The sequence below is a fragment of the Lentzea albida genome, assembly GCF_900111005.1.
Lineage (GTDB): Bacteria > Actinomycetota > Actinomycetes > Mycobacteriales > Pseudonocardiaceae > Lentzea > Lentzea albida.
This window is the reverse complement of the sequence record NZ_FOFV01000006.1, coordinates 392590-440041: the sequence shown is the minus strand read 5'-3', so window position 1 is coordinate 440041 and position 47452 is coordinate 392590. Positions and strand designations below refer to the sequence as shown.

At 68.5% G+C, this 47452-nt stretch carries 47 protein-coding genes (1 of these 47 cut by a window edge); 33 read left to right on the top strand and 14 right to left on the bottom strand.

All coding sequences use genetic code 11. The features are described 5' to 3' along the window. The first annotated feature begins 267 nt into the window (after nucleotides 1-267). The gene (gene rsmD / locus BMY74_RS18990; protein WP_089917652.1) at nucleotides 268-822 is read left to right on the top strand and encodes a 16S rRNA (guanine(966)-N(2))-methyltransferase RsmD; all 555 of its coding nucleotides are present in this window, start codon (nucleotides 268-270) and stop codon (nucleotides 820-822) included. A gap of 53 nt (nucleotides 823-875) precedes the next feature. After that, nucleotides 876-1358, top strand: coding sequence for a pantetheine-phosphate adenylyltransferase (gene coaD / locus BMY74_RS18985; RefSeq protein WP_089917651.1), 483 nt, complete (start codon nucleotides 876-878; stop codon nucleotides 1356-1358). Here coaD and BMY74_RS18980 read toward each other — a convergent pair. Next, nucleotides 1355-1801 carry a GNAT family N-acetyltransferase gene (locus BMY74_RS18980; RefSeq protein ID WP_089917649.1) on the bottom strand — a complete coding sequence of 149 codons (447 nt, stop codon included), beginning with the start codon at nucleotides 1799-1801 and terminating at the stop codon, nucleotides 1355-1357. The two genes, coaD and BMY74_RS18980, sit on opposite strands and share 4 nt — an antisense overlap. A gap of 114 nt (nucleotides 1802-1915) precedes the next feature. On the opposite strand from BMY74_RS18980, the gene BMY74_RS18975 reads away from it, so the two are divergent. The 8 genes from BMY74_RS18975 (at nucleotide 1916) to BMY74_RS18940 (ending at nucleotide 7053) form a co-directional block, all read left to right on the top strand. After that, entirely contained in the window at nucleotides 1916-2632 is a 717-nt protein-coding gene (locus BMY74_RS18975; RefSeq protein WP_089917647.1) for a DivIVA domain-containing protein, read from the top strand. 137 nt (nucleotides 2633-2769) lie between these two features. Then, on the top strand, nucleotides 2770-3351 hold the full coding sequence (locus tag BMY74_RS18970; protein ID WP_089917646.1) for a YceD family protein: 582 nt from the start codon (nucleotides 2770-2772) through the stop codon (nucleotides 3349-3351). A 2-nt stretch (nucleotides 3352-3353) separates the two neighbouring features. Beyond that, nucleotides 3354-3536, top strand: a complete 183-nt coding sequence (gene rpmF / locus BMY74_RS18965) for a 50S ribosomal protein L32 (RefSeq protein WP_065916643.1) — start codon at nucleotides 3354-3356, stop codon at nucleotides 3534-3536. 16 nt (nucleotides 3537-3552) lie between these two features. Then, a complete protein-coding gene (rnc, locus tag BMY74_RS18960) occupies nucleotides 3553-4356 on the top strand; it encodes a ribonuclease III (RefSeq protein WP_089917644.1) in 804 nt (267 codons plus the stop codon). Nucleotides 4357-4365: 9 nt separating this feature from the next. Next, on the top strand, nucleotides 4366-4566 hold the full coding sequence (locus BMY74_RS18955) for a hypothetical protein (protein ID WP_030467960.1): 201 nt from the start codon (nucleotides 4366-4368) through the stop codon (nucleotides 4564-4566). Nucleotide 4567: 1 nt separating this feature from the next. Then, nucleotides 4568-5425: a bifunctional DNA-formamidopyrimidine glycosylase/DNA-(apurinic or apyrimidinic site) lyase gene (gene mutM, locus BMY74_RS18950; protein WP_089917642.1), complete on the top strand. Its 858-nt coding sequence runs from the start codon at nucleotides 4568-4570 to the stop codon at nucleotides 5423-5425. 189 nt (nucleotides 5426-5614) lie between these two features. Next, the gene (locus tag BMY74_RS18945; protein WP_089917641.1) at nucleotides 5615-5941 is read left to right on the top strand and encodes a PadR family transcriptional regulator; all 327 of its coding nucleotides are present in this window, start codon (nucleotides 5615-5617) and stop codon (nucleotides 5939-5941) included. After that, nucleotides 5938-7053 carry a DUF1700 domain-containing protein gene (locus tag BMY74_RS18940; protein ID WP_089917639.1) on the top strand — a complete coding sequence of 372 codons (1116 nt, stop codon included), beginning with the start codon at nucleotides 5938-5940 and terminating at the stop codon, nucleotides 7051-7053. The genes BMY74_RS18945 and BMY74_RS18940 overlap by 4 nt, the downstream gene beginning before the upstream one ends. Before the next feature lie 34 nt (nucleotides 7054-7087). Here BMY74_RS18940 and BMY74_RS18935 read toward each other — a convergent pair whose 3' ends face one another. Continuing rightward, nucleotides 7088-7528, bottom strand: coding sequence for a MarR family winged helix-turn-helix transcriptional regulator (locus BMY74_RS18935; protein WP_089917637.1), 441 nt, complete (start codon nucleotides 7526-7528; stop codon nucleotides 7088-7090). Between the two features lie 215 nt (nucleotides 7529-7743). Between BMY74_RS18935 and BMY74_RS18930 the strand changes: the two genes are divergently transcribed. Further along, entirely contained in the window at nucleotides 7744-10347 is a 2604-nt protein-coding gene (locus BMY74_RS18930) for a DUF4118 domain-containing protein (RefSeq protein WP_089917636.1), read from the top strand. After that, nucleotides 10344-11024 carry a response regulator gene (locus BMY74_RS18925; RefSeq protein ID WP_089917634.1) on the top strand — a complete coding sequence of 227 codons (681 nt, stop codon included), beginning with the start codon at nucleotides 10344-10346 and terminating at the stop codon, nucleotides 11022-11024. The genes BMY74_RS18930 and BMY74_RS18925 overlap by 4 nt, the downstream gene beginning before the upstream one ends. Before the next feature lie 52 nt (nucleotides 11025-11076). Here the strand turns inward: BMY74_RS18925 and BMY74_RS18920 are convergent, their stop codons facing one another. The 3 genes from BMY74_RS18920 to BMY74_RS18910 form a co-directional block, all read right to left on the bottom strand. Next, complete coding sequence (locus BMY74_RS18920) at nucleotides 11077-11583, bottom strand: hypothetical protein (protein WP_143091617.1); 507 nt, start codon at nucleotides 11581-11583, stop codon at nucleotides 11077-11079. A gap of 128 nt (nucleotides 11584-11711) precedes the next feature. Then, entirely contained in the window at nucleotides 11712-12194 is a 483-nt protein-coding gene (locus tag BMY74_RS45110) for a hypothetical protein (RefSeq protein ID WP_177229807.1), read from the bottom strand. A 23-nt stretch (nucleotides 12195-12217) separates the two neighbouring features. Further along, on the bottom strand, nucleotides 12218-12943 hold the full coding sequence (locus BMY74_RS18910; protein ID WP_245786215.1) for a CAP domain-containing protein: 726 nt from the start codon (nucleotides 12941-12943) through the stop codon (nucleotides 12218-12220). Nucleotides 12944-13024: 81 nt separating this feature from the next. Here BMY74_RS18910 and BMY74_RS18905 point away from each other — a divergent pair, with 81 nt between their 5' ends. Genes BMY74_RS18905 through smc form a run of 4 tightly spaced genes read left to right on the top strand, consistent with a single transcriptional unit; the run spans nucleotide 13025 to nucleotide 18140 of the window. Then, nucleotides 13025-13297, top strand: a complete 273-nt coding sequence (locus tag BMY74_RS18905; RefSeq protein WP_245786214.1) for an acylphosphatase — start codon at nucleotides 13025-13027, stop codon at nucleotides 13295-13297. A gap of 32 nt (nucleotides 13298-13329) precedes the next feature. Beyond that, nucleotides 13330-13836 carry a sigma-70 family RNA polymerase sigma factor gene (locus BMY74_RS18900; RefSeq protein ID WP_089917629.1) on the top strand — a complete coding sequence of 169 codons (507 nt, stop codon included), beginning with the start codon at nucleotides 13330-13332 and terminating at the stop codon, nucleotides 13834-13836. Continuing rightward, entirely contained in the window at nucleotides 13833-14423 is a 591-nt protein-coding gene (locus tag BMY74_RS18895) for an anti-sigma factor family protein (protein ID WP_089917628.1), read from the top strand. Before BMY74_RS18900 ends, BMY74_RS18895 begins: the two co-directional genes overlap by 4 nt. A 60-nt stretch (nucleotides 14424-14483) precedes the next feature. Next, nucleotides 14484-18140 (top strand): chromosome segregation protein SMC, encoded by a 3657-nt coding sequence (gene smc / locus BMY74_RS18890; RefSeq protein ID WP_089917626.1) that lies wholly within the window; start codon nucleotides 14484-14486, stop codon nucleotides 18138-18140. A gap of 202 nt (nucleotides 18141-18342) precedes the next feature. Here smc and BMY74_RS18885 read toward each other — a convergent pair whose 3' ends face one another. The 3 genes from BMY74_RS18885 to BMY74_RS18875 all read right to left on the bottom strand — a co-directional run bounded on the left by BMY74_RS18885 (nucleotide 18343) and on the right by BMY74_RS18875 (nucleotide 19985). Beyond that, nucleotides 18343-19056, bottom strand: coding sequence for a lysophospholipid acyltransferase family protein (locus BMY74_RS18885; RefSeq protein WP_089917624.1), 714 nt, complete (start codon nucleotides 19054-19056; stop codon nucleotides 18343-18345). A 24-nt stretch (nucleotides 19057-19080) separates the two neighbouring features. Then, nucleotides 19081-19419, bottom strand: coding sequence for a hypothetical protein (locus BMY74_RS18880; RefSeq protein ID WP_089917622.1), 339 nt, complete (start codon nucleotides 19417-19419; stop codon nucleotides 19081-19083). Between the two features lie 128 nt (nucleotides 19420-19547). Beyond that, nucleotides 19548-19985 (bottom strand): tetratricopeptide repeat protein, encoded by a 438-nt coding sequence (locus BMY74_RS18875; protein ID WP_143091616.1) that lies wholly within the window; start codon nucleotides 19983-19985, stop codon nucleotides 19548-19550. A gap of 90 nt (nucleotides 19986-20075) precedes the next feature. On the opposite strand from BMY74_RS18875, the gene BMY74_RS18870 reads away from it, so the two are divergent. Further along, complete coding sequence (locus BMY74_RS18870; RefSeq protein ID WP_089917618.1) at nucleotides 20076-20999, top strand: GNAT family N-acetyltransferase; 924 nt, start codon at nucleotides 20076-20078, stop codon at nucleotides 20997-20999. Here BMY74_RS18870 and BMY74_RS18865 read toward each other — a convergent pair. Together BMY74_RS18865 and BMY74_RS18860 are read right to left on the bottom strand one after the other, a co-directional pair. Next, on the bottom strand, nucleotides 20949-22508 hold the full coding sequence (locus BMY74_RS18865; RefSeq protein ID WP_089917617.1) for a sodium:solute symporter: 1560 nt from the start codon (nucleotides 22506-22508) through the stop codon (nucleotides 20949-20951). The two genes, BMY74_RS18870 and BMY74_RS18865, sit on opposite strands and share 51 nt — an antisense overlap. Further along, nucleotides 22496-23620 (bottom strand): anhydro-N-acetylmuramic acid kinase, encoded by a 1125-nt coding sequence (locus BMY74_RS18860; protein WP_089917773.1) that lies wholly within the window; start codon nucleotides 23618-23620, stop codon nucleotides 22496-22498. Before BMY74_RS18860 ends, BMY74_RS18865 begins: the two co-directional genes overlap by 13 nt. 120 nt (nucleotides 23621-23740) lie before the next feature. Here BMY74_RS18860 and ftsY point away from each other — a divergent pair, with 120 nt between their 5' ends. After that, entirely contained in the window at nucleotides 23741-25039 is a 1299-nt protein-coding gene (gene ftsY / locus BMY74_RS18855; protein ID WP_089917615.1) for a signal recognition particle-docking protein FtsY, read from the top strand. Nucleotides 25040-25335: 296 nt separating this feature from the next. Here the strand turns inward: ftsY and BMY74_RS18850 are convergent, their stop codons facing one another. Continuing rightward, on the bottom strand, nucleotides 25336-26082 hold the full coding sequence (locus BMY74_RS18850) for an IclR family transcriptional regulator (RefSeq protein ID WP_089917612.1): 747 nt from the start codon (nucleotides 26080-26082) through the stop codon (nucleotides 25336-25338). Between the two features lie 76 nt (nucleotides 26083-26158). On the opposite strand from BMY74_RS18850, the gene aceB reads away from it, so the two are divergent. From aceB to BMY74_RS18835, 3 genes are all read left to right on the top strand, one after another. Then, entirely contained in the window at nucleotides 26159-27643 is a 1485-nt protein-coding gene (gene aceB / locus BMY74_RS18845) for a malate synthase A (RefSeq protein ID WP_245786213.1), read from the top strand. After that, nucleotides 27643-28812, top strand: coding sequence for a DUF6986 family protein (locus BMY74_RS18840; RefSeq protein ID WP_089917608.1), 1170 nt, complete (start codon nucleotides 27643-27645; stop codon nucleotides 28810-28812). The genes aceB and BMY74_RS18840 overlap by 1 nt, the downstream gene beginning before the upstream one ends. Nucleotides 28813-28886: 74 nt before the next feature. Beyond that, nucleotides 28887-29354 (top strand): Imm1 family immunity protein, encoded by a 468-nt coding sequence (locus BMY74_RS18835; protein ID WP_177229806.1) that lies wholly within the window; start codon nucleotides 28887-28889, stop codon nucleotides 29352-29354. A gap of 5 nt (nucleotides 29355-29359) precedes the next feature. Here BMY74_RS18835 and BMY74_RS18830 read toward each other — a convergent pair whose 3' ends face one another. Next, on the bottom strand, nucleotides 29360-32491 hold the full coding sequence (locus tag BMY74_RS18830) for an NACHT domain-containing protein (protein WP_089917605.1): 3132 nt from the start codon (nucleotides 32489-32491) through the stop codon (nucleotides 29360-29362). 95 nt (nucleotides 32492-32586) lie between these two features. Between BMY74_RS18830 and BMY74_RS18825 the strand changes: the two genes are divergently transcribed. Then, nucleotides 32587-33870: an NAD(P)/FAD-dependent oxidoreductase gene (locus BMY74_RS18825; protein WP_089917603.1), complete on the top strand. Its 1284-nt coding sequence runs from the start codon at nucleotides 32587-32589 to the stop codon at nucleotides 33868-33870. Here BMY74_RS18825 and pucL read toward each other — a convergent pair. Beyond that, the gene (pucL, locus tag BMY74_RS18820) at nucleotides 33797-34675 is read right to left on the bottom strand and encodes a factor-independent urate hydroxylase (protein ID WP_089917602.1); all 879 of its coding nucleotides are present in this window, start codon (nucleotides 34673-34675) and stop codon (nucleotides 33797-33799) included. The genes BMY74_RS18825 and pucL overlap by 74 nt on opposite strands. Nucleotides 34676-34679: 4 nt before the next feature. Continuing rightward, nucleotides 34680-35162, bottom strand: a complete 483-nt coding sequence (uraD, locus tag BMY74_RS18815) for a 2-oxo-4-hydroxy-4-carboxy-5-ureidoimidazoline decarboxylase (RefSeq protein ID WP_089917600.1) — start codon at nucleotides 35160-35162, stop codon at nucleotides 34680-34682. Between the two features lie 124 nt (nucleotides 35163-35286). Here uraD and BMY74_RS18810 point away from each other — a divergent pair, with 124 nt between their 5' ends. The 11 genes from BMY74_RS18810 to BMY74_RS18760 form a co-directional block, all read left to right on the top strand. Next, complete coding sequence (locus tag BMY74_RS18810) at nucleotides 35287-36033, top strand: hydroxypyruvate isomerase family protein (protein ID WP_089917771.1); 747 nt, start codon at nucleotides 35287-35289, stop codon at nucleotides 36031-36033. Next, on the top strand, nucleotides 36030-36887 hold the full coding sequence (locus BMY74_RS18805; RefSeq protein ID WP_089917598.1) for an NAD(P)-dependent oxidoreductase: 858 nt from the start codon (nucleotides 36030-36032) through the stop codon (nucleotides 36885-36887). The genes BMY74_RS18810 and BMY74_RS18805 overlap by 4 nt, the downstream gene beginning before the upstream one ends. Nucleotides 36888-36890: 3 nt before the next feature. Beyond that, nucleotides 36891-38591 carry a glyoxylate carboligase gene (gene gcl, locus BMY74_RS18800; RefSeq protein ID WP_089917596.1) on the top strand — a complete coding sequence of 567 codons (1701 nt, stop codon included), beginning with the start codon at nucleotides 36891-36893 and terminating at the stop codon, nucleotides 38589-38591. Then, nucleotides 38588-39592 (top strand): glycerate kinase family protein, encoded by a 1005-nt coding sequence (locus tag BMY74_RS18795; RefSeq protein WP_089917593.1) that lies wholly within the window; start codon nucleotides 38588-38590, stop codon nucleotides 39590-39592. The genes gcl and BMY74_RS18795 overlap by 4 nt, the downstream gene beginning before the upstream one ends. 5 nt (nucleotides 39593-39597) lie before the next feature. Next, nucleotides 39598-40887 carry an allantoinase AllB gene (gene allB / locus BMY74_RS18790; RefSeq protein WP_089917591.1) on the top strand — a complete coding sequence of 430 codons (1290 nt, stop codon included), beginning with the start codon at nucleotides 39598-39600 and terminating at the stop codon, nucleotides 40885-40887. Continuing rightward, nucleotides 40884-41876 carry an allantoicase gene (gene alc / locus BMY74_RS18785; RefSeq protein ID WP_089917589.1) on the top strand — a complete coding sequence of 331 codons (993 nt, stop codon included), beginning with the start codon at nucleotides 40884-40886 and terminating at the stop codon, nucleotides 41874-41876. The genes allB and alc overlap by 4 nt, the downstream gene beginning before the upstream one ends. 45 nt (nucleotides 41877-41921) lie before the next feature. Further along, nucleotides 41922-43424, top strand: coding sequence for an alpha/beta hydrolase (locus BMY74_RS18780; RefSeq protein WP_089917587.1), 1503 nt, complete (start codon nucleotides 41922-41924; stop codon nucleotides 43422-43424). Nucleotides 43425-43495: 71 nt separating this feature from the next. Beyond that, entirely contained in the window at nucleotides 43496-45028 is a 1533-nt protein-coding gene (locus tag BMY74_RS18775) for an alpha/beta fold hydrolase (RefSeq protein ID WP_089917585.1), read from the top strand. 260 nt (nucleotides 45029-45288) lie between these two features. Continuing rightward, the gene (locus tag BMY74_RS18770) at nucleotides 45289-46632 is read left to right on the top strand and encodes an ammonium transporter (protein WP_089917769.1); all 1344 of its coding nucleotides are present in this window, start codon (nucleotides 45289-45291) and stop codon (nucleotides 46630-46632) included. Beyond that, a complete protein-coding gene (locus tag BMY74_RS18765; RefSeq protein WP_089917583.1) occupies nucleotides 46629-46967 on the top strand; it encodes a P-II family nitrogen regulator in 339 nt (112 codons plus the stop codon). The genes BMY74_RS18770 and BMY74_RS18765 overlap by 4 nt, the downstream gene beginning before the upstream one ends. 17 nt (nucleotides 46968-46984) lie before the next feature. Beyond that, nucleotides 46985-47452 carry the 5' portion of a [protein-PII] uridylyltransferase gene (locus BMY74_RS18760; protein ID WP_089917580.1) on the top strand. 1857 nt of this gene lie beyond the right edge of the window, so 468 of the gene's 2325 nt are visible here — the first part of the coding sequence; it begins with the start codon at nucleotides 46985-46987; its stop codon lies beyond the right edge, outside the window.

The window sequence follows — 47452 nt, the reverse complement described above, 5'->3', positions numbered from 1 at the left end:
AGCCGCACCAGGAGCGGGCCACATGCCTGAGGGGGTGTCAACTCGACGAAAAGCGTGTCGAGTTGACACCCCCTCAGGCATGCAGCAAGTGCTGTGGCGCGACTCGTGATGGGACCCCACCGCCGGTACCTCTTTGCTCAGGACGGCTCGCCTTCGGCGTCGCACCGATCACGCGGCTCGCCTTCGGCCTCGCGCCCGCTCGCCACTCCGCCCCCTCGCGCCCACCACCTGGCTCGCCTCCGACATCGCGCCTGAGACGATGAGGCCGTGACACGAATCGTTGCCGGGTCCGCGGGAGGTCGCAGGCTCAAGGTCCCGCCCAAAGGCACGCGGCCCACGTCCGAGCGGGTGCGGGAGGCCCTGTTCAGCTCCCTCGAGTCGCTCATGGACCTGGACGGCGCCCGTGTGCTGGACCTCTACGCGGGGTCGGGGGCGCTCGGGTTCGAGGCGTTGAGCCGGGGGGCCGGGCACGCGACGTTCGTGGAGTCGGACAAGCGGGCCGCTGACGTGCTCAAAGGCAACGCCAAGGAGCTCGGGTTCGCGAACACGACCATCGCCAACCGCACGGCCGAGGCGTATGTGCTGGCCGAAGGGGAGGAGTTCGACGTCGTGTTCGCCGATCCGCCGTACGCGGTCGGGGACGACGAGCTCGCCAAGGTGCTCAAGGGGATCGTGCCGAGGCTCACGCAGGATGCCGTCTTGATCGTGGAACGTGCTTCGCGAAGTGGCGAACCAGCTTGGCCTGAAGGGGTGGAATCGTTGCGTGCCAAGCGTTACGGGGACACGGCCGTGTACTGGGGACAGGTGCGTTCTGATGGGTGACGAGAACCACGGACACGCCTGGAGGCGTCCGATCGGGTGCTAACGTCCGCTTCATGACACGTGCCGTGTACCCCGGCTCCTACGACCCGGTAACGAACGGTCACCTGGACATCATCGGGAGAGCCGCGCACCTGTTCGACGAGGTTGTCGTCGCCGTGCTCATCAACAAGAACAAGCGCACCTTGTTCGACGTCGAGGAGCGGCAGGAGATGCTGCGCGAGGTCACGTCGCAGTGGGACAACGTGCGCGTGGACTCGTGGCACGGGCTGTTGGTCGACTACTGCCGCGAGAACAACATCAAGGCCATCGTGAAGGGCCTGCGCGCGGTCAGCGACTACGACTACGAGCTGCAGATGGCGCAGATGAACCACCAGCTCACCGGTGTCGACACGCTGTTCATGCAGGCCAGCCCGCAGTACTCCTACCTGGCGTCCTCGCTGGTCAAGGAGGTCGCGACGTACGGTGGCGACGTCTCGACGCTGCTGCCCGCGGCCATCGAGCAGCGGCTGCAGCAGCGCCTCGCCGAGACCCGCTAGAGCGACAGCTTCATCCCGACGTGTGACGCGCTGAAGCCGAGCCGCTCGTAGAAGCGGTGCGCGTCCACGCGGGACGCGTCCGTCGTCAGCTGCACCATTCCGCACCCCCGTGCGCGCGCCTCGTCGACCGCCCACCGCACCAGGTCGGCGCCGAGACCGTTGCCGCGCTGGTCGGAGCGCACCCGCACGGCCTCGACGGTCGCGCGGGTCATGCCCAGGCGCGACAGGCCCGACGTGAACGTCAGCTGCAGCGTGCCGACGACCTCGCCGTCGAGGTCCGCCACGGCCAGGTACTGGTGCGGGTCGGCGTCGATCACCTCGAACGCCTCCAGGTAGGCCGGGTCGCCCGGCTTCTCGCGCCGCGCGCCCAGCGGGTCGTCCGCCAGCATCGCCACGATCGGGTCGACGTCCTCGGCCCGCGCCCGCCTGATTGTGATCTTCATGGTTCCCCCGGTGTGATGTGGGGAAATCCTGACACGCCCTGCCGACGTCCCGGTGCGGGGGAGATCGGCAGGGCACACTTGTGGGTGGGAGTCACAGGCTTGAGGGAGTGAGACGTGTACCGGGTGTTCGAGGCACTCGACGAGCTCGTCACGATCGTCGAGGAAGCGCGCGGAGTTCCGATGACCTCGGGGTGCGTGGTGCCGCGCGGCGACGTGCTCGAACTGCTCGACGACGTGCGCGACGCGATCCCCGCGGAGCTCGACGACGCGCAGGACGTGCTGGACCACAAGGAAGAGCTCGTCGGCAAGGCCAAGCACGAGGCCGAGTCCGGCGTGTCGAAGGCGCGCGCCGACGCGGACCGCATGCTCGCCGAGGCGCAGGCCGAGGCCGAGGCCATGCTGTCCGACGCGCGCGCCCGTGCGGAGCGGATGATCGCCGAGGCCGAGGACCAGGCGGAGCGGACCGTGGCCGCGGGCCGTCAGGAGTACGACGACCTGGTGGGCCGTTCGCACGCCGAGGCCGAGCGCATGATCCAGGCGGGCCGCGCCAACTACGAGCGCGCCACCGAGGACGGCCGCGCCGAGCAGGCCAGGCTCGTCAACGAGCAGGAGGTCGTCCGGGCGGCGCACGCCGAGGCCGCGCGCATCCTCGACGCCGCCCAGAACGAGTCGATCCGGCTGCGGTCGGAGTGCGACGCGTACGTCGACGGCAAGCTCGCGGACTTCGAGGACCTCCTCGCGCACACGCTCCGTTCGGTCGGCAAGGGCCGTTCGCACCTGCGTGGTCCCGCCGTCGCGGGTGCCGCGGCACCGTTCGACTACGGTTCCTGACGAACCAGGTGGCCTGAACGTGTGATTCGCGCTACGTCGGACAGGTGGGTTCACCTGCCGATTTCACGCGCGGGGGCGTCGTCCCGTACCCTGGAACGGCTGGACGTGGTAGGTCCCCGCCGGCAACCAATCTGATCATGACTGAGCATCGTCACGCGTCCACGCGTCCCACAGCATCCGGTCCCTGGGTCTTCGACACCAGGGATCTCGGCCGTCGCGCCGGGTCCAGCCGACCCTTCGTCCGGTCGGTTCCCGCGGCAGGCATGGGGCTCCTCGGCGTGATCGCGGTGCCAGAAGGCGGAGAGGTGGAGCTCGACCTCCTGACCGAATCGGTCGTCGAGGGCGTGCTCGTGTCGGGGACGGCGTTCGCCAAGGTCGAAGGTGAGTGCGCGAGGTGCCTCGAGCCCATCACCGATGAGGTTGAAGTCCGGATCACGGAGCTCTACGCGTACCCGGACAGCACCACGGACGAGACCACTGAGGAAGACGAGGTCAGCCGGATCGAGAACGATCTGATCGACCTCGAGCCTGTGGTGCGGGACGCCATCGTCCTCGCGCTGCCGCAGGCGCCGCTCTGCGAGCCGGACTGCAAGGGGCTTTGCTCCGAGTGTGGTGGCAGATGGGCGGAGCTCGGGCCCGACCACGGGCATGAGACGATTGACCCTCGTTGGGCCGCGTTGCAAGAGCGGTTCAGCGATGACAACTCGGAGGAGAAGTAGTCGTGGCCGTCCCGAAGCGGAAGATGTCGCGTTCGAACACCCGTGCGCGCCGTTCCCAGTGGAAGACGTCTGCCGTGCACCTGGTGGCTTGCCAGAACAAGGCCTGCCGTCAGCCGAAGCCGCAGCACGTCGCCTGCCCGGCCTGTGGTCAGTACGCTGGCCGCCAGGTCGCTCAGCCGGCCTGATCTCCTCGCCGTCGTAGTGGGGGGAAAGCCGCCGCGCGCACCGCAAGCGGACCGCGCGGATCTGCTCGAAGCGCTCGGCGTCCACCTGGACGCCGAGCTGCTCGTGCTCGCACTCACCCACCGGTCGTACGCGTACGAGAACGGCGGGCTTCCGCCGAACGAGCGTCTCGAGTTCCTGGGAGACGCGGTTCTCGGGTTGGTCGTCACCGACCACCTCTACCGCACCCATCCCGATCTTCCCGAGGGTCAACTCGCGAAGCTCCGCGCCAGCGTGGTGAATATGCACGCACTGGCGGGCGTAGCGCGTGACCTGGGCAAGGGCGGGCTCGGTGCACACCTGCTGCTCGGTCGTGGCGAAGAGCTGACCGGCGGCAGGGACAAGGCGAGCATCCTCGCCGACGGCCTCGAGGCCGTCATCGGTGCGGTGTACCTGCAGTTCGGTATCGATACCGCACGAACGTTCGTTCACCGGCTGTTCGATCCGCTCTTGGCCAAAGCTCCGCTTTTGGGTGCTGGACTGGACTGGAAGACAAGCCTGCAGGAGCTCACCGCTCAAGCCAGCCTCGGCGTCCCGGAGTACCGCGTGGACGACCAGGGGCCGGATCACCGAAAAGAGTTCACCGCAACGGTGCTCGTCGGTGGCCAGCCTTACGGCAAGGGTGATGGGCGCACCAAGAAGGAAGCCGAGCAGAAAGCCGCCGAAGCGGCTTATCATGTTCTGTCGGAACGGGTCAAGGCCGAGCAGGAGTCGGTCGCGACCAAGAACGGACAGAACGGCGCCTCGGTGACGCCAGGGACCCTCCCATCCGAGGAAGACTGAGACACGCAAATGTATGCGACCAGGAACCGCACCAACCGCCGCACCCGCACCGTCCGCGGACCGGTGAACACCTCCCGCAGCGGAGGCATCCAGGGACTTGTGCTGGTCAGGGACACGAGCCGCGCGGGGGTGTGGGTGCTCAAGCCCACCAAGCCGCAGGCCGCCGTGATCGAGGCGCAGCCCGTCGACGAGGGCAAGTCCGAAGCCTGACGTGCCCGAACTCCCAGAGGTCGAGGTAGTACGCCTCGGCCTTGAAGCCCACGTCGCCGGCCGGGTCATCTCCTCGGTAGAGGTGCTGCACCCACGCGCCATCCGCCGGCACGATCTGGGTTCACAGGACTTCTGCGCGCGCCTGGCGGGCCAACCCATGGCCGCCGCCAGGCGCCGCGGCAAGTACCTCTGGGTAGAACTGGCCGACAAGGCCGCCATGCTCGCGCACCTGGGCATGAGCGGCCAAATGCTGGTCCAACCCTCGTCGGCTCCCGACGAGAAGCACCTGCGCGTCCGCTTCCGGTTCGACGACGGCGGACCGGAACTCCGCTTCGTGGACCAGCGCACCTTCGGCGGCCTCGCGCTGGCCGAACTCGTCGAGGTTGACGGCACCCTCGTCCCGGACTCGGTGGCGCACATCGCCCGAGACCCGATGGACCCTCTCTTCTCCCGTGATGCTGCCGTGCGCGCGTTGCGCCTGCGTCACACGGAGATCAAGCGTGCCCTGCTCGACCAGACGCTCGTCTCCGGTATCGGCAACATCTACGCCGACGAGGCCCTCTGGCGCGCCAAGCTCCACGGCACCCGCATGACCGACAAACTCGCCAAGGCCAAGGCCGCCGAGTTGCTGGACCACGCCACCGACGTGATGCGTGAGGCCCTCGGTCAGGGCGGTACGTCGTTCGACGCGCTCTACGTGAACATCAACGGCCAGTCGGGGTACTTCGACCGCTCGCTGAACGCCTACGGCCAGGAGAACCGGCCGTGCAAGCGGTGCGGGGCGGCGATCGTCCGCGAGCCGTTCATGAACCGCTCGTCGTACTCCTGCCCGCGCTGCCAGCCGCGCCCGAGGCTCTGACCTCCTGCGGGGCTGTCGACCCCGCGTCTCAATCACCCCGCTGAGCAACGCGCCAGCACCTGCGTACGTCCTCCCAAAGTGCCCTTGACGTGCCCAAATCCCTCTTCTGTCCACTCCGGGGCTAACGCATTAGACAGTACTGCGCGATGCGTAGTAGTGTTCACAGCGCAACAGCGCGCGGAGGGGGCCATGGACACCAGTCAACTGCTCAAAGGGGTGCTGGACCTGGCCGTCCTGGCGGTTCTCCGCAAGGACGACGGGTACGGGTACGACGTGGTGCGCAGACTGCGCGCCGGGGGATTGAACGAAGTGGGCGACGCGTCGGTCTACGGCACGCTGCGCAGGCTCTACAACGCGGGGATGCTGACCTCGTACGTGGTGCCGAGTGAAGAGGGGCCGCACCGCAAGTACTACAGCATCAACGAGACCGGGCGGGCGCGCCTGGCTGAGTCGAGGGAGACGTGGAGGTCGTTCGCGAGCACGCTGGACGGCCTGCTCGAGGAGGTCGCAGCATGAACACGCAAGCGCTTGGTGTCGAGCACTACCTGGCGGGGATGCGTGCCACTCTCGACGACCTGCCGCCCAACGAGGTCGCCGAGATCATGGAGGACGTCGAGGCGCACGTCGCTGAGCTGTCCACCGAGCTCGGGGAGGGCGAGACCCTCGAGCAGCGGCTCGGGTCGCCCGAGCAGTACGCGCAGGAGCTGCGGCAGGCGGCCGGCTACCCGGCGCGGACCGAGCGCTTGCCGGTCACGACGAAGCAGCAGTGGCTGACGAGGCCTCGGGCGGCGGCGTGGGGGCTGGTCGCCGCCACCGGGGTGACGTTGCTCGCGGGCACGGTGGCGTTGAAGGAGCCGGCGGTGCTCCTGCTGCCCGCGGCGATCCTCGTGCTCAGCCTCGCGCTGGTGCACGACCGGGGGCCGCTGCAGCAGGAGATCATGAACCTGCCGGAGACCCACCGGCTCGAGAAGTGGCTGACGCCGGAGCAGGGCACGCCGGCGGAGCGCGCGCTCACGTACCTCAAGTCGTTGCAGCCCGCGTGGTGGCTGCTGCGGGCCGGTCTGCTCGGCCTCGGGGCCGTGCTGCTCGCCAGCCGCGACCTGCTCGGCTTCCTCGCGGTGGCCGGGATCGCGGTGCTCTCGGTGTTCGCCGGGCCGCGTGCCAAGGTCGACCGGCGGTGGCTGTGGTTCAGCCTGCCCGCTTCCGCGCTGGCGGTGGGGTTGCTGTTCCAGGTCATCGACGTCACGGCGAACCAGCTCGCGTACAGCACGTCGCGGTCGTCGTACATGCCGCCTGCGCCGCAGTCGTACGAGAACATCTACGCGTACGACGAGAACGGCAAGCTGCTGACGAACGTGCTGCTGTACGACCAGGACGGTCAGCCGATCAACGCGTCGCGCAACTACGCCAGCAGCTGCAACGAACCCGGCAGCGGTCCTGAGCCGGTGATTCCCGCTAACCGCTATCCGCGGCCGCAGATCGACTACGAAAACGGTCGGTGTTACACAGTGGCACCGAGCGTTCCCTCTCCGTCATCAACGCCTTCGGGGGAGAGCGCGGCACCGTCGAGTTCTGGAAGCGCAACTCCGAGCTCGGTGCCACCCACTTCTGTGTCACCGAGCAAGTAAATCCTGGAGCGGGACCCGTCGGGGGGTCCCGCTCCTACTTGTTGTCCTGCGGTTCGGCCAGGTGGCGCAAAACCGGCATGGCCGAGCGCAGGTGTTCTCTGTCTTCCGGCGAAAGCTCGGACATTCTTTCACTCAATAGTTCGGCTTCGCCGTGAGCAAGCGACGCGATGGTCTCGCGGCCCACTTCGGTGAGCACGACTATGGTCGCCCTGCCGTCTGCGGCGTCTGGTTCGCGACGGACGAGTCCGGTGGACTCCAGGCTGGTCACGACGGTTGTGGCGGTCGGCTGTGAGCACAGCGCGCGCACCGCGATCTCGCCGATCCGCATCGGGCCGTGGGCGCTCAGTTCTGACAGCACCAATAACTGGGTGGGTTGCAAACGACGGGCCGGAGCGGCCTGTCGAAGACTTCGCACCAGCCGGTGCACGGCCACCACGAGTTGAAGAGCCTCGTGGTTGGTGACGGTGGTGGGCATCGTTTCTCCGCGCGCATGTGATTGTCCGAATTCGGACACGAACCCTGGCACTTTCCCTCATTCACGCTCTGCGCGCTATCCGCCACTTGCCGATAACCCATTCGGCCGTTGTGGTGACGCGGGGCGTCACGGGGCGCGTCCAGCACACTTAAATGTGCAGGTAAACAGCGTAAAAAGCGCGGCGAAGCTCACTCGAACGGTCGCCGGGCTGAAGCATGATTCAACAGGACAGATCTTCTGACAGAACTGTGGGAAGGCGCACTCGTTTCGCCGGGTGGCGCAAGCCGTACCCCCGAACGGTCCAGGCGGGGCCGGTGCAGACTGGTCCGGTGAGTTCGAAACCCAGACGTGGCGCGCTCCGCATCCACCTCGGTGCCGCTCCCGGTGTCGGGAAAACGTTCGCCATGCTCAGCGAGGCGCACCGGAGGCGGGAACGCGGCACGGACGTCGTCGTCGGATTCGTGGAGAGCCACGGCCGGGCGAAGACCGCTGAGCTGGTCGAAGGCCTGGAAGTCGTGCCGCGCAGGCATTTCACGCACCGCGGGGTCGAACTGTCCGAGATGGACGTCGACGCCGTGCTGGCCCGCGCTCCGCAGGTCGCCGTCGTGGACGAACTCGCGCACACGAACGCGCCGGGATCGCGCAATGCGAAGAGGTGGCAGGACGTCGAGGAACTCCTCGAAGCGGGTGTCGACGTGCTCTCGACGGTGAACATTCAACATCTTGAATCGCTCAACGACGTCGTTCAGCGCATAACGGGCGTGCCGCAGAAGGAAACGGTGCCGGACGAGGTCGTGCGCAAAGCCGACCAGACGCAGCTCGTCGACCTCACGCCCGAAGCGTTGCGCCGCAGGCTCGCGCACGGCGACGTCTACGCGGCGAACAAGATCGACGCCGCGCTCGGCAACTACTTCCGCGTCGGAAACCTCACCGCGTTGCGCGAACTCGCGTTGCTGTGGGTCGCTGATCAAGTCGACGTGGCGTTGATGCGCTATCGGACCGAACAGCAGATCACGGACACGTGGGAGACGCGCGAACGTGTCGTCGTCGCCATCACCGGTGGTGCGGAAAGCGAGACTCTCATCCGGCGCGCGCGTCGCATCGCCACGCGCGCGGGTGGCGACCTTCTGGTCGTGCACGTGCTTCGCGGAGATGGACTCGCGGGAGCGGATCCGCACTCATTGCAGAAGTACCGCACGCTTGCTGAAGACGTCGGTGCGACGTTCCACACCGTTGTCGGTGATGACGTGCCAACGGCGTTGCTGGAGTTCTCTCGAGGCGTGAATGCCACACAGCTCGTGGTCGGCACCTCGCGCCGTTCACGGTTCGCGCGCGTGTTCTCGGCGGGCATCGGCTCTACGGTCGTGCAGGAGTCCGGAGCGATCGACGTCCACATGGTCACGCACCCGACGACGACCAACGGCTGGCGCGCCCGGTTCGCGGGCAGCCCGTTGAAGGCGGGCAGGCTCGCGTGGGGCTGGTTCCTCGCGATCGCCGGGCCCGCGCTCGTCACCGCGGCCGGGTCGTCGTTGCGGGAAGGCCTGAACTTCTCCACGAACGTCATCGCGTACCTGCTGGTCACCCTGGTCGTGGCGATGGTCGGCGGCCTCGGGCCCGCGATCACCGCCGCGCTGATCAACGCTTTGTTGCTGAACTTCTTCTTCACCGAGCCCCTCTACACGTTCACCATCAACGCGCAGCAGAACGTGCTCACCTTCTTCGCGATGATCATCGTGGGCGTGTCCACCGCGTTGGTGGTCGACTACGCCGCTCGCCGTGCGGCCCAAGCGGCGCGCGCTCGCACCGAGGCCACGCTCCTCGCGTCGTACGCGCGCACCGTGCTGACGAACCCCCAGCCGCTCGCACGGCTGTTGGAGAAGGTGCGAGAGAACTTCGGCCTCGCCTCCGTCGCGCTGCTCGAACGCGTCGACGGCGCCTGGGAACGCGTCGCGTGCGTCGGCATAGGCCCGTGCGACGAGCCCGACGACGCGGACGTCGACATAGCCGTGACGCCGGAGGTGCACCTGGCGCTGCGCGGCCGTTCGCTGCCCGCGTCCGACCGCCGCGTCCTGGAGGCGGCCGCGGGGCAGGCGTTGCTCGCGCTGAGGCAGCAACGCATGGCCGAGCAGGCCCTCGAGGCGCAGCGCCAGGCCTCCCGCACCGAACTGCGCACCGCTCTGCTGAGCGCCGTCGGCCACGACCTCCGCACGCCGCTGACGTCGATCAAGGCGTCCGTGGGCTCGTTGCGCGACCCGGAGCTGACGCTGTCGGGTGAGGACACCGCCGACCTGCTGGAGGCCGTCGAGGAGTCGGCTGACCGGCTGACCGGGCTGGTCGACAACCTGCTCGACTCGTCCCGGCTCGCCACGGGCGCCGTCGAGCCGCAGTTCCGCGCGGTCGACTACTACGAGGCCGTCGCGCGGGCGTTGGCCGGGCAGACCGGCGACGTCGAGGTCGACGTCCCGGAGGAGCTGCCGCCCGTGCGCGCCGACCTGGGCCTGCTCGAACGCGTGATCGCGAACGTCGTCGGCAACGCCGTGCGCTACGCCGGCGCCGTCGCGGTGCGCGCGTCCGCCCACGGCTCCGAGGTGGAACTGCGCGTCGTGGACCACGGCCGGGGCCTGCCCGCCGGCACCGCCGAGGAGGTCTTCGCGCCGTTCCAGCGACTGGGCGACCGCACGCCGGGTGGCGTTGGTCTCGGTCTGAGCGTGGCGAAGGGTTTCACGGAGGCGATGGGAGGCACGATCACCATGGAGGACACACCCGGTGGCGGCCTCACCGTGGTGATCTCACTCCCCGCCGAGGAGAGGGCAGCGTGACGAAGGTACTGGTGGTCGACGACGAGCCGCAGATCGTGCGCGCCCTGCGGATCAACCTCTCGGCGCGGGGCTACGAGGTGCTCACGGCCCCCGACGGCGCGACGGCTCTGCGGCTGGCGGCCGACGGCAAGCCCGACGTCGTGGTCCTCGACCTGGGCCTGCCGGACATGGACGGCACCGACGTCATCGCGGGCCTGCGCGGCTGGACCAGCCTGCCGATCATCGTCCTGTCCGCCCGCACCGACTCGGCCGACAAGGTGGACGCCCTCGACGCCGGCGCCGACGACTACGTGACGAAACCCTTCGGCATGGACGAGCTCCTGGCCCGCCTGCGCGCCGCCGTCCGCCGCTCGGCCGCCACCGGGCCGGAGGACGAGCCGGTCGTGAAGACCGCCTCGTTCACCGTCGACCTGGCGGCGAAGCGAGTGCTGAAGGACGGCGCCGAGGTGCACCTCACGCCGACCGAATGGGGCCTGCTGGAGGTGCTGGCGCGCAACGCGGGCAAGCTCGTCGCGCAGAAGCAGCTGCTGCGCGACGTGTGGGGGCCCGCGTACGAGAAGGAGACGCACTACCTGCGGGTGTACCTGGCGCAGCTGCGGCGGAAGCTGGAGCCGGAGCCCGCGCGGCCGCGGCACCTGCTGACGGAGCCCGGCATGGGGTACCGGTTCGAGCCGTGAGGCAGGGCCTTCGGGGCCGGTCGATCGTGGCGCCCGTGAAGCTCGGCCGGAGCTAGGGCTTCGGGTCCGGCGGCGGCGTGCTCGACGACGTGGACGGCGTCGGCTCGGGCGTCGACGACGAGGAAGAGGACGACGCGGTCGACGACGGCGGCTCCGTGTGGGGCGGCGGCGTGCTCTGCGTCTCGGTCTTCGTCGGCTTGGCCGGGTCGGTGGTGAGCTGCGGCCCCTCCGGGGTGCCCGGCTTCGGCTGGTCCTGCTGGGGCGCGGCCTGCTTGCGGTCCGGGGCGGACGCGGGCTTGGGCGATCCGGCGCTGGAGGACACGGTGACGACGACGGTACTGGTGCTGCCGTCGGGTGCGACGCTCGTGATGGTCTGCACGATGTCGGCCGCCGTGCGCTCCGGTGCCGCCTCACGGCCTGAGGCGGCGAGCATGGACGCCACGGTGGCGAACAGCGTCGCGACGACGACACCGCCCGCAGCCAGCATCACTGCCGTGCCCACGCGCTTCTTCTGCGGGGCCGGCTCGGTCGGTGACTGCGGATGATCTTCCTCGAACACACCCATCTCCTCGTGGGATACCCGGTCGGATGGTCTTGCGTTCGAGTTATCGGCGGAAACGAACCAACGCCTCAGTCCCGCCACACCTTCGTGTAGCAGTGCGTCACATGGCGGTGACTGGCGTAACCCTACGAGGGCGTAGTCGTTGTGGTCGGGTTCGTGGTCGTGGTCGGGTCCACCGGCTTGGTAGTGGTGGTGGTCGGGTCCACGGGCTTGGTGGTCGTGGTCGTCGTCGACGTGTTCGCGGGCGGCGGTTCCTCGGTCGTGACCGTGGTCGTGGTGCCGTCGGGGCGCGTGATGGTCGTGACGCGCGTCTTCTTCGTCGTCGTGGTGGTCTCGGACGTCGTCGTGGTCTCCGAGACCGACGACGTCTGCTCGACGGACGAGGTCGGGGAGGACGTCGGCACGATGCTCAGGGCGTCGCGCACGGCCTCCTTGCGCGGGGGCTGGGTCGCCGGCGCCTCGTTCGCGGAGTCCGAACCCGCGGCGAGGGAGGCGACGGCGGCGAAGACGGTCGCCAGCACGACGCCTGAAGCGGCCAGCACGACCTGCGGTGCACCCCGGCGCAAGCGCAAGCGCGGGCGCGAGTCCGGTTCCGGGCTCTCGTACACGAAGTTTCCCCTGCTCGAAGCGGTCAGCGGCCGAAGTTCTGGGTCCAGTAGTTGCCGCGGGTGTCCAGCCCCACGCCCATCGTGGTGAAGCTGCAGTTCTCGATGTTCTCGCGGTGGCCGGTGCTCTCCATCCAGCCCTTCACGACGGCCTGGGCGTTGGCGTAGCCCTTCGCGATGTTCTCGCCGCCCGGCCTCGGGTAGCCGGCTTCCTTCATGCGGACGTCGAACGTGCGGCCGTCCTGCGAGGTGTGCGAGAAGTAGTTCTTGTTCGCCATGTCCGTGCTGTGGGCCTGCGCGGCGGTCGTGATGCGGTCGTCGATCACGAGGGCCTTGCAGCCGGCCGCGGCGCGGGCGTCGTTCACGAGCGCGAGCACGGCCTGTTCCGGCGTTTGGCCGGTCGGTGCCTTCGTCTGCGTGGGCGGCTTCGGCGCTTCGGGAGGCGCCGTCGTCGTGGTGGTGGGCGCGGCGGACGAAGAAGAAGAGGAGGGCGTCGTCTCGGTCGTCGTGGTGGTGGGAGCGGAGGAGGACGACGAGGAGGCGGGGGGAGTGCCGGCACCGGTGGCTTCGAGGGTGGGGCGTCCGTTGGGTGCGGCTGCGTTGCCCGTGCCGAGCTGGTTCGCCGCGTCGGCGCTCTCCTGCTGCGCGGCGTTGGTGAAGCCGATGCCGAGAGGAGAGGTTCCGGTGAAGGCGAGACCGCCGATTCCGGTCGCACCGATCAGCAGGCCGAGTAAGAGGCTGCGGGCACTCACGGGTCGGGACCGTACCACTAATGGGTGACAAGCCCTGAGTGCGTCGTTGGTCACCTGGTGTGATTGCGGCACGATCCGGACGTGGACGTACGACTGAACGCGTGGGTGCGCGGCCGGGTGCAGGGTGTCGGTTTCCGCTGGTGGACGCGGGCACGGGCGCTGGAACTGGGACTGGTCGGGAGTGCCTCGAACCGGCCGGACGGACGGGTCGAGGTGGTGGCCGAGGGGTCACGCGAGAACTGTGAACAACTGCTGAACGCTCTCCGATCGGGTGACACCCCCGGTCAGGTCGAATCGGTCGGTGAGCAGTGGTCGGCCGCCAGGGGCGACCTGACCGGTTTCATCGAGCGCTGAACCGTTCTCGCGAAGACGGCGTAGAGGGGATCGTGGACTCCTCGGAAGACGTCCTCATCCAGCTGTACGACCGCTGGAGAGGCCCGCTGCTGCACTACGTGCTGCGGCTGGTCGACGGTGACTACCAGCAGGCGGAGGACGTCGTGCAGGAGACCTTGCTCCGCGCGTGGCGGCACCACGAGGAGCTGACACCGGACGACGCGGCGCCGTGGCTCTACACGGTCGCGAAGAACCTGGTGATCTCCGGGTACCGCCGCCGCAACGCACGCGCGACCGAGGTGCCGCTCGAACCGGTGGACCTGCCCCCGGTCAGCGACCAGGTCGAACACGTGCTGCAGACGTGGCAGATCGCGTCGGCGCTCAGAGCGCTCACGCCAGAGCACCGGACGGTCGTCATCGAGCTGTACTACCGCCGCCGCACCGTCGCGGAGGCCGCCAGGACGCTCGGCATCCCGCCGGGCACGGTCAAGTCGCGCTGCTTCTACGCACTGAGGGCGCTGCGCGACGCACTGGAGGAGAGAGGGGTGACCGGGGCGTGAGCTGCCAGCACACCGTCGACGTCGGCGCCTACCTCTTCGGCTCGCTCGACCTCAAGGAGCGAGCCGCGTTCGAACGCCACCTCGGCACCTGCGAGGCGTGCCAGGCCGAGATGCTGAGGCTGGCCCCGCTGCCGGGCCTGCTCGGCCGCCTGGCGCTGGAGGACGTCGAGCACCTCGACGACGTCCCCGCGAGCCCGCCGAAGCCGAACCGGCAGCGCCGCGTGGCCCTGGTCTGCGCCGCCGTCCTGGTGGCGTTCGCGCTGGCCGGCGGGATCCTGTTCCTGCAGCCCCCGCCCGCGCCGACGTGGGCGGCGAAGGACCCCGGCACCGGCGTGGACGGGGAGGTGTCGATGGTCTCCAAGTCCTGGGGCACCGAGATGTGGTTCAAGCTGGGCGACGTCAAACCGGGCGCGCGTTGCAAGGTCATCGTGTTCGACCGGCGGGGCCAGCGGGAGGTCGGCGGCTGGTGGGGCTCCGACCACGCCCCTGACGAGCGGATTCCCGGTTCGACGTCGTTCCGGGTCGAGGAGATCGATCGCCTGGAGGTGTCGGACGAGAGCGGGTTGCTGGTCACTCTCCGCCCGTAGAAACGCAGGTCGGCGGCGGGGTCCCGCATCGGCCGCAAGCGTTTGGGTACTCTGCCCCGCGTGCATCTCAAGAGCCTGACGCTGAAGGGCTTCAAGTCCTTCGCCTCGGCTACCACGCTGCGCTTCGAGCCCGGCATCACCTGTGTGGTCGGCCCCAACGGGTCCGGCAAGTCCAACGTGCTCGACGCGCTGCGCTGGGTGATGGGCACGCAGGGTGCCAAGGACCTGCGCGGCGGCAAGATGGAGGACGTCATCTTCGCCGGCACGTCCGGCCGCGCGCCCCTGGGCCGTGCCGAGGTGACGCTGACGATCGACAACGCCGACGGCATGCTGCCGATCGAGTACACCGAGGTGTCGATCACCCGCCGCATGTTCCGCGAGGGCGCCACCGAGTACGAGATCAACGGCAACTCGTGCCGCCTGATGGACATCCAGGAGTTGCTCTCGGACTCCGGCATCGGCCGCGAGATGCACGTGATCGTCGGTCAGGGCCAGCTCGCCGCGATCCTCGAGTCCAAACCGGAGGAACGCCGCGCCTTCATCGAAGAGGCCGCCGGCGTCCTGAAGCACCGCAAGCGCAAGGAAAAGGCGCTGCGCAAGCTCGAGGCGATGCAGGCGAACCTGACGCGCCTCACCGACCTCACCGCCGAACTGCGCCGCCAGCTCAAGCCGCTGGGCAAGCAGGCCGAGATCGCCCGCCGGGCGCAGGTCGTCCAGTCCGAGCTGCGGGACAGCAAACTCCGCCTGCTCGCCGACGACCTGGTGACGCAGCGCGAGGCCATCGCGCAGGAGGAGCACGACGAGGCGAAGGCCCGCGTGCGCCGCGCCGAGGTCGAGAAGTCGTTGCAGGCCGCGCAGTACCAGCAGAACGAGCTGGAGGAGCGGGTCGCGGCCGACTCGCCGAAGCTGCAGGCCGCGCAGGACACCTGGTACCGGCTGTCCGCTTTGGAGGAACGCCTCCGCGGCACCGTCCGCCTCGCCGCCGAGCGCGCCCGCCACCTGTCCGACGTCGTGGACGCGCCGAGCCGCGGCCGGGACCCCGACGACCTCGACCGCGAGGCCGAGGAGACCGCCGAGATGGAGCTGGAACTCCAGGAAGGCGTCACCGAGGCCCGCATCGCGCTCGCGGAGGCCGTGGAGACGCGGTCCGAACTGGAGCGCATGGTCTCGCAGGCGGAGAAGGCGCACATCGCCGCCGTCCGCGCGATCGCCGACCGCCGGGAGGGCCTCGCGCGCCTCTCCGGTCAGGTGGAGGCGTTGCGCAGCAAGACGAACGCGACCGCCGAGGAGATCGAACGCCTCTCCGTCACGGTCGCGGAGGCCTCCGAACGCGTCGAGTTCGCCTCGATCGAACTGGCCGAGGCGCAGGCGGTCACCGGCTACGAGGACGAGGGCGACAACGACCTCGACGAACGCCACCGCCAGGCCGTGCAGTCCAACGACGCGGCACGGCAGCGCGTCGAGGAGCTCGTGAAGGCCGAACGCACCGCGGAGCGGGACATCGCGTCGTGGCGCGCACGCGTCGACGCGCTCTCGCTGGGCCTCACGCGCAAGGACGGTGCGGGCGCGCTGCTCGCGTCGGACGTGCCGGGGCTGCTGGGGTCCGTCGCCGCGCTGCTGACCGTGGAGCCGGGCTTCGAGGTGGCGCTGGCCGCCGCCCTCGGCCCGATCGCCGACGCCGTCGCGGTGTCGTCCGGTGAAGGTGCGCTCGCCGCCCTGAAGTTGTTGAAGGAGAAGGACGCCGGACGCGCCGGCGTGCTGATCGGCTCACACGATTCCACTGTGGACACCTCCGGGTGGGGCCACCTGCCGCACGGCGCGCGCTGGGCCATCGACGTCGTGCACGCGCCCGAGGCGTTGCGCCCGGCGCTGGCCCGAGCCCTCGACCGCCTCGCGGTCGTCGACGACCTGGACTCCGCGGCGCGGTTCAGCGGCCGCGCGGTCACCAGGGACGGCGACCTCTTCGGCACGGACTGGGCCGTCGGTGGTTCGGGTGCCCAGGGCCAGAGCGTGATCGAGGTGCAGGCCGCCGTCGACGAGGCGCAGGAGCAGCTCGCGACCGCGGAACGGGCGCTGGAGCACGCTTCCGCCGCGTTGGAGGGCGCTCGCGCCGAGCAGCAGGCCCGCCGCAAGGTGCTCGACGCGGTCAAGGAGGCCATGCAGGAGGCCAAGGTCCGCCAGGCCCGCTCCGGCGAGCGGCTGAACCGGATGGCCGCGGCCGTGCGGTCGGCGGAGGCCGAGGTCAGCCGCATCAGCGAGCAGCGCGCCAAGGTCGAGCGGTCGCGCGAGGAAGCCCTGATGAAGCTGGGCGAGCTCGAAGAGCGGCTGCTGATGGCCGAGGAGGAGCAGACCCTCGACGACGAGCCGGACACCGAGCAGCGCGACGCGTTGTCCGCGGAGCTCGCTCAGGCGCGCCAGAGCGAGATGGACGCGCGTCTGGTGCAGCGCACGGCCGAGGAGCGCGCTCGGGCCGTACAGGGCAAGGCAGAGGGCCTGCGTCGTGCCGCACGCGCTGAGCGTGAGGCCCGCGAACGCCACGCACGCGCCACGGCCCACCGTGCGCGCGGTGCGGTCGTCGCCAAGGCCGTCGTCCGAGGCGGTGAGCAGGCGCTCGAACGCATCGAGATCTCGCTGGCCCGCGCCGCCCGTGAGCGCGACCAGGCCCAGGAACGCCGCCAGCAGCACGAGCTCCTGCTGACCCAGGTGCGCAACGTCGTGCGGGAGATGTCCGGCGAGCTGGAGAAGCTCGTCGACGCCGTGCACCGCGACGAGGTCCTGCGCGCCGAGCAGCGCATGCGCATCGAACAGCTGGAGACCAAGATCGCCGAGGACTTCGGCATCGGTCTCGACGACCTCGTGAACGAGTATGGCCCGGACGTCATGGTGCCCGCCTCGGCCGCCGAGATGGCCGAGTACACCGCGGCCAAGGAACGCGGCGAGCAGGTCTCCGAGCCGCAGCCGATGCCGTACGACCGCGACACCCAGGCCCGCCGCGCCAAGCGCGCCGAGCGCGACCTCTCGTTGCTGGGCAAGGTGAACCCGCTCGCGCTGGAGGAGTTCGCCGCCCTGGAGGAGCGCTACAAGTTCCTCTCCACGCAGCTCGAGGACATCAAGGACACCCGCCGCGACCTGCTCACCGTCGTGAAGGAGGTCGACGACAAGATCCTCGAGGTCTTCACGCTGGCCTACGAGGACGTGGCGCGCGAGTTCGAGATCGTCTTCAAGGTCCTGTTCCCCGGCGGCGAGGGCCGCCTGGTGCTGACCGAGCCCGACGACATGCTGACCACCGGCATCGAGCTGGAGGCCCGCCCGCCCGGCAAGAAGGTCAAGCGCCTGTCGCTGCTGTCCGGTGGCGAGAAGTCGCTGGCCGCGGTCGCGATGCTGGTCGCGATCTTCCGCGCCCGCCCCTCACCGTTCTACGTGATGGACGAGGTCGAGGCCGCGCTGGACGACACGAACCTGCACCGGCTGATCGGCCTGTTCCAGCAGCTGCGGGACCGTTCGCAGCTGCTGATCATCACCCACCAGAAGCCGACCATGGAGATCGCGGACGCCCTCTACGGCGTCTCGATGCGCGGGGACGGCATCTCGCAGGTGATTTCGCAGCGGCTGCGCTCGTCCGCGGACGCTCCGGCGCGTGCGGCGGAGCCTGCCGCGGCGCCCGCCGAGGAGGCTCCTGCGGAACCTTCACCGGAATCGGCGGAAGCAGAGGCCTGAGAGGGGGCGACCGGCACCGGCCGCTGTCTCTTCGTTCGAGCCGCGTCAGCCCGGTGCCCCTCCTCGGTGAGGAGGGTCCCCCTTCACACCGTGCGGACGCGTCCCGTGCGCTCGAAGGATGAGTTCCCCCAGTGCGGACTCACCGCTTCGTGCGCACGGCCACTATGGCCCGGACGGCTTGCAGAAACCTTGTATCGCCTGCTCAGCGCCCGCGGGCGTCCAGCGCGGCGGCCTCTTCCGGCGTCGGCGCGGTGCCACCCAGGTGTTTCGGAACCCACCAGGCGCCCGGCTCGTTCGGGTAGTTCGCCTGCGCGGTGTCCAGCAGTTCACGCATCCGCTTGTGCAGAACCTCGTCGCCGGAGTCGCCGGGGGAGGCCTCGAACGGCTCGCCGATGAGGATGGTGACCGGCACGTGCCGCTGGGTCAGGTTCTTGGGACGGCCCTTGGTCCACAGGCGCTGGGTGCCCCACAGCGCGACGGGGATGATCGGGACGCCGGCCTCGTGCGCCAGGCGGTTCGCGCCGGACTTGATGTCCTTGACCGTGAACGAACGGCTGATGGTGGCCTCGGGGAAGATCCCGACGACCTCGCCGGTGCGGAGCGCGGACAGGGCCTGCTGGTAGGAGGCCTGGCCCGCGCTCCGGTCGACGGGGATGTGGTGCATGCCGCGCATGAGCGGGCCTGCGATCTTGTTGGCGAAGATCTCGTGCTTCGCCATGAACCGCGTGAGGCGCCCCGAGAGCTGCGCGCCGTAGCCCGCGAAGATGAAGTCGAGGTAGCTGACGTGGTTCGACGCCAGCACCGCTGCACCCGTGCGCGGGACGTGGTGCGCCCCCTCCACGGTGATCCGCAGGTCGAGCACCTTGAACATGGTCTTCGCTGCGGCGATCACCGGGGGATATACGCGATCCGACATGCTTCCGAACGGTAGCCGGAAATGCTACTGACCGGTAGCTGACCCTTCGTGTTCTCGCATGACCTTGGGCACGCCCGCCAGGTCCTCCTCGTTGCAGAGCAACTTGAGGTCGTAGTACGGGTTGCCGTGCCTGTCGTCGTAGTCGAGATGAACTGCGATCACGTCCACGGGTTCGCCCAGCCAGTCCTGGGTCTGCCGCAACCAGGCAGCAGCGCGTTCCAGTGCTGACGGAAGATCATCGTCTCGGAATTCGACCGGCCGGTAGGGAACTCCCTGGACGCCGTCCCGGTTGTTCGCCGGCAAGGGCAGGTCGACGGCCACCCCGGATTCGTTGAGATCGAGTTGGATCGTTTCCTCACTCACCGTAGAAGAGTCCCCCACCCTCACCTGCCCTGCAAGCCCGAATCTGGTGGTTTTGCCTGCGACGCCGGTGAACGTGGGGCGGCATACCAGCGTCGTGCAGGACGCCGGTGTGAGTGATGTCTCCCAGGTCAGGGCGAGCGCTTCAGGAACGCGATGTCGCGCTTGACCTTCGTGATCCGGTCGTGGGTCGGCAGGAACAGCCGCGACAGCGCGGTGTGGAGCTGCTCCAGTTCGGCCGCGGCGCCCTCCGAGTCACCCGACTGGTAGCGCAGGTTGGCGAGCAGCTGCCTGGTCTCCAGGACGTCGGCGTGCTCGGGGCCCAGGACGCGGGCCTGGTCGCGCAGGAGGCGCTCGCAGACGTCGATGGCCTTCGTGACCTGCCTCGCCGTGCCCAGCACCCGTGCGAGGTTCAGCCGGACGGCGAGGGTCTGCGGGTCGTCCGCGCCCATCGTCCGCGTGTAGTCCCTGGCGAGGGTCCTGAACTCGGCGGCGGCGCCCCGGAAGTCGCCCGCGTGGGCCTTGGCCTCGGCCTCGGCGCTGCGGACGGCCAGTTCTTCGGACGACATCCACGTCATTTTACCGGGCGCCGCGTCCGTTACCCGGGACCGCCGAAAACTCCCTCGCTTCGAACGGCCGTGCGAGTGACCATTCCACCCATGTACGACATCCGTTTCGCCGAACCTGGCGACCTCGGCGCCACGATGGCGCTGCTGGTCCGGCTCCAGGCCGACAACGCGCACCACATCGGGTACCTCGGTGAGACAGTCGAAGAGCTCCGCGCGGAGCTCGGCGAGTTCGAGCCCAGCTGGGCCGACTGCACGGTGGTGGCCGTCGACGCCGACGACAACATCACCGGCATGCTCAGCGTGGAGGTCGACGCCGAGCTCGGCCGTGCGTGGCTGCACGGGCCGTTCGTCGACGTACCGGTCAACCACCCCGCGGGCAGCCGCATCTGGGACCAGACCGCCGACGCCCTGTTCCGGCACGCCACCGAGCTCTTCACCGGCATCACCGACCTCGAGCTCTACGGGCACACCGCCCACCGGCGACTCGCGGCGTTCGCCGAACGGCACGCCTTCAGCGCCGGCAAGGCGAGCGCCATCCACGTCCTCGACAACGGGGACCTGCGCACGTTGCTGTTGCGGGACGCCAAGTGTCCCAGCGACCGCGAGATGCGCGTCCTCCCGACCGACCACTTCGTGCACGAGGCCGTCGCCGTCCTGCACGAGCGATGTTTTCCGCACACCTACCTGTCCGGCAAGCAACTCGTCGAATCCGATCCGGCCAAACGCACGGTCGTCGTCGCCATGGACGGCCAACGCGTCCTCGGGTACGCCGCGGGCAAGGCGCAACCCGAGGAGTACTACGTCGACTTCGTGGCCGTCGAACCCGGCGTCCGGGGTCAGGGCGTCGGCGCCGCTCTCGTCACCGAACTGCTGTGGAAGCTCGCGGCGGACCACGGTGCACGACCGCAGGCCGCCGCGTCGATCTACGCGGGCAACGAGAGCTCGCAGAACATGTTCGCCCGACTAGGATTCCGCCTTCACATCGAGCTCGTCTCGTACCGGCACACCGCGTGAACGCCTCAATGACAGCAACCCACCCACCAGCAAGGTGACCGCCACCCCCAGGGGCGTGTTCCACCACCCGGTCAGGGACTTCAGGTCGGCGGTCGCCTTCCCGAAGTTGATCGTCGGCGTGCTGCCGGCGAACTTGACCCCGAGGATGACGAAACCGACGACCAGCACCGTCGCCACGAACGCGATGATCGCGTCCGCCTGCGTGACGCGCTTGAAGACCAGGCCGAGGAGGAAGGCCCCGAGCAGCGCGCCGTAGGTGTAGCCGGCGATGCCGAGCGCCTGCACCACGATCGGATCCGCCGTGGTCTTGTTCGAGGAGGCGAACAGACCCGCGCAGACGATCAGCAGACCCGCCCACACGAGGGTCCAGATCCGGCCGTGGCGCAGGCGTTCGTCGTCGGTCATCGGGGTCTTGCGGATGCGCTCGTAGACGTCCGTGACGGTGCTGGAGGCCAAGGCGCCCAACGACGACGAGAGCGCGGCGGCGAGGATGCCGGCGATCACGAAGCCGGACAGGCCGCTCGGCAGGTCGTTGACGATGAAGTGGGCGAAGAGCTCGTCCTTGTTGTTCAGTCCCAGGTCCTTCACCGGGTCGACGCCGGCGTAGAACGCCCACATCATCACGCCGATGAACAGGAAGAACGCGAACTGCAGGAACACCACGAAACCGGAGGCGATCAACGCCTTCTGCGCCGACTTCACGTCCCGCGTGGCCATGAGCCGCTGCACGATCAGCTGGTCGGCGCCGTGCGAGGCCATCGACAGCAACGCGCCGCCGAAGAACGCCGCGACGAACGGGTAGGCGCCCGTCAGCGGTGAGCTCGTGAAGTCGAAGAGCTGGAACTTGTTGACGTCGGCGGCCTTCGAGAACCAGCCGTCCGGCAGCTGCCCCGCCAGCACCCAGATCACCACGAGGCCGCCGAGCACGTACCAGAGCATCTGGATCGCGTCGACCCAGACGACGGCGCGGGCGCCACCGAAGAAGCTGTAGAACACCATCGCGATGCCGAGCGCCACCACGATCGCCCAGTAAGACGCGGTGATGCCGTACTCGGCGAGCACGACCTTGATCGGGATGGCCGTGGCGAAGAGCCGGATGCCGTCCGCGAGCAGGCGCGTGAAGAGGAACGTGACGGACGCCGTGGCGCGCATGCCGCCGCCGTACCGCTTGCCCAGGAACGCGTACGCCGTCACGAGGTCGCCGGCGATGTAGCGCGGCAGCAGCACGAAGCTGACGATGATCCGGCCGACGATGTAGCCCAGCGCGAGCGTCAGGTACGTCATGCCGCCCTGCGCGGGCGTCGCCATGTACGCGATCACCGGCACGCTCAGCACCGTGAGCGTCGAGGTCTCCGCGGACACCACGGACAGGCAGACGACCCACCACGAGATGCGCTTCTCGCTGACGAAGTAGTCGGTGGACGACTTCTGCCTGCCGCCGATCGCCATGCCGATCAACGGCATGCCGACGAGGAACAGGGCGATGATCGCGAGGTCTAGTGCGCGCACTTCGGTTCCCCCACTTCCAGCTTGGTCACAGCGGTGGTGACGGGCTCGGGCAGCCGCAGCGGCCCGCTGCCGGGCGTGATGCTGCCGAGCAGCCGCGGGCCGGACGCGCCGGTCGCGGACGGCGTGTTGCCGGGAACCCCGTGCCACGTCAGGAACCCGAGCAGCGCGGCGAGGTAGGCCTCCTTGCCGTCGCGCGGCAGGCCCAGCGAGTCGCTGATCCTCAACGGGATCGGGTCGAGCGCCTTGGTCAGGGCCTCGACCAGCACGGGGTTGCGCATGCCGCCGCCGGACGCGACGACGGTGCTCGCGTCGTGCGCGCGGCAGGCGTCGGCGATGGTGCGGGCGGTGAGCTCGGCGAGCGTGCGGAGCATGTCCTCGGCCTGGACAGTGGGAAAGCCCCGCAGGTACTCGGCGTTGAAGTGCTCCTTGCCCGTCGACTTGGGCCACGGCTTGGCGTAGTACGGGTCGGCCAGGAGCTTCTTGAGCACGTCTTCTCTGACGGTGCCTCGTCGTGCGAACTCGCCGTTGGTGTCCTGGCGGCGTTCGCCGTTGGAGAGGACCTCCATGACGGCGTCCATCAACGCGTTGCCGGGCCCGGTGTCGTAGGCGACCGGCGCGCTTCCCGGCGTGACGACGGTGATGTTCGCGATGCCGCCGATGTTGAGCGCGACCGCGTTGCCGTCCATGCCGGCGAGCCACAACGCGTCGAGCGTGCTGGCCAGCGGTGCCCCGTGGCCGCCCGCCGCGACGTCGCGCACCCTCAGGTCGGCGATCACCGGGACGCCCGTGCGTTCGGCGATCCAGGCGGGCTGGCCGAGCTGCAGCGTGCCGAGGCACTCGCCGTCCTGCACCTCGTGGTGGACGGTCTGCCCGAGCGAGCTGATCAGGTCCGCCGGCAGGTACCCGGCGGCGACTTCGCCGAAAGCCTGCCCGAGCGACGTGTCGAAGGCGCACACTTCGGCGAGGTCCCGGGGTTTCTCCAGGAGGTCCTTCGGGAACGGGTGCTCGGCGCACTGCACCGGCACGAGCTCGACGACGTCGCCGTGGATCGACAGGTCGGCGACGGCCACGTCGATGCCGTCCATCGACGTGCCGGAAATCAGTCCGATCACCCTCACGACGTGTGGTCTATTCCACACCGTGGCACGGCGCAAGAGCTCTGGTGAAATCTTCGCCTAATTGAGCAACAACTGGTTGACAGATCACATGCGCGACTGTGAAACCATGAGCCCGTGTCGACGTCCTCCCTTGTCCTGATCCTCGTCGTCGTGGCGGTCGTGCTGATCGCCGCGCTGGTGACCGGTGTGGTGCTGACGCGTCGCCGTCGCATCAGCCTGACCCAGAAGGAGGAGACGCCGAAGCCAGGCGGATATCAGGCCGCGTCCGGGATCACGTTCACCCCGGCCGCGCCCGAAGCCACCGAGGCCGAGGCGGTCGTGGTGGCCGAGGCCCCCGTGCACCCCGCGCCGGTCGAGCACCCGGTGGCCGACCGGACCGAGGTCGACGGCCAGCCGGGCGTCGGCGACGACGCCTCCGTGCCGCGCGACTCGGTGAAGCGCGGCTTCGTCGAGGTGGACCTGCCCGTCGAGGCGTCCGAGGTCGAGGAGATCGAGCCGACCTCCGGCCGCCTGGAGCGGCTGCGCGGGAAGCTCTCGAAGTCCCGCAACGCGTTCGGGACCTCGCTGCTGGGGCTGCTGGGTGCCGGCGACCTGGACGAGGACTCGTGGCAGGACGTCGAGGACACGCTGCTGATCGCGGACCTCGGCGCGGCCACGACCACGGAGATCGTGGAGACCCTGCGGGCGAAGCTCGCCGGAGCCGGTGTGCGGTCCGAGGCGGACGCGCAGAAGCTGCTGCGGTCGGTGCTCGTGGATGCGCTCGGGCCTCGGATGGACCGGTCGTTGAAGGCGCTGCCGCACGCCGGCAAGCCCGCTGTGCTGCTCGTCGTGGGCGTCAACGGGGTCGGCAAGACCACGACCACCGGCAAGCTCGCGCGCGTTCTCGTGGCCGATGGGCGCACGGTGCTGCTCGGTGCTGCCGACACGTTCCGGGCCGCTGCTGCCGACCAGTTGGAGACCTGGGGCAAGCGGGTCGGTGCGGAGACCGTGCGCGGGCCTGAGGGTGGGGATCCGGCTTCTGTCGCCTTCGACGCTGTGAAGCGTGGTGTGGATGCCGGGGTGGACACGGTTTTGATCGACACCGCTGGGCGGTTGCACACCAAGGTCGGGCTGATGGACGAGCTCGGCAAGGTGAAGCGGGTGGTGGAGAAGCAGGCCGTGGTTGACGAGGTCCTGCTGGTTTTGGATGCCACGACTGGGCAGAACGGGTTGACTCAGGCTCGGGTGTTCGCTGAGCAGGTCGCCATCACGGGGATTGTGCTGACCAAGCTGGACGGGACTGCCAAGGGTGGGATCGTGTTCCAGGTTCAGCGTGAGCTCGGGGTGCCGGTGAAGTTGGTCGGGCTTGGTGAAGGGGCCGACCACCTGGCTCCGTTCGAGCCCGGGGCCTTTGTGGACGCTTTGTTGGGCTGAGTTTGTTCGGTGGTTGGGGTTGCGGGCGGCCTGGTCGCCTTGCGTGCTTCCCCTGGGGCTCTGCCCCAGACCCCGGCAATCTGATCAGGGGGTAGCGCCGGTAGCGGGTTGATGGCACGCCTGTTGCGTAGGGCGGCTGCCGGTTGCTTTGTTTGGTTGCGGTGGCGGTGGGGTCCCATCACGAGACGCACCAAGAGCAAGAGCTGTGGCGCGACTCGTGATGGGACCCCACCGCCGGTACCTCTTTGCTCAGGACGGCTCGCCTGCGGCATCGCGGCAATCGTCCGGCTCGCTGCTCAGGCCGTTGCGGCCTGGTCCGCCAGCCTCTTCGCCACCGCCAGCACCTCCGGGAGGATGCGGTTCACCGCATCCTTCGTGAGCCTGCCCTCCGGGCCCGATACCGACACCGCGGCCAGCGTCGGCCCACCCACCACCGGCACGGCGATGCAGCGCACGCCCAGCTCCTGCTCCGACTCGTCCAGTGCGTAGCCGCGCTCCGAGATCTCGTCGAGCGAGTCGAGCAGTTCGGACGCGTCCGTGATCGTGTTCGACGTGTACGCGGGCAGGCCCGTGCGGTCCAGCAGCGCTCGCACGTCGGCGCGGGGGAGTTGCGACAGCATCGCCTTGCCGACGCCGGTGCCGTGGGGCAGCAGGCGGCGGCCCACCTCCGTGAACATGCGCATCGAGTGCTTTGACGGCACCTGCGCCACGTAGACGACCTCGTCGCCGTCCAGGACGGCCAGGTTCGCCGTTTCCTCCACGGAGTCGACCAGCTGTGACAGCAGGGGCCTCGCCCAGGTGCCGTACTGGCGGGACGCGGTCTCGCCGAGGCGGATCAGGCGCGAGCCGAGGGTGTAGCGGCGGTTGCTGTTCTGGCGGACATAGCCCAGCGTGACAAGGGTGCGGATGAGGCGGTGGATCGTGGGCAGGGGCAGGCCCGTCGTGGTGGCCAGCTCCGAGAGCGAGGCCTCGCCGCCTGCGTCTGCCAGGCGTTCCAGCAGGTCGAAGGCTCTTTGCAGGGACTGCACGCCACCTGTGGACACGTGCGGCTCCTCCCGTTGCAGTTCCGCAATGCAAAAACTATAGTCCACACAGCAAAACCGAGAGAGGTGGATCCAGGTGCAGGTCCTGACCGAAGAGGCTCTTGAGTTCGTCGCGAAGCTGCATGAGGCGCACGCCGCCCGCAGGGACGAGTTGCTCGCTCTTCGCAAGGAGCGCCGGCCCCTCGGGTTCCTGCCGGAGACGCAGGACGTGCGGGACGGCGAGTGGCAGGTGGCTCCGGCGCCTGAGGCACTGCGTGATCGGCGCGTCGAGATCACCGGGCCCACCGAGCGGAAGATGACGATCAACGCGCTCAACTCGGGTGCGAAGGTGTGGCTCGCGGACCTCGAGGACGCGAACACGCCGCACTGGGACAACGTCGTGCAGGGACAGGTGAACCTGTACGAGGCGGCGCGCGAGACGATCGAGTTCACCTCGCCGGAGGGCAAGGAGTACAAGCTCAAGGGCGGGCCGTACCCGACGATCGTCGTGCGGCCGCGCGGGTGGCACCTCGACGAGCGCAACCTCCAGTTCGGCGGCAGGAACGCCGTGGGTGCGCTGGTGGACTTCGGGTTGCACTTCTTCCACAACGCCGAGATCGGCAAGCCGTACTACTACCTGCCGAAGATGGAGTCGCACCTCGAAGCGCGGCTGTGGAACGACGTCTTCACGACGGCGCAGAAGCTCAAGGACGTGCCGCACGGCACGATCCGGGCGACGGTGCTGATCGAGACGATCCCCGCCGCATTCGAGATGGAGGAGATCCTCTACGAGCTGCGCGACCACGCTTCGGGGCTCAACGCCGGTCGGTGGGACTACCTCTTCAGCGTCATCAAGTACTTCCGTGACGCGGGCGCGGACTACGTGCTGCCGGACCGCAACAGCGTCACGATGACGGCGCCGTTCATGCGCGCGTACACCGAGCTTCTGGTGAAGACGTGCCACAAGCGCGGGGCGTTCGCCATGGGTGGCATGGCCGCGTTCATCCCCAACAGGCGTGATCCCGAGGTCACCGAGAACGCGCTGCGCAAGGTCCGCGAGGACAAGACGCGCGAGGCGAACGATGGTTTCGACGGCTCGTGGGTGGCGCATCCTGATCTCGTGCCGATTTGCCGGGAGATCTTCGACGGGGTGCTGGGCGACCGGCCGAACCAGATCGACAAGCAGCGTCCCGAGGTCAGCGTGACGGCCGAGCAGTTGCTCGACTTCAAGTCGGCGGGCGGCGCGGCGACGCGGGCCGGGCTGGAGGGCGCTGTCGACGTCGGCGTGCGCTACATCGCGTCCTGGCTGGGCGGCAACGGCGCGGCGGCGATCCACAACCTCATGGAGGACGCGGCCACCGCGGAGATCAGCCGGTCGCAGATCTGGCAGTGGGTCAACAACAAGGTCGTGCTCGACGACGGCACGCAGGTCACGCCGGACGCGGTGCGCGAGGTGCTCGCGCGGGTCGGTGGGGAGCTGGAAGGCCCGCACGTCGCCGCGGCCGTCGAACTGTTCGAGCAGGTCGCGTTGTCCGAGGACTTCGTGGACTTCCTGACGCTGCCCGCCTACGAGCGCATCTGATGTATCGAACATCGCTGTCCCCTGAGGACGTCGCGCGCGTGACCGCGCGTCTGTCCGATGTGGAACGCAGCTTCCCGGTGGGCCGTCAGCCCGTGCACACGTGCTACGTGCCCGCCGGGCGCATCATCGGGTCCACGATCGCCGACTGGGGGCGCGTGGCCCTGGAGTCGATCGAGCCGGACCTGCTCCCGCCGCTGCCGAACGGCGTGCTGGAACGGGTCCAGGCGAAGCTCCGCCGGGAGCCGGTCGAGGACCTGCGGATCGACTTCGAGGACGGCTACGGCGCGCCCGAGGACGACGTCGAGGACATGGACGCCGAGAGCACGGCGATCCTGTTGTCCCGGTGGATCGCCGACGGCACGGCGCCGCCGTCGTTCGGGCTGCGGATCAAGTCGTTCGACAACGCCGAACTGCGCGAGCGCGGCCTGCGGACGCTGGACATCTTCCTGACGGCACTGGGAGAGGTGCCGCCGGGTTTCGTGATCACGTTCCCCAAGGTGACGTCGGTCGAACAGGTCGAGGTCTTCGGTGAGGTGCTCGACCTCTTCGGCGGCGATCTGAGGTTCGAGATCCAGGTCGAGACGACCCGGTCCGTCGTGGACTCCCAGGGCAGGCTCGCGATCCCGCGGTTCATCGAGGCGGGCCGCGGCCGGGTCACCGGGCTGCACTTCGGCACCTACGACTACACGGCGGACTGCGGGCTGTCCGCCGCGCAGCAGCACCTCGCCCACGGCGCGTGCGACTTCGCCCGGCACGTGATGCAGGTGTCGACGGCGGGCACGGGCGTGCGGCTGTCCGACGGCTCGACCAACGTCCTGCCCGTCGGCGACCAGAAGCAGCTCGGCTGGGACACGCACTACCGGCTCACCCGGCGTTCGCTGGAACACGGCTTCTACCAGGGCTGGGACCTCCACCCGGCACAACTGGTGACGCGCTACGCCGCCGTCTACGCCTTCTACCGCGAAGGCCTGGAGGCGGACGCGGCACGGTTGAAGTCGTACGTGCAGCACATCTCCGGCGGAGTGCTGGACGAACCGGCGACAGCTCAGGCACTCTCCGCGTTCTTTCTCCGCGCGGTGGACTGCGGTGCGCTCGATCCGGTGGAGGTGCAGGCCGCGACGGGTCTGGACGAGTCAGCGCTGCGGGGGCTTGTAACCCGATCGAGCTGATCGGGGCGTCATCCGTTCGTGTGGTTCTGTCCATGGTTGTCGAATGTTCCCGGCGATGGGTGCAGGGTGCTCGCATGAGCATGCGAGCCGGCCTCTGGACCGGCCTACCCGACCTCGACTCCGCGGAGCACAAGTACCAGGTCGTGGCGTGCGAGGCGGACGTCGACACGGTGATCAGGCTGCTCGGCAGGCCCGAGTGCAACGACGGGTCGCTCGACCACTTCGGCCGCGACCTCACCCCCGAGGGCGAACCGGACCACAACGTCGTTCTCGCCGTCCGCGGCGCGTGGGGCTACATGTACTTCGTCGACAACGCCTTCATGGGCTGGCCCAAGGGGTCGCCGGAAGCGCCGTACGTCAACGAGAAGTACACGGACTTCCCGCCCGGTGTCGGTGTTCCGCTCGACCTGTACCGGCAGCTGCTGATCGAGTTCATGGTCACCGGCGAACGGCCGACGGGCGTCGGCTGGTACAGCGAGGCCGACCTGTTCCACTCGTGGCGCGACCAGCAGATGTCGTTGCGCACGAGGGAAAACCACTGAAGGCCTCAACTCGTCACGGGTGGTGGAAGTTCTTCAACGCTAACTCGAAAAGATTCGTTGGCGGCGACCACGGCGACGCAGGCCTTGACGCTAGCGCTGTCCGCATCTTGTGTCTTCGACGCCTGCAAGCAGTCTCTTGTAATCGTCGACGACCGGTCGCTCAAATAATGGATCTTCACTTCCGATGGTCGGCCGGGCAGCAGGCTTAGTTTCATTGCGTCGGACTGCTCCACCATCACCTCCGCAGTGCCACACCGCGCGAGTTCGTCAAGCATCGGGCCGGTCGGATGCGCCGATCGCAGATCGAGCACCGATCTGGTGCTACGTGCTTCCCCGACCTCCTCGCAGGACGGCAAGGTCGATCTCGCAGGCGACTTATCCAGAAAGGCCCTGGTGACGACATTTCGGCGTTCCGTCGCGTGCTCCCTCAGTTCCATGTCATTCAAGCCGACGATCTTGAGGCTCGCGTCAGGCCGCGACCAGTCAAGGTCGAGGCCCACCGCGGCGACACTTCGGTAAGTGTTCCTGGTGATCTCACCCGTGAGCCAGATGTCCTCGATGTACAGGTCGATCAACGCGGCGGCCTCCTTTCCTTCGCTGTCCTCGAGATCGGCGTAGATGAAGCCGATCTCGAGGGAGCCTTCGGTCACCTGCTGAGCGGCGGCAACTCCGGTGAAGACCTCATGGCGCTTGGCCGATCTGATCTCGTCGAACTCACCGATGATCAACACCGGTCCGTGACTCGGCGTGCCCGTGCCTGCCATCTTCGGCAACCTGGCCCTGATGTCGGCCAGAGCCGGTGCGCTGTCCGTCCCTTGTGCCAGGGTTTCCCACTTGTTTTCGGGCACGTAGTGGAAGCAGCCGGTGTTCCTGTCTTTCTCGACCCGAATCATCGGAGAGCCGATCCAGATGCGTTTCGCGCTATCGCAGGCTTCGGGTCTCCCGGACCACGCGGCAGTTGCCGCGACCACGACCATCAGCGCCACCGATCCCGCTAGCGTCCTCCGCAACCACGGGCGATGGTGCAGCGGTGGGTAGTTCACGGCCGTCGACACGAGTCGCTCCTGCAACAGGATGTGTCCGAATTCGTATGCCACACCGCTTCGTCGCAACAGACCTCGTTGTGTCGCATCGGTGACGAACCGACCGAGCCGCCACGGCAGTTTGCGGGTGCAGGCGAGTTTCACTTTGGCTGCCAGCAGTCGCGGCCAGGAGCGGGATGATGCCAGCATGAGCGCGGACAGAACCGTGATGAGGGCGCCGCCCTTCACCAGCAAGTCCCAGTTCAAGGACGATGCCGGTGGTTCCGGGCGGAAGACCGTCGGGAAGTCGAGTGTGGAGGCGAACCACTGCCCCAGATGGGTGCCGTAGGACATGGAGGTGGTCGTGATGACGATGCTGAGTGGACCGATGACCAGCCCGGCGATGACGGCAGCGACGAACGTCGACACCCGCTCCCGTCTTAGCAGTTCCCGTGCGGCGTGAGCTGTGTGTTTCGCCGTCGACCACTCCACCATCATCTCGTGCAGCCCTACGACCACCCCATGCGCCAGGGCCAGCGCCAGAATCGCGCATGCCTCGGAGGACGTCTCCATGACGTCGCGAAAACCTTCGGACGCGGTGACGATCGACAGACTGATGAGGAACAGCCCAGGCAGAAGAACCGCGACCGTGCCTATGACCAGGCCTCGTTTGAATCCGCGTGAACGGCTGTTCCGGACGGGTTGTCGCCTCCCAGGGACCTGGCGCCTGCTGGCCAGCCAGACAGAGGCCATTACCGTGCCGAAGACGAGGATGAACAACGGTTCCAACTTGAGCAGTTTGGCCACGGTGTTGGACAGGAATGCCGCCTCGGACAACCACAGCGCAACTACCAAGGCGAGCGCTACCAGCAGGTGGCCGCCTTCGACGTTGCGGAAAGCGACTTGCCACCAGGTGACGCTCCGTTCGTCGTGGTCGTGCATGTGACGAGCGAGGTACGTGAGCCAGTTCTTGCCCTGCTCGGCGGACCACTGGCCGGACAACGGCTCCTCGGGGTACGCGGTGTTCAGCCTCAGGTCGACAAGATGGTCCTCTACAGCGTGTTTGCTGGAGAACTTGGTCTGGTCGATGAGTTCGGCAGGGTCCCGATATTCGTAGACCGCTGTGAAGAAAGACAGCATCAGCGGTGTGCGCAACGCATCGGCGACGTGACCTTTAGGGTGCTCCTTCACGTGGGCTACGACTTCCTGCCACGCCGGCACGTCTCTCAATTGGTTGACCAGGTCCGGGGTGGCAACCGGTTGTACCTCGACGGCGGGGACGCGCAGCAGCTCAGGTGACCCGCCTGCTACTACCTCTTCGTAGTCGGCGGTTCGGCACGTCACCACTACCGGGCGGACTCCTGTGATGGCGTCGTTGATGCGGCGGACAGCGAGACGTCTGAGGTGTTCTGGCAGTTCGTCGAGACCGTCGAGCACTGGGATGAGGCGCCGGGCAGTTAGCAGCGCCTTGGGTATCCGTTGGTCACCGCCGTAGTAGGCGCTCGCGATGGTGCCGACGGTCCACTCGTCCAACGTCTCGACTACGGGGTCCCAGGACGACAACGTGAGGAAGACCGCGACAGGTTCACCTTCGGTCCACCTGCGCAGCAAGCCCACCGTCAGCGCGAGAGCGAGAAAGGTCTTGCCAGACCCAGGCTCGCCGAGGACGACCATCCGATGCTTGCCAGGCAGCCGCTGGAAGGCGTCGGCGAGTTGCGTCGCGGCTTCGTCCGAATCGCCGTCGAACCTGCCGTCGAGCTGTGACGAGTCAGTGCCGGACCGGCTACGTTCCTTCCACTCCAGCGGAATGGTCTGAGAATGGGGGGAGTGCTGGATACGGCGCTGGACCTCGGGCTCCCACTGTTCTAGCAGCCTCATTTGGAGGTCTTTCACCGCGGCGTCGACCTGTGGTGGTGAGGTCTGTGCGCGCACGCGGTCGATCACCAGTAAGAAGAACGTGACGATTGTGACGAGCCCGGCGACGATCCCCAGGGCGGCGTTGCCGTCCTGCCACTTGAAAAGGACAGCCGTGACGGCCAAGCCGACGATGGCGAGCAGCACGAGGTTGCGAGTGGTCCCGAGCAATTTGCGCCGCGACTTGCCGGGTTCGGTCATGCCCAGCAGATCGTGGCCTTGAATCCGGCCGTTAGCGACCGTGAGGTTCTTTCCATCTCGCCCGGAAACATCCAAGGCTGAGGTTGAATGGCCTCATGAAGGCCGTGGTGATGGGCGGGGGAATCGCCGGCTTGCTGGCGGCGCGCGTGCTGAGCGAGTCGCACGAAGTCGTTGTGCTGGAACGGGACGAGCTCACCGACGAGGCCGAACCGCGCGCTGGTGTGCCGCAGGGCAGGCACGTGCACGGGCTGTTGGTGCGCGGCGGTGAGCTGCTGGAGGAACTCTTCCCCGGTCTCCGCGAGGAGCTCGTCGAGGCCGGCGCGGCACTCGCCGACGCGGGCGACATGCGGATCCTCAACCCGCAGGGCTGGTTCGCCCGCACGCCCATCGGGTTGCCGCTGCTGTCGCTGAGCCGCCCGCTGCTGGAGACCCGCATCCGGCGGCGGGTGACGGCCGAGATCAGGCAGGGCGTGCACGTCACCGGGCTGTCTTTCCGCGACGGGCGGGTCGACGGCGTGCTCACGCGTGACCACGGCAAGATCGACGCGGATCTCGTGGTAGACGCGTCCGGCAGGTCGTCGAAGCTGCCCGCCTGGCTCGCGGACGTGGGGATCACCGTGCCGGAGCCCGAGGTGGTCGACTCGCGCACCGGGTACGCGACGCGGATCTACACCGCGCCGGAGGACTTCCCCGTGGTGTACGCGGAAAGCCTGTCCGCGCCGAGCCTGCCGCGGGGCGTGGCCGCGATGCGCGTGGAGGGCGACCGGCTGATGGTCACCGCGCAGGGCGCCGCCGGGGACCACCCGCCGCGCGACCTCGACGGGTACCAGGAGTTCCTCGACTCGTTGCGGGTGCCGATCTCGGAGATGCTGCGGGACGCCGAACCTCTCACGCCCGTCTACCTGTTCGCCCGCACGGCCAGTCGCCGCAACGCCTTCGAGGCGATCGGGAACTGGCCGGGCGGGCTGGTGGCGGTCGGGGACGCGGTGTGCGCCTTCAACCCCGTGTACGGGCAGGGCATCACCGTCGCCGCGATGGAGGCGCTGTTGTTCCGCCGGCACGACGACTTCAGCGCCCAAGGGTGCCGCGCTTTCCAACACAAGGTCGCGAAGACCGCGAACGGCTCGTGGGCCCTGTCCAGCAACGCCGACCGCGGCTGGGTCGAGGACAGGCGCCGCGGTGTGCTCGGCTGGTACATGAAGAAGTGGCAGGTCGGGATCGTGCACGACCCCGACCTGTTCCGGCGCTTCGTCCGGGTCGTGCACATGGTCGCCTCGCCGGCGAGCCTGTTCAACCCGGTCGTGTTCAGAAGGCTGGCAAAGTACTCCAGGCAAGCCCCGCGTCCGGGGCGTCGTCCCGCAGGATCGAGCCCTCAATGAGCCCGTACGGGCGGTCCGCGGCGTAGAAGACCTCGTTGTCGTTCTCCAGGCCGAACGCGCTCAGGTCCACCAGGAAGTGGTGCTTGTTCGGCATGGAGAGACGTACCTCGGCGACCTCGGAGCGCGCGTTCAGCACGGCCTCGCCCATCGCGTACAGCGTCTGCTGCAACGACAGGGAGTGCTTGTCCGCGAACGTCTTCAGCATGATCGAGCGGATCTCGGTGAACGACTTCGCCCAGTCGACGTCCGTGCCCGCGTACCGCCAGCGAGCCGTCACCGACGTCGCCAGGATGCGGTCGTTCGTCTCCTTCAACGTCGTGTACGGGTCCTTCGGGTAGCCGTGGAACTCCGATCCGGTCGACTTCAGCACCACGAGGTCTCGCACGCCCGACACGACCCACGCCTGCGACCCTTCGATCGTCACGGCGGTGGTGCGCTTCTCGTTCGACCCCTGCGCGAACGCGTGGTCGTGGCCGTCGATGCGGTCCCACGCGTGCTCGTCGATCAGGATGCGCGCGCCCGTGATCGGCTCCTGCGAGCCGACGAAGTGGCGGCCGAGGCGCAGCGCGAAGTCCTCGATCTCCCCGACCGGCGCCTGCTTGGCGAAGGCGTAGACGGTGTTCTTCTGCGTGTCGGTCGCGAGCACCTTGGCGTTGTCGCCGGTGAGGTGCGTGTCCGCGAGGTCCCCGCGCAGCGAGGTGCTGACGGTCAGGTCTTTGATCGTGTGCACGGAACCGTTGCGCGACACCGTGACGAGGCGGTTCTCCGCCTTCCCGTACTGGTTGGGGCCCAGGACGATGGCCATGAAATCAGCTCCCGATCAGCTTCTGCAGCCGCAAGGCGGCGATCTTCGCGAGTTCGTCGTTGACGACGCGGAGCTCGACGTCCGGCGGGTTGTCCATGCGCCTGGACAGGTCGTCGAGCATCTCCGCACCGCTCAGGCCGGTCGCGCACACCAGGTAGATGTGCCCGAACCGATCCTCGTACGCGGCGTTGGCGGCCGCCAGGCGATCAGCCTGGGAAGCGTCCACACCGGACTGTTCGGACCGCGACCACCTCGCCGACACCCCACCTGTCTTCTGTCGTTCGCCGATGCGCGGGTGCCCGGCGATCGCGCCGAGCACCTCCTCGTCGGAAAGTCCTTGTGCGGCAACCGAAGAAGCCGCGAGGAGAGCATCCACCGACGCGTAGGGCCTGCCTGCCACCACGGCGTCGATCCAGCGGGGCACCGCGAGGCACTCGGTGAGCAGTGGACGGAGTTCGGCCTCCGGGGCGCTGTTGAAGCTGTCCACGGTTCTCCAAGTTTCTACATCGCGGAATTGAACTTCCACATTCTTGACCCGGGCTGCTCGGGATGTCTAGTGTCTCCGTAGTACGAAATTCTACTTCCGCAATGTGGAAGGAACGGGTCCGGAGATGTTCGACGCAAACCTGTCCATGCTCTTCACGGAACTGCCGTTGCTGGAGCGCCCGGCCGCCGCGCGGGCCGCCGGGTTCGACGCGGTCGAGATCTGGTGGCCGTTCGCGGACGCCGTACCCGAGACGCGCGAGATCGAGGCGTTCGAGAACGCGATCGTCGATGCGCAGGTGCGCCTGGTCGGCCTGAACTTCTACGCGGGCGACATGCCCGCGGGGGACAGGGGCCTCGCGAGCTGGCCCGGCCGCGAGACGGAGTTCCGCGCGAACGTCGAGGTCACCGCGGCCATCGCGGGCCGGCTCGGCTGCCGCACGCTCAACGCGCTGCACGGCAACTTCGAGACCACCGCGCAGACCGTCTCCAACTACCGCTTCGCCGCCGACGTCGCGGCGGAGATCGGTGCGCAGGTCGTCGTCGAACCGCTGAGCGGCGCGCCGCAGTACCCGATCAGGACCGCCCACCAGGCGTTCGAACTGATCGACGAGATCGACCGCGGCAACGTGAAGCTGCTCGCGGACCTCTACCACCTCGCCACGAACGGCGACGACCTCGACCTCCTCGCCGACCACGTCGACCGCATCGGTCACGTGCAGATCGCCGACGCTCCCGGACGTGGTGAGCCCGGCACCGGCGAGCTCGACCTCTTCGGGCACCTCGCGAAGCTCCGCGCGAACGGCTACAGCGGTTTCGTCGGCGCCGAGTACAAGCCCGTCACCCACTCCTTCGCTTGGAGGGACAACGCATGACCAGGATCGGTTTCATCGGGCTCGGCATCATGGGCAGCCCGATGGCGGCCCACCTCGTGGCCGCCGGGCACGACGTGACGGGGTTCGACCTCAGCCCGGCCTCGCTCGAGAAGCTCGTCGCCGACGGCGGCAAGGCCGCGTCGTCAGCACAAGAGGCCGTGAGCGGCGCCGAGGTCGTCATAACGATGCTGCCGAACCACCCGCAGGTCGAGGCCGTGATCGACGAGGTCACCTTCGACGACGGCACGCTGCTGATCGACATGAGCACGATCCGCCCGTCCACCTCGATCGACATCGCGAAGAAGCTGACGAACGTCCGCGTGCTCGACGCACCCGTGAGCGGCGGCCAGACCGGCGCGGTCCAGGCGTCGCTCAGCATCATGGTCGGCGGCGACGAGGCCGACTTCGCCGCCGCCCGGCCGTTCCTGGAGGTCGTCGGCAAGACGATCGTCCACGTCGGGCCGCACGGCGCCGGCCAGGTCGTGAAGGCCGCGAACCAGCTGATGGTCGGCGGCATCTACGCCCTCGTGGCCGAGTCGATCGTGCTGCTGGAAGCGAGCGGCGTCGACCCGAAGGCGGGCCTCGACGTGCTCGCGGGCGGTCTCGCGGCGAACCGGATCCTCGACCTCAAGCGCGAGTCCATGATCGCGCGCGAGTTCCAGCCGGGCTTCCGGATCGACCTGCACCACAAGGACATGGGCATCGCACTGGACGCGGCACGGGCCGCCGACGTCGCGCTGCCGGTCACCAACCAGATCGCCGCGCTGGTCGCGGCGGCACGTGCGCAGGGGTACGGGTCGCTCGACCACTCCGCGCTGCTCAAGGTCATCGAGAACTTCGCGGGAAGGGCCTGACAGATGCCGAAGATCCCAGTCATGCAGGCGGTCGTCGAGGTCCTCAAGTCCGAGGGCATCGACGTCGTGTTCGGCTGCCCCGGCGCCGCGATCCTCCCGCTGTACAAGGCGATGGAGTCCGACGGCGGCATCGAGCACCTCATCGTGCGGCACGAGGAAGGTGCCACGCACATGGCGGACGGCTGGTCGCGCACGACCGGCAACGTCGGTGTCGCGATCGGCACGTCCGGCCCGGCCGGCACGAACATGATCACCGGTCTCTACACCGCGCAGGCCGACTCCGTGCCGATCCTCTGCATCACCGGCCAAGCCGCGGTCTCCAAGCTGCACCAGGAGGCGTTCCAGGCCGTCGACATCGTCTCGATCGCCGCGCCCGTCACGAAGTGGGCGGTGCAGGTCAAGGAAGCCGCGCAGATGCCGTGGATCTTCCGCGAGGCGTTCCGGATCGCCCGCTCCGGCCGTCCCGGCCCGGTCCTGATCGACCTGCCGATCGACGTGCAGAAGCAGGAGATCGAGTGGGACTCCTCGATCGACGAGCCGTTGCCAGTGCAGAAAAGCGCGCCGAGTGACGCACGGGTCGAGCGCGCGCTGGAGATGCTGCTGGCCGCCGAACGTCCACTGCTGCTCGCCGGTGGCGGCGTCATCCTCGGCGAGGCGTCCGCCGAGCTGCTGGAGCTGGCCGAGTTCCTGCAGATCCCGGTCCAGGCGACGCTGATGGGCAAGGGCGCGCTCGACGAGGACCACCCGCTCTACGCGGGTATGACCGGCATCCAGACCTCGCAGCGCTACGGCAACGCGTCGTTCCTGGAGTCCGACCTGGTGCTGGCGCTCGGCGCGCGGTTCGGCGACCGGCACACCGGTGACCTCGCCATCTACCGCGGCGACCGGAAGTTCATCCACGTCGACGTCGAGCCGACGCAGATCGGCAAGGTCTTCGGGCCCGACCTCGGGATCGTCGCGGACACCAAGCTCTTCCTGAAGGCCCTGCTGGACAAGGCGAAGCAGCACGGCCCCCGGGACAAGGGCGCGTGGGTCGAGCGGTGCCAGGAGCTCAAGCGGACGCTGTTGCGGCGCGAGGACTTCGACACCGTCCCGGTCAAAGCGCCACGCGTGTTCAAGGAGATCAACGAGTTCTACGGCCCGGACACCTACTTCGTCACGGCCATCGGGCTGTACCAGATCTGGTCGGGCCAGCACCAGAAGGCGCACCGGCCGCGGCACTACCAGGTCTGCGGCCAGGCCGGTCCGCTCGGCTGGGAGATCCCGGCGGCGATCGGCGTGAAGAAGGCGCGTCCGGACGCGGAGGTCGTCGGTGTCGTCGGCGACTACTCGTTCCAGTTCCTCGTGGAGGAGCTCGCGGTCGGCGCCCAGTACGACGTGCCGTTCGTGCTGATCATGCTGAACAACGAGTACCTCGGCCTGATCCGGATGGCCGAGGACCACGGTGGCTACGACATGAAGTACGAGGTCGACATCCACTACGACACCACGGGCTCGGACAACGTGAAGATCATGGAGGCCTACGGCTGCTCCGGCGTCCGGGTCGCCGATCCCGGCGAGATCCGCACCTCCCTGGAGTGGGCGCGCAAGGAGGCCGACCGCACGCGGCGGCCCGTGCTCGTGGAGATCATGATCGAACGCGAGGGCAACACCGCGAACGGCACGTCGATCGCCGCGATGAAGGAATTCGAGCCGCTGCCGTGAGTCACGTCGTCGTCGCGCCGGACAAGTTCAAGGGATCGCTCACCGCCCCGCAGGTCGCCGCCGCCGTCGCGCGCGGCCTGCGGGAGGCGGTCCCGGACGTGGACGTGCGCCTGCTCCCGGTGGCCGACGGCGGCGACGGCACCGTCGACGCCGCCGTCGCCGCCGGGTTCCTGAAGGTGGGGCGCTGGGTCGCCGGACCGCTCGGCAAGCCGGTGCCCGCGTCGTTCGCCGTCCGCGGCACGACCGCCGTGGTCGAGGTGGCCTCGGCCGCCGGGCTGACGTTGCTGGAGCGGCCCGCCCCGCTGAACGCCACCAGCCACGGCGTCGGTGAGCTGCTCAAAGCCGCCCTGGACGTCGGCTGCACCACGATCGTGCTCGGGCTGGGAGGCAGCGCGTGCACCGACGGCGGCGCGGGCATGCTGGAGGCACTCGGCAAGACGTCGTTCGAGGGCATCGACCTGGTGCTCGCCTCGGACGTGGACAACCCGCTGCTCGGGCCGTCCGGTGCCGCGGCGGTCTACGGGCCGCAGAAGGGCGCCTCACCCGAACAGGTGGAGGTCCTGGAGGCGCGGCTCGCGGACTTCGCTTCGCGGATCGGGCCGGAGCACGCGTCACGACCGGGGGCCGGTGCGGCCGGCGGGATCGGGTTCGCCGCACTGGCGGTGCTCGGCGCGCGGTTCCGGCCGGGCATCGAGGTCGTGCTGGAGCTCGCCGGGTTCGCCGAGGCCGTTCGCGACGCGTCGCTGGTCATCACCGGCGAGGGGTCGCTGGACGCGCAGACCCGCCACGGCAAGGCCCCGTACGGCGTGGTCAGGGCCTCGGGTGACGTGCCGGTGGTCGCGGTGGCGGGCCGGTGCTCGGTCGAGCCCGGTGACCTGGGGCTGAAGGCCGCCTACGCGTTGCTGGACGTCGAACCGGACGTCACGCGGTGCATGGTCCAGGCCGATTCGCTTCTCACCGTTCTAGGCGGTCGCATCGCCCGCGACTGGGTGTCACAGTGAGGGACATGGACCTGGTCTTCCGCGCCCGCAGGGTCGTGACCCCGCAGGGCGAGATCGCGTGCGACGTCGGTGTCGTCGACGGCAGGATCGTCGCCGTCGAACCGCACATCGACTCGCCGAACGTCGTGCACCTCGCGGACGACGAGGTGTTGCTGCCCGGCCTGGTCGACACGCACGTGCACGTCAACGACCCGGGCCGCAGCGAGTGGGAGGGCTTCGCGACGGCGACCCGCGCCGCGGCCGCCGGCGGCGTCACGACGATCATCGACATGCCGCTCAACAGCATCCCGCCGACGGTCGAGGTCGCCGCGCTGGAGATCAAGCGCAAGGCCGCGGCGAAGGTGTCGGTGGACGTCGGGTTCTGGGGCGGCATCATCCCCGGCAACCTCGCGGACCTGAAGCCGTTGCACGAGGCCGGCGTCTTCGGGTTCAAGTGCTTCCTGCTGCACTCGGGCGTGGACGAGTTCCCGGCCGTGACCACGAGTGAACTCGAAGCCGCGCTGCGGGAGTTGGCGACGCTCGACGCGTTGACGATCGTGCACGCCGAAGACGCGCACACGGTTCGTGACTCCGAACCGGACTACGCGGGCTTCCTGGCGTCACGGCCGCGTGAGGCCGAGAACAAGGCGATCAGCGACGTCGTGGAGCTGACCCGCAGGACCGGCGCGCGGACGCACGTCCTGCACCTGTCGTCGTCGGACGCGCTCTCGATCCTGAGCGCCGCCAAGCGGGAGAGCCTGCCCATCACCGCCGAGACCTGTCCGCACTACCTCACCTTCACGGCGGAGGAGATCCACGACGGGCAGACGGAGTTCAAGTGCTGCCCGCCGATCCGCGAGCAGGAGAACCGCGAGGCGCTGTGGCAGGGCCTGCGCGACGGCGTGATCGACCTCGTCGTCAGCGACCACTCGCCGAGCACGGTCGAGTTGAAGGCGGGTGACTTCGCCACGGCGTGGGGCGGTATCGCGTCGCTGCAGCTCGGTCTGCCGGCGGTGTGGACGGGCGCGCGGGAACGCGGCTTCCAGCTCACCGACGTCGTCCGCTGGATGGCGACGCACCCGGCGCGCCAGGTCGGGCTGGAGACCAAGGGCGCCATCGAGGTCGGCAAGGACGCGGACCTCGTGGTGTTCGCGCCGGACCAGACCTTCGTGGTGGACAAGAACGCGCTGCACCACCGCAACCCCGTCACGCCGTACCACGGTCGCTCGCTGCACGGCGTCGTGCGGCAGACGTGGTTGCGTGGCAAGGAGATCGGCACGACCCAAGGCAAGCTGCTCAGAAGAGGAGAAGCATGACGGAGTGGACTCGGCTGCCGGACCTCGCCTCGCGCGCGGCCGGTGGAGGTGTGGTCTGGGCGAACGACGAGCTGTTCGCCGAGCGGGAGAACCTGATCAAACCCGCCGAGCCGGTCTACCAGACCTACACCTTCGGCCACAAAGGCCAGGTCTACGACGGCTGGGAGACCCGCCGCCGCCGTGAACCGGGCGTCGACCAGGCCGTGGTCAGGCTCGGCATGCCCGGTGTCGTGCGCGGGGTCGTCGTCGACACGGCGTTCTTCAAGGGCAACTACCCGCCGTTCTGCTGGGTCGAGGGCGCGCACGCCGACGGCTACCCGTCCGCCGACGAGATCACGGACTGGTTCCCGCTGGTCGAACGCACGGCGTTGAAGGGCGACGAGAAGCACTTCTTCGACGTGAAGGAAGGCCGTCGCGTCACGCACGTACGGCTGACCATCGACCCGGACGGCGGTGTGGCTCGTCTGCGCGTGCACGGCGAACCGCTCGCGGACCCGCGTCTGCTCGTGGCCGGCATCGACCTCGCCGCGCTGGAGAACGGCGCCGTCGTCACCGGGTGCAGCAACATGTTCTACAGCTCGCCCAACAACCTCATCGCGCCTGGTCAGGCCACGGTCATGGGCGAGGGCTGGGAGACCGCGCGCCGCCGTGACGACGGCAACGACTGGGTGTCGCTCCGGCTCGCCGCCCCCGGCGTCGTGCGGCTGGTCGAGCTCGACACCAGCCACTTCAAGGGCAACGCGCCGGGCTGGGCGTCGGTGCGCGGCTGTGACGAGCGCGCGGACCCCGACACGTGGTTCGACCTGCTCCCGCGCACCCGGCTGCAGCCCGACACGCGGCACCGGTTCCTCGTGCCCGAGACGGAGGCGACGGCCGTCCGCCTCGACATCTACCCGGACGGTGGCATGGCGCGGCTGCGGGTCATCGGCACGCTCACGAACGATGGCGTGTCACGGCTTGAGAAGGTCTGGACCACTACGACCAGCTGATGGCAGCGTTCCTCCCTCAAGATCCGTTGCACAGGGAGGAAATCCATGCGGCTACGCGTTTTCGGCGCCGTGCTGGTGAGTTCGGTGTTGTTGGTGGGGACGGGACAAGCCGTCGCCGCTCCGGAACGGGGAGCCGGCTCGATCGCCTGGCAGCCCTGTGCCGAGGCTCAGGCGATCGAGTGCGGCTTCCTGGAGTTACCGGTCGACCACGCGAGACCGAAGGGCGAGAAGTTCCCGCTCGCGGTGTCCCGGCGCAGGGCGAGCGACCCGTCGAGGCGCATCGGGGCGATGATCATCAACCCCGGCGGTCCCGGCGGGTCGGGCGTCGAGTTCTCCTTCGCCGCCGAGGGCGTCTTCAGCAAGGAGATCACCGACCGGTTCGACGTCATCGGCTTCGACCCGCGCGGTGTCGCCCGGTCCGCGCCGATCAGGTGCTCGGCGGACGTGCTGGCGCGGCAGCCGTCGCTCTACCCGAAGAGCAGGGCCGAGTTCGACGCGGTGGTCGCGTACAACAGGGAGTTGCGAGCGGACTGCCGCAAGAACACCGGCGCGCTCTTCGACCACGTCTCGACGACGGACGTCGCGCACGACATCGACGCCATCCGGCGCGCGCTGGGCGAGAAGAAGATCAACTACTTCGGCGTCTCGTACGGCACGTTCATGGGCCAGCAGTACGCGGAGCTGTACGGCAGGAACGTCCGCGCGATGGTGCAGGACTCCGTGGTGGACCACAGCCTCGGCACCTGGAGGTTCATCGAGACCCTGTCGCGCGGCGTGGCCGGCGTCTTCGACGAGTGGGTGAAGTGGAGCGACCGCACGCCGTCGTCGCCGTTCCACGGCAGGGACCTGCGGGCCGTCTGGCGTGGTCTGCTCGCCAAGGCCGACCGCGGTGAGCTGAAGGACGCGCAGGGCGACGTCGTGACGGCCGAGGCGCTCGGTGCGCTCGTGCAGGGCACGGGTTACCTGCCGGAGTGGCAGTGGCTCGCCGAGCACACCGCGGCGCTGGAGCAGGGCGACCCGGTGCAGGCCGGCGCGTTCGCCAAGACCGAGCTGGTCGAGTTCCCCGCCGTCGCCGTCTTCTGCGACGACTGGAACCTGCGCATTCGCTCGTGGGGCGAGTACCAGGCCGTCCACGCGATGGACGTCCGCCTCTCGCCCGACACCCGCGGCAACGCGCTCGGCCACACCTTCCTCGTGGCGTGCGCCGGACTCCCGAAGGCCTCGAACCCGCAGCGGCCGCTCACCATCAAGAACGCGCCGAAGATCCTCATGACCAACTCGAGGTACGACCCGGCCACGGTCTACGAGTGGGCGGTCAACGCCCACCGGCAGACCCGTGACACCACGGTCTTCGTGACCTACGAGGGCTGGGGCCACGTGGTCTACGAACGCAGCGAGTGCACCAGGAAGATCAACGACGACTACCTGCTGTCACTGAAGCTGCCGCACGACGGAACCCGGTGCGCCGCGGTGGAGCCAATCGTGTCGGCCAAAACGACTAACAGGCCGTGGTTGTCCGACCACGGTCTGATTCGCATCCCTACCTAGGACGGTTGTCCGCGTCACACGATCGGTGGAAGCGTTCCTCCCGCAAGTTCGGGGATCTAGGGAGGAATTCCATGCAACCGATGGTGCGCGTCTTCGGCGCCGCGATCGCGAGTTCCGCATTGGTTCTAGGTGCGAGTCAGGTCGCGATCGCGGCTCCGGAAGGGCAGCCGGAGTTCAACGTCGGCGCGGTCGACTGGAAGCCGTGTGAAGAGGTGCCGGCGGTCGAGTGCGGTTTCCTCGAGCTGCCCGTCGACTACGCCAAGCCGAGAGGCGAGAAGTTCCAGCTGGCCGTGTCGCGCCGCAAGGCGAACGACCCGGCGCAGCGCATCGGCGCGATGGTGATCAACCCCGGTGGACCGGGTGGGTCGGGCGTCGACTTCTCCTTCGGCGCCGACCGCTACTTCAGCAAGGAGATCGTCGACAAGTTCGACATCATCGGGTTCGACCCGCGCGGTGTCGCCCGCAGCGCGCCGATCAAGTGCTCGGCGGAGCTGCTGCAGAAGACGCCGTCGAGCTACCCGAAGACCAAGGCCGAGTTCGACGCGCTGGTCGTGTTCAACAAGGAGCTGCGCGCGGACTGCGAGAAGCAGACCGGCGCGATCTTCAACCACGCCTCGACCGCGGAGGTGGCGCAGGACATCGACTCCATCCGCCGCGCCCTGGGCGAGAAGAAGATCAACTACTACGGCATCTCGTACGGCACGATCATGGGCCAGCACTACGCGGAGAAGTTCGGCAAGAACATCCGCGCCATGATCATCGACTCCAACATGGACCACAGCCTCGGCACGAAGGCGTTCCTCGACTCCGAGGCGCGCACCGCCGAGGACTCGTTCAACGAGTGGATCAAGTGGAACGACCGCACCACGTCGTCGCCGTTCCACGGCCAGGACCTCCGCAAGATCTGGAAGGACCTGCTCGCGAAGGCCGAGCGCGGTGAGGTGCCGGCCCCGTGGGACCCGGCCGCCAAGCTGACGCCGGAGGACCTCGGCGGCGGTGTGGTCAGCATGGCGTACGGCCCCAACTGGAAGGGCTTCGCCGACCAGATCAAGCAGATCATCGACGGCACGCAGGCGCCGAAGTCGGCGTTCTCGGCCTTCGCGGCCGAGGAGACGTTCCCGAATCCGTTCCCGGGCATCTTCTGCAACGACTACAACCTGCGCGTGAGCTCGTGGGGCGAGTACCAGGCGCTGACGAAGTCGGAGTACCGGATCGCGCCGAACACCCGCGGCTCCTCGCTCGGCCACGGCGCGATGATGGGCTGCGTCGGGTTCCCGAAGGCCACGAACCCGCAGCGCACGCTGAAGATCAAGAACTCGCCGAAGATCCTGCTCACCAACGCCAAGCACGACCCGGCGACGGCGTACGAGTGGGCGGTCAACGCGCACCGTCAGACCCGTGACACCACCGTCTTCGTGACCTACGAAGGCTGGGGCCACGGCGTCTACGACCGCAGCGAGTGCACCCTGAAGATCAACAACGAGTACCTCGTGTCGCTCAAGCTGCCGCGCAACGGCACCTCGTGCGCCGCCGTCGAGCCGGCTGAGACCTCGGTCCTGTCCGTGAAGCCGCGCGTCCCGGCGGGCCCGTTCTCGATCGCGTAACAAGTCAGATCGCAGTCCGCGTCCCCCGGTGAGCGCACCGGGGGACGCGGTTCGCCCGCGTCATGCGGAAGGGTGAGACCGCGGGCTACTCCTGGTCACCGCTCCGGTGCCGTGAGGTGCCCGAATCGAGGCCGTGAACGGCGTGAAACGCGGACGTAACACGTCCAGGTCGACAGTTCACCTCCGCGAAACGTTCTGCGTAAGCGCGTGAAACAGGACATACCGATGCTCCCTGCAACCGACGTGCAGTGGAGGTCGAAGTGGATACAGGGGACACCGCCTGGGTGCTCACCAGCGCCGCATTGGTGCTGCTGATGACGCCGGGCCTTGCCTTCTTCTACGGAGGCATGGTCCGTTCGAAGAGCGTGCTCAACATGATGATGATGAGCCTGGGCGCGATGGCCGTGGTCGGTGTCCTGTGGGTGCTGTTCGGGTACTCGACGGCATTCGGCGCGGACGTCGGCGGAGGCCTGCTGGGCAAGCCGTTCGAGTTCTTCGGCCTCAACGGGCTGCTGGGCGCCGACTCGCTGTCGGGCAAGATCCCGAGCACCGTGTTCGTGGCGTTCCAGGCCATGTTCGCGATCATCACGGTCGCGCTGATCTCCGGCGCCATCGCCGACCGCGCCCGCTTCGGCCCGTGGCTGCTGTTCGCGGGTCTGTGGGCGACGATCGTCTACTTCCCGGTCGCGCACTGGGTCTTCGACTTCGACGGCAAGGACGAGGCCGGCAACGTCATCGACCCCGGCGGCTGGATCGCCAACAAGCTCCTCGCGATCGACTTCGCCGGTGGTACGGCGGTGCACATCAACGCCGGTGCCGCGGGTCTCGCCCTGGCGCTCGTGCTCGGCAAGCGCGTCGGCTGGCCGAAGGAGCCCATGAAGCCGCACAGCCTGCCGCTGGTCGTGCTGGGCGCCGGTCTGCTGTGGTTCGGCTGGTTCGGCTTCAACGCCGGTTCGGCCCTGGGCGCGAACGGCACCGCCGGTGTCACGTTCATCAACACGCTGGTCGCCACCTGTGCCGCGATGCTCGGCTGGCTGCTGACCGAGCGCATCCGCGACGGCAAGGCCACCACCCTCGGTGCCGCGTCGGGCGTCATCGCCGGCCTGGTCGCCATCACCCCCGCCTGTTCCGCCGTCACCCCGATCGGCGCCATCGCGATCGGCGCGATCACCGGTGTCCTCTGCGCTCTCGCCGTGTCGCTCAAGTACCGCTTCGGCTTCGACGACTCGCTCGACGTCGTCGGCGTGCACCTCGTCGGTGGTCTGTCCGGCACGATCCTGATCGGCCTGTTCGCCAGCGAGGCGGCCCCGGCCAAGATCAACGGCCTGTTCTACGGCGGCGGCGTCGACCAGCTCTGGCGCCAGGCGGTCGGTGCCTTCGCGGTCCTCGGCTACTCGTTCGTCCTGAGCCTGGCCCTCGGTTACCTGGTGAAGTTCACCGTCGGGTTCCGGGCCACCGAAGAGGCCGAGGTGGCGAGCATCGACGAGTCCGAGCACGCTGAGCGCGCCTACGAGTACGGCAGCCTCACCAGTGCGCGTGGCACCGGCAAGCCGAGCGTGGCCGCGGGCGCCACCGCGGTCCTCGAGGGGAGCAACAAGAAATGAAGCTGGTCACCGCGATCATCAAGCCGTTCACGCTCGACGACGTGAAGGGCGCCCTCGAACAGCTCGGGGTGCTGGGCATGACCGTCAGCGAGGTGCAGGGCTACGGCCGCCAGAAGGGTCACACCGAGGTCTACCGCGGGGCCGAGTACTCCGTGGACTTCGTGCCCAAGATCAAGATCGAGGTCGTCATCGACGACACCGCCGTCGAGAAGGTGCTGGAAGCGGTCGTCGAGGCCGCCCGCACCGGCAAGATCGGTGACGGGAAGGTCTGGGTCACTTCGGTCGACACGGTCGTGCGCGTGCGCACGGGCGAACGTGGATCGGATGCGCTTTAACCAATAGGAGACGGCCCGTGGAGAACAACGAAACGGCCGTCGTCACGGCTGACGACCTGGTGCGAGCACGCGAAAGGCTGCTCGTGCCAGGTCGTCGTCGCTTGACCGCCGAACCTCTGCGCGAAGCACTCGTGGACCTGCACGAGTTCTGGCTCACCAAGCACGCGGGGGGAGCGGGGGTATCCGGACCGGGTATCGCGCTCGTGGCGGTCGGCGGGCTGGGGCGGCGCGAGCTCGTGCCCTACTCAGACCTCGACCTGGTCCTCGTCCACAACGGCGTGAAGAACGTCGACGACATCGCCGAAAAGCTCTGGTACCCGCTGTGGAACTCCGGCATCGGGCTCGACCACTCCGTCCGCACGGTCGGGGAAGCGCTCCGAGTCGCGGCCGGTGACCTGCGGACGGCACTGGGACTGCTGGACATCCGGCACATCGCCGGTGATCCGGAGGTCACGCAGAAACTCGCGGACGGCGCACGCCAGGCG

What these genes read in the sequence shown, in the direction of transcription:
- coaD (WP_089917651.1), top strand. Translation starts at nt 876, where the DNA reads ATGACACGTGCCGTGTACCCCGGCTCCTACGACCCGGTAACGAACGGT.
- BMY74_RS18980 (WP_089917649.1), bottom strand. Translation starts at nt 1,801, where the DNA reads ATGAAGATCACAATCAGGCGGGCGCGGGCCGAGGACGTCGACCCGATC.
- BMY74_RS18970 (WP_089917646.1), top strand. Translation starts at nt 2,770, where the DNA reads ATGACTGAGCATCGTCACGCGTCCACGCGTCCCACAGCATCCGGTCCC.
- BMY74_RS18955 (WP_030467960.1), top strand. Translation starts at nt 4,366, where the DNA reads ATGTATGCGACCAGGAACCGCACCAACCGCCGCACCCGCACCGTCCGC.
- BMY74_RS18945 (WP_089917641.1), top strand. Translation starts at nt 5,615, where the DNA reads ATGGACACCAGTCAACTGCTCAAAGGGGTGCTGGACCTGGCCGTCCTG.
- BMY74_RS18940 (WP_089917639.1), top strand. Translation starts at nt 5,938, where the DNA reads ATGAACACGCAAGCGCTTGGTGTCGAGCACTACCTGGCGGGGATGCGT.
- BMY74_RS18935 (WP_089917637.1), bottom strand. Translation starts at nt 7,528, where the DNA reads ATGCCCACCACCGTCACCAACCACGAGGCTCTTCAACTCGTGGTGGCC.
- BMY74_RS18930 (WP_089917636.1), top strand. Translation starts at nt 7,744, where the DNA reads ATGATTCAACAGGACAGATCTTCTGACAGAACTGTGGGAAGGCGCACT.
- BMY74_RS18885 (WP_089917624.1), bottom strand. Translation starts at nt 19,056, where the DNA reads ATGTCGGATCGCGTATATCCCCCGGTGATCGCCGCAGCGAAGACCATG.
- BMY74_RS18875 (WP_143091616.1), bottom strand. Translation starts at nt 19,985, where the DNA reads ATGTCGTCCGAAGAACTGGCCGTCCGCAGCGCCGAGGCCGAGGCCAAG.
- BMY74_RS18870 (WP_089917618.1), top strand. Translation starts at nt 20,076, where the DNA reads ATGTACGACATCCGTTTCGCCGAACCTGGCGACCTCGGCGCCACGATG.
- BMY74_RS18840 (WP_089917608.1), top strand. Translation starts at nt 27,643, where the DNA reads ATGTATCGAACATCGCTGTCCCCTGAGGACGTCGCGCGCGTGACCGCG.
- BMY74_RS18835 (WP_177229806.1), top strand. Translation starts at nt 28,887, where the DNA reads ATGAGCATGCGAGCCGGCCTCTGGACCGGCCTACCCGACCTCGACTCC.
- BMY74_RS18830 (WP_089917605.1), bottom strand. Translation starts at nt 32,491, where the DNA reads ATGACCGAACCCGGCAAGTCGCGGCGCAAATTGCTCGGGACCACTCGC.
- BMY74_RS18825 (WP_089917603.1), top strand. Translation starts at nt 32,587, where the DNA reads ATGAAGGCCGTGGTGATGGGCGGGGGAATCGCCGGCTTGCTGGCGGCG.
- pucL (WP_089917602.1), bottom strand. Translation starts at nt 34,675, where the DNA reads ATGGCCATCGTCCTGGGCCCCAACCAGTACGGGAAGGCGGAGAACCGC.
- BMY74_RS18810 (WP_089917771.1), top strand. Translation starts at nt 35,287, where the DNA reads ATGTTCGACGCAAACCTGTCCATGCTCTTCACGGAACTGCCGTTGCTG.
- BMY74_RS18805 (WP_089917598.1), top strand. Translation starts at nt 36,030, where the DNA reads ATGACCAGGATCGGTTTCATCGGGCTCGGCATCATGGGCAGCCCGATG.
- gcl (WP_089917596.1), top strand. Translation starts at nt 36,891, where the DNA reads ATGCCGAAGATCCCAGTCATGCAGGCGGTCGTCGAGGTCCTCAAGTCC.
- allB (WP_089917591.1), top strand. Translation starts at nt 39,598, where the DNA reads ATGGACCTGGTCTTCCGCGCCCGCAGGGTCGTGACCCCGCAGGGCGAG.
- alc (WP_089917589.1), top strand. Translation starts at nt 40,884, where the DNA reads ATGACGGAGTGGACTCGGCTGCCGGACCTCGCCTCGCGCGCGGCCGGT.
- BMY74_RS18780 (WP_089917587.1), top strand. Translation starts at nt 41,922, where the DNA reads ATGCGGCTACGCGTTTTCGGCGCCGTGCTGGTGAGTTCGGTGTTGTTG.
- BMY74_RS18775 (WP_089917585.1), top strand. Translation starts at nt 43,496, where the DNA reads ATGCAACCGATGGTGCGCGTCTTCGGCGCCGCGATCGCGAGTTCCGCA.
- BMY74_RS18765 (WP_089917583.1), top strand. Translation starts at nt 46,629, where the DNA reads ATGAAGCTGGTCACCGCGATCATCAAGCCGTTCACGCTCGACGACGTG.